The 56,571-nt window shown below is 60.0% G+C and carries 52 protein-coding genes (2 of these 52 only partly in view); 32 read left to right on the forward strand and 20 right to left on the reverse strand.

The genetic code is table 11. From position 1 onward, the window contains the following. The 12 genes from CE491_RS11760 to lpxC all read left to right on the forward strand — a co-directional run. Positions 1–311: the 3' end of a UDP-N-acetylmuramoyl-L-alanyl-D-glutamate--2,6-diaminopimelate ligase gene (locus CE491_RS11760; protein ID WP_110948516.1), read on the forward strand. It extends 1,153 nt beyond the left edge of the window; 311 of the gene's 1,464 nt are visible here — the last part of the coding sequence; its start codon lies beyond the left edge, outside the window; the stop codon is at positions 309–311. Continuing rightward, positions 304–1,674, forward strand: a complete 1,371-nt coding sequence (locus CE491_RS11765; RefSeq protein ID WP_110948517.1) for a UDP-N-acetylmuramoyl-tripeptide--D-alanyl-D-alanine ligase — start codon at positions 304–306, stop codon at positions 1,672–1,674. Before CE491_RS11760 ends, CE491_RS11765 begins: the two co-directional genes overlap by 8 nt. Next, positions 1,674–2,756 (forward strand): phospho-N-acetylmuramoyl-pentapeptide-transferase, encoded by a 1,083-nt coding sequence (gene mraY, locus CE491_RS11770; protein ID WP_110948518.1) that lies wholly within the window; start codon positions 1,674–1,676, stop codon positions 2,754–2,756. Before CE491_RS11765 ends, mraY begins: the two co-directional genes overlap by 1 nt. Positions 2,757–2,762: 6 nt before the next feature. Further along, complete coding sequence (gene murD / locus CE491_RS11775) at positions 2,763–4,109, forward strand: UDP-N-acetylmuramoyl-L-alanine--D-glutamate ligase (protein WP_110948519.1); 1,347 nt, start codon at positions 2,763–2,765, stop codon at positions 4,107–4,109. Further along, complete coding sequence (gene ftsW / locus CE491_RS11780) at positions 4,106–5,323, forward strand: putative lipid II flippase FtsW (protein WP_110948520.1); 1,218 nt, start codon at positions 4,106–4,108, stop codon at positions 5,321–5,323. The genes murD and ftsW overlap by 4 nt, the downstream gene beginning before the upstream one ends. Continuing rightward, complete coding sequence (gene murG / locus CE491_RS11785; RefSeq protein WP_110948521.1) at positions 5,310–6,383, forward strand: undecaprenyldiphospho-muramoylpentapeptide beta-N-acetylglucosaminyltransferase; 1,074 nt, start codon at positions 5,310–5,312, stop codon at positions 6,381–6,383. Before ftsW ends, murG begins: the two co-directional genes overlap by 14 nt. Next, on the forward strand, positions 6,376–7,836 hold the full coding sequence (gene murC, locus CE491_RS11790; protein WP_110948522.1) for a UDP-N-acetylmuramate--L-alanine ligase: 1,461 nt from the start codon (positions 6,376–6,378) through the stop codon (positions 7,834–7,836). The genes murG and murC overlap by 8 nt, the downstream gene beginning before the upstream one ends. Next, positions 7,833–8,792, forward strand: a complete 960-nt coding sequence (locus CE491_RS11795; protein ID WP_110948523.1) for a D-alanine--D-alanine ligase — start codon at positions 7,833–7,835, stop codon at positions 8,790–8,792. The genes murC and CE491_RS11795 overlap by 4 nt, the downstream gene beginning before the upstream one ends. Before the next feature lie 3 nt (positions 8,793–8,795). Further along, positions 8,796–9,665, forward strand: a complete 870-nt coding sequence (locus CE491_RS11800) for a cell division protein FtsQ/DivIB (RefSeq protein ID WP_110948524.1) — start codon at positions 8,796–8,798, stop codon at positions 9,663–9,665. Positions 9,666–9,680: 15 nt separating this feature from the next. After that, positions 9,681–10,940 carry a cell division protein FtsA gene (ftsA, locus tag CE491_RS11805; protein WP_093461795.1) on the forward strand — a complete coding sequence of 420 codons (1,260 nt, stop codon included), beginning with the start codon at positions 9,681–9,683 and terminating at the stop codon, positions 10,938–10,940. Positions 10,941–11,003: 63 nt separating this feature from the next. Beyond that, the gene (ftsZ, locus tag CE491_RS11810) at positions 11,004–12,194 is read left to right on the forward strand and encodes a cell division protein FtsZ (RefSeq protein ID WP_062384185.1); all 1,191 of its coding nucleotides are present in this window, start codon (positions 11,004–11,006) and stop codon (positions 12,192–12,194) included. 112 nt (positions 12,195–12,306) lie between these two features. Further along, entirely contained in the window at positions 12,307–13,218 is a 912-nt protein-coding gene (gene lpxC, locus CE491_RS11815) for a UDP-3-O-acyl-N-acetylglucosamine deacetylase (RefSeq protein ID WP_108236924.1), read from the forward strand. 116 nt (positions 13,219–13,334) lie between these two features. Here lpxC and CE491_RS11820 read toward each other — a convergent pair whose 3' ends face one another. After that, positions 13,335–13,799, reverse strand: a complete 465-nt coding sequence (locus CE491_RS11820) for a DUF721 domain-containing protein (protein WP_110948525.1) — start codon at positions 13,797–13,799, stop codon at positions 13,335–13,337. A 318-nt stretch (positions 13,800–14,117) separates the two neighbouring features. Between CE491_RS11820 and secA the strand changes: the two genes are divergently transcribed. The 3 genes from secA (at position 14,118) to CE491_RS11835 (ending at position 19,333) form a co-directional block, all read left to right on the forward strand. Beyond that, positions 14,118–16,868 (forward strand): preprotein translocase subunit SecA, encoded by a 2,751-nt coding sequence (gene secA / locus CE491_RS11825; RefSeq protein ID WP_110948526.1) that lies wholly within the window; start codon positions 14,118–14,120, stop codon positions 16,866–16,868. A 136-nt stretch (positions 16,869–17,004) separates the two neighbouring features. Further along, positions 17,005–18,222: a bifunctional glutamate N-acetyltransferase/amino-acid acetyltransferase ArgJ gene (argJ, locus tag CE491_RS11830; RefSeq protein WP_110948527.1), complete on the forward strand. Its 1,218-nt coding sequence runs from the start codon at positions 17,005–17,007 to the stop codon at positions 18,220–18,222. Between the two features lie 160 nt (positions 18,223–18,382). Further along, a complete protein-coding gene (locus tag CE491_RS11835; RefSeq protein ID WP_110948528.1) occupies positions 18,383–19,333 on the forward strand; it encodes a Nudix family hydrolase in 951 nt (316 codons plus the stop codon). A gap of 123 nt (positions 19,334–19,456) precedes the next feature. Here CE491_RS11835 and CE491_RS11840 read toward each other — a convergent pair whose 3' ends face one another. The 3 genes from CE491_RS11840 to CE491_RS11850 form a co-directional block, all read right to left on the reverse strand. Then, positions 19,457–20,035, reverse strand: coding sequence for a cob(I)yrinic acid a,c-diamide adenosyltransferase (locus tag CE491_RS11840; protein WP_110948529.1), 579 nt, complete (start codon positions 20,033–20,035; stop codon positions 19,457–19,459). Between the two features lie 4 nt (positions 20,036–20,039). Beyond that, a complete protein-coding gene (locus CE491_RS11845) occupies positions 20,040–22,094 on the reverse strand; it encodes a sensor histidine kinase (RefSeq protein ID WP_110948530.1) in 2,055 nt (684 codons plus the stop codon). Positions 22,095–22,177: 83 nt separating this feature from the next. Further along, positions 22,178–23,098, reverse strand: a complete 921-nt coding sequence (locus CE491_RS11850) for a putative 2-dehydropantoate 2-reductase (RefSeq protein ID WP_110948531.1) — start codon at positions 23,096–23,098, stop codon at positions 22,178–22,180. A 172-nt stretch (positions 23,099–23,270) separates the two neighbouring features. Here CE491_RS11850 and CE491_RS11855 point away from each other — a divergent pair, with 172 nt between their 5' ends. Both CE491_RS11855 and CE491_RS11860 read left to right on the forward strand, forming a co-directional pair. After that, a complete protein-coding gene (locus CE491_RS11855) occupies positions 23,271–23,756 on the forward strand; it encodes a YajQ family cyclic di-GMP-binding protein (protein ID WP_110948532.1) in 486 nt (161 codons plus the stop codon). Between the two features lie 166 nt (positions 23,757–23,922). Next, the gene (locus CE491_RS11860) at positions 23,923–24,777 is read left to right on the forward strand and encodes a mechanosensitive ion channel family protein (protein WP_110948568.1); all 855 of its coding nucleotides are present in this window, start codon (positions 23,923–23,925) and stop codon (positions 24,775–24,777) included. A gap of 184 nt (positions 24,778–24,961) precedes the next feature. Here the strand turns inward: CE491_RS11860 and CE491_RS11865 are convergent, their stop codons facing one another. Together CE491_RS11865 and CE491_RS11870 are read right to left on the reverse strand one after the other, a co-directional pair. Beyond that, complete coding sequence (locus CE491_RS11865) at positions 24,962–26,521, reverse strand: AmpG family muropeptide MFS transporter (RefSeq protein ID WP_110948533.1); 1,560 nt, start codon at positions 26,519–26,521, stop codon at positions 24,962–24,964. Positions 26,522–26,563: 42 nt separating this feature from the next. Further along, complete coding sequence (locus CE491_RS11870; protein ID WP_110948534.1) at positions 26,564–26,932, reverse strand: MGMT family protein; 369 nt, start codon at positions 26,930–26,932, stop codon at positions 26,564–26,566. A gap of 160 nt (positions 26,933–27,092) precedes the next feature. Here CE491_RS11870 and CE491_RS11875 point away from each other — a divergent pair, with 160 nt between their 5' ends. From CE491_RS11875 to groL, 5 genes are all read left to right on the forward strand, one after another. After that, positions 27,093–28,100, forward strand: a complete 1,008-nt coding sequence (locus tag CE491_RS11875; RefSeq protein WP_110948535.1) for a DUF481 domain-containing protein — start codon at positions 27,093–27,095, stop codon at positions 28,098–28,100. Positions 28,101–28,411: 311 nt separating this feature from the next. Then, positions 28,412–29,143, forward strand: coding sequence for a HugZ family pyridoxamine 5'-phosphate oxidase (locus CE491_RS11880; protein WP_110948536.1), 732 nt, complete (start codon positions 28,412–28,414; stop codon positions 29,141–29,143). A 65-nt stretch (positions 29,144–29,208) separates the two neighbouring features. Beyond that, positions 29,209–29,697, forward strand: a complete 489-nt coding sequence (locus CE491_RS11885) for an FxsA family protein (protein ID WP_110948537.1) — start codon at positions 29,209–29,211, stop codon at positions 29,695–29,697. A 256-nt stretch (positions 29,698–29,953) separates the two neighbouring features. Continuing rightward, positions 29,954–30,247 carry a co-chaperone GroES gene (locus tag CE491_RS11895; RefSeq protein ID WP_062384143.1) on the forward strand — a complete coding sequence of 98 codons (294 nt, stop codon included), beginning with the start codon at positions 29,954–29,956 and terminating at the stop codon, positions 30,245–30,247. Between the two features lie 52 nt (positions 30,248–30,299). Next, a complete protein-coding gene (gene groL / locus CE491_RS11900; protein ID WP_110948539.1) occupies positions 30,300–31,946 on the forward strand; it encodes a chaperonin GroEL in 1,647 nt (548 codons plus the stop codon). Between the two features lie 335 nt (positions 31,947–32,281). Here groL and CE491_RS11905 read toward each other — a convergent pair whose 3' ends face one another. Continuing rightward, positions 32,282–33,025 (reverse strand): phosphatase PAP2 family protein, encoded by a 744-nt coding sequence (locus CE491_RS11905; protein ID WP_110948540.1) that lies wholly within the window; start codon positions 33,023–33,025, stop codon positions 32,282–32,284. 232 nt (positions 33,026–33,257) lie between these two features. Between CE491_RS11905 and colR the strand changes: the two genes are divergently transcribed. The 5 genes from colR (at position 33,258) to CE491_RS11930 (ending at position 37,035) form a co-directional block, all read left to right on the forward strand. Next, a complete protein-coding gene (gene colR, locus CE491_RS11910; protein ID WP_110948541.1) occupies positions 33,258–33,941 on the forward strand; it encodes a two-component system response regulator ColR in 684 nt (227 codons plus the stop codon). Then, a complete protein-coding gene (locus tag CE491_RS11915; protein ID WP_110948542.1) occupies positions 33,931–35,220 on the forward strand; it encodes a sensor histidine kinase in 1,290 nt (429 codons plus the stop codon). The genes colR and CE491_RS11915 overlap by 11 nt, the downstream gene beginning before the upstream one ends. 198 nt (positions 35,221–35,418) lie before the next feature. Further along, entirely contained in the window at positions 35,419–36,087 is a 669-nt protein-coding gene (locus CE491_RS11920) for a class I SAM-dependent methyltransferase (RefSeq protein WP_110948543.1), read from the forward strand. 4 nt (positions 36,088–36,091) lie between these two features. Further along, on the forward strand, positions 36,092–36,811 hold the full coding sequence (locus CE491_RS11925) for a lipopolysaccharide kinase InaA family protein (protein WP_110948544.1): 720 nt from the start codon (positions 36,092–36,094) through the stop codon (positions 36,809–36,811). After that, positions 36,808–37,035, forward strand: a complete 228-nt coding sequence (locus CE491_RS11930; RefSeq protein WP_110948545.1) for a hypothetical protein — start codon at positions 36,808–36,810, stop codon at positions 37,033–37,035. Before CE491_RS11925 ends, CE491_RS11930 begins: the two co-directional genes overlap by 4 nt. 397 nt (positions 37,036–37,432) lie before the next feature. Here CE491_RS11930 and CE491_RS11935 read toward each other — a convergent pair whose 3' ends face one another. The 8 genes from CE491_RS11935 to CE491_RS11970 all read right to left on the reverse strand — a co-directional run bounded on the left by CE491_RS11935 (position 37,433) and on the right by CE491_RS11970 (position 47,572). Then, entirely contained in the window at positions 37,433–38,530 is a 1,098-nt protein-coding gene (locus CE491_RS11935) for a DUF1513 domain-containing protein (RefSeq protein WP_110948546.1), read from the reverse strand. A gap of 1 nt (position 38,531) precedes the next feature. Beyond that, the gene (locus CE491_RS11940; RefSeq protein WP_110948547.1) at positions 38,532–39,596 is read right to left on the reverse strand and encodes an imelysin family protein; all 1,065 of its coding nucleotides are present in this window, start codon (positions 39,594–39,596) and stop codon (positions 38,532–38,534) included. A 29-nt stretch (positions 39,597–39,625) separates the two neighbouring features. Continuing rightward, positions 39,626–41,053: a di-heme oxidoreductase family protein gene (locus tag CE491_RS11945; RefSeq protein ID WP_110948548.1), complete on the reverse strand. Its 1,428-nt coding sequence runs from the start codon at positions 41,051–41,053 to the stop codon at positions 39,626–39,628. Between the two features lie 148 nt (positions 41,054–41,201). Continuing rightward, positions 41,202–41,741, reverse strand: a complete 540-nt coding sequence (locus CE491_RS11950; protein WP_110948549.1) for an AP2/ERF family transcription factor — start codon at positions 41,739–41,741, stop codon at positions 41,202–41,204. Positions 41,742–41,990: 249 nt separating this feature from the next. Beyond that, positions 41,991–43,328, reverse strand: coding sequence for an imelysin family protein (locus CE491_RS11955; protein WP_110948550.1), 1,338 nt, complete (start codon positions 43,326–43,328; stop codon positions 41,991–41,993). Positions 43,329–43,636: 308 nt separating this feature from the next. Next, a complete protein-coding gene (locus CE491_RS11960) occupies positions 43,637–45,694 on the reverse strand; it encodes a putative bifunctional diguanylate cyclase/phosphodiesterase (RefSeq protein WP_110948551.1) in 2,058 nt (685 codons plus the stop codon). A 286-nt stretch (positions 45,695–45,980) separates the two neighbouring features. Continuing rightward, positions 45,981–46,577, reverse strand: a complete 597-nt coding sequence (locus tag CE491_RS11965) for a superoxide dismutase (protein WP_062384041.1) — start codon at positions 46,575–46,577, stop codon at positions 45,981–45,983. Positions 46,578–46,969: 392 nt separating this feature from the next. Beyond that, on the reverse strand, positions 46,970–47,572 hold the full coding sequence (locus CE491_RS11970; RefSeq protein WP_110948552.1) for a LysE/ArgO family amino acid transporter: 603 nt from the start codon (positions 47,570–47,572) through the stop codon (positions 46,970–46,972). Positions 47,573–47,683: 111 nt separating this feature from the next. Here CE491_RS11970 and CE491_RS11975 point away from each other — a divergent pair, with 111 nt between their 5' ends. The 3 genes from CE491_RS11975 to CE491_RS11985 all read left to right on the forward strand — a co-directional run bounded on the left by CE491_RS11975 (position 47,684) and on the right by CE491_RS11985 (position 50,696). Beyond that, positions 47,684–48,583, forward strand: coding sequence for a LysR family transcriptional regulator ArgP (locus CE491_RS11975; RefSeq protein ID WP_110948569.1), 900 nt, complete (start codon positions 47,684–47,686; stop codon positions 48,581–48,583). Between the two features lie 184 nt (positions 48,584–48,767). Continuing rightward, complete coding sequence (locus CE491_RS11980; RefSeq protein WP_110948553.1) at positions 48,768–49,766, forward strand: NAD-dependent epimerase/dehydratase family protein; 999 nt, start codon at positions 48,768–48,770, stop codon at positions 49,764–49,766. 81 nt (positions 49,767–49,847) lie between these two features. Continuing rightward, positions 49,848–50,696, forward strand: coding sequence for an ATPase (locus tag CE491_RS11985; RefSeq protein ID WP_110948554.1), 849 nt, complete (start codon positions 49,848–49,850; stop codon positions 50,694–50,696). A gap of 243 nt (positions 50,697–50,939) precedes the next feature. On the opposite strand, the gene CE491_RS11990 is transcribed toward CE491_RS11985, so the two are convergent. From CE491_RS11990 to CE491_RS12000, 3 genes are all read right to left on the reverse strand, one after another. Beyond that, on the reverse strand, positions 50,940–51,989 hold the full coding sequence (locus tag CE491_RS11990; RefSeq protein WP_110948555.1) for an alkene reductase: 1,050 nt from the start codon (positions 51,987–51,989) through the stop codon (positions 50,940–50,942). 80 nt (positions 51,990–52,069) lie between these two features. Further along, positions 52,070–53,236: an MFS transporter gene (locus tag CE491_RS11995; RefSeq protein WP_110948556.1), complete on the reverse strand. Its 1,167-nt coding sequence runs from the start codon at positions 53,234–53,236 to the stop codon at positions 52,070–52,072. Positions 53,237–53,258: 22 nt separating this feature from the next. Next, the gene (locus CE491_RS12000; RefSeq protein WP_110948557.1) at positions 53,259–53,561 is read right to left on the reverse strand and encodes an ArsR/SmtB family transcription factor; all 303 of its coding nucleotides are present in this window, start codon (positions 53,559–53,561) and stop codon (positions 53,259–53,261) included. A 298-nt stretch (positions 53,562–53,859) separates the two neighbouring features. On the opposite strand from CE491_RS12000, the gene CE491_RS12005 reads away from it, so the two are divergent. Continuing rightward, on the forward strand, positions 53,860–54,456 hold the full coding sequence (locus CE491_RS12005) for an acyl carrier protein phosphodiesterase (protein ID WP_110948558.1): 597 nt from the start codon (positions 53,860–53,862) through the stop codon (positions 54,454–54,456). On the opposite strand, the gene CE491_RS12010 is transcribed toward CE491_RS12005, so the two are convergent. Next, positions 54,417–55,205: a lysophospholipid acyltransferase family protein gene (locus CE491_RS12010; protein ID WP_110948559.1), complete on the reverse strand. Its 789-nt coding sequence runs from the start codon at positions 55,203–55,205 to the stop codon at positions 54,417–54,419. The genes CE491_RS12005 and CE491_RS12010 overlap by 40 nt on opposite strands. After that, positions 55,205–55,951: an L-ornithine N(alpha)-acyltransferase gene (gene olsB, locus CE491_RS12015; RefSeq protein ID WP_110948560.1), complete on the reverse strand. Its 747-nt coding sequence runs from the start codon at positions 55,949–55,951 to the stop codon at positions 55,205–55,207. The genes CE491_RS12010 and olsB overlap by 1 nt, the downstream gene beginning before the upstream one ends. Positions 55,952–56,356: 405 nt before the next feature. Here olsB and CE491_RS12020 point away from each other — a divergent pair, with 405 nt between their 5' ends. Continuing rightward, on the forward strand, positions 56,357–56,571 hold the 5' portion of the coding sequence (locus tag CE491_RS12020) for a hypothetical protein (protein ID WP_110948561.1). 25 nt of this gene lie beyond the right edge of the window; 215 of the gene's 240 nt are visible here — the first part of the coding sequence; it begins with the start codon at positions 56,357–56,359; the stop codon falls past the right edge of the window.

Here is a 56,571-nt window from a genome sequence, read left to right on the forward strand (position 1 = left end):
TGATGGCCGAAGTGGTCGAGCGCCTGGCCGACAAGGTGCTGGTCACCGACGACAACCCGCGCACCGAAGACCCGGCACGCATTTTCGACGACATCCGCGCCGGTTTCAGCGCTATGGACAGCGTTGAGTTCGTGGCGGGTCGTGGTCAGGCCATCGCTCAGATCATCGCCCAGGCCCAGGCCGCCGACGTGGTCGTGTTGGCCGGCAAGGGGCATGAGGATTACCAGGAAATCGACGGCCAGCGTCATCCGTTTTCCGATCTTGAAGAAGCCGCCAGGGCACTGGACGCATGGAGGGCTGCGCATGCTTAGGCCACTTTCGTTCAGCGAACTGCTGCAGCCGCTCGACGCGCGTCGGGTCGGCGAAGATGCAAGCTTTAATGGCGTCAGTATCGATAGCCGCTCGATCAAGCCAGGGCAGTTGTTCGTGGCACTGACCGGCCCTAATTTCGACGGCCACGATTATCTCGATCAGGTGGCTGCCAAAGGTGCGGTCGGCGCATTGGTCGAGCGTGAGATTGCGGGCAGTACGCTGCCGCAACTGATCGTTGGCGATACCCGCAAGGCGCTGGCGCAGTTGGGCGCGATGAATCGCAACGCTTTCGTCGACAAGCCAGTGGCTGCAATCACCGGTTCCAGCGGCAAGACCACGGTCAAGGAAATGCTCGCCAGCATTCTGCGTACCCGCGGTCCGGTGCTGGCGACGCGCGGCAATCTGAATAACGAGTTGGGCGTTCCGCTGACCCTGCTGGAGCTGGCGCCGGAGTTCGACGCGGCAGTCATCGAGCTGGGTGCCTCGCGCATCGGTGAAATCGCATTCACTGTCAGCCTGACCAAACCTCATGTTTCAGTGCTGACCAACGCCGGCACTGCACATGTGGGCGAGTTCGGGGGACCTGACAAGATCGTCGAAGCCAAGGGCGAAATCATCGAAGGGCTCGACGCCCAAGGCACCGCGGTATTGAACCGCGACGACAAGGCATTCGACATCTGGGTGGCCCGTGCTGGCGCGCGCAAGGTGCTGAGCTTCTCTACCAGGGACAGCGAAGCCGACCTGTATGCCAGTGATCTGGGCATCGACGCCCGTGGCTGCCCGGCCTTTACCCTGCACTGCCCGAGCGGTTCGGCGCAGGTGCAACTGAATTTGCTGGGCGCACACAACGTGGCTAACGCGTTGGCCGCCGCCGCCGCTGCCCACGCGCTGGGCGTCTCGCTGCCGGGCATCGTCTCCGGTCTCGACGGCGTTCAGCCGGTCAAGGGCCGCACCGTGGCGCAACTGGCGACCAACGGCATGCGGGTGATCGACGACACGTACAACGCCAACCCGACCTCCGTCGCAGCGGCTACTGACATCCTGGCCGGTTTTGCAGGCCGCAAAATTCTGGTGCTGGGCGATATCGGTGAACTGGGCGACTGGGCCGAGCAGGGCCATCGGGATGTCGGCGCTTATGCCGCGGGCAAGGTCGACGCGCTGTATGCCGTCGGTCCGTTGATGGCCCATGCGGTCAAGGCTTTCGGGCAGGATGCCCGCCATTTTGCAAGTCAGGCCGACCTGATCGAGGCGCTTGGCGCCGAGCAAGACAAGAACACCACCCTTTTGATCAAAGGTTCTCGCAGTGCCGCGATGGAAAACGTCGTGGCGGCTCTGTGTGCTACCAGCTTGGAGAAACATTAATGCTGCTGCTGCTGGCCGAGTATCTGCAACAGTTCTACAAAGGCTTCGCGGTCTTCCAGTACCTGACCCTGCGCGGGATTCTTGGCGTGCTCACCGCATTGTCACTCTCGCTGTGTCTCGGTCCGTGGATGATCCGTGCCCTGCAGAGCAAGCAGATCGGCCAATCCGTGCGTAACGACGGTCCGCAATCTCACTTGTCAAAATCCGGCACCCCGACCATGGGCGGTGCGCTGATTCTGTCCGCCATCGGGATCGCCACCCTGCTGTGGGCAGATCTCTCCAATCGCTACGTGTGGGTGGTGCTGATCGTCACGCTGCTCTTCGGTGGTATCGGCTGGGTTGACGACTATCGCAAAGTCATCGAGAAAAACTCGAAAGGGCTGCCAAGCCGCTGGAAGTATTTCTGGCAGTCGGTGTTCGGTCTGGGCGCTGCGATCTTCCTTTATATGACTGCGCAATCGCCGGTGGAAACCACGCTGCTGATCCCCATGCTCAAGGACTTCAGTATCCCGCTGGGCATTGGCTTCGTGATCCTGACCTACTTCGTGATCGTCGGCTCCAGCAATGCGGTCAACCTGACCGATGGCCTGGACGGTCTGGCAATCATGCCAACGGTCATGGTCGGCGGCGCGCTGGGCATTTTCTGCTACCTGTCCGGCAACTCGAAATTCGCCGAATACTTGCTGATTCCTTATGTCCCGGGCGCGGGCGAGTTGATCGTGTTCTGCGGTGCGCTGATCGGTGCTGGCCTGGGCTTTCTCTGGTTCAACACCTATCCGGCCCAAGTCTTCATGGGTGACGTCGGTGCGCTGGCGCTGGGCGCGGCCCTGGGCACCATCGCAGTCATCGTTCGTCAGGAAATCGTTCTGTTCATCATGGGCGGCGTGTTCGTGATGGAGACCCTGTCAGTCGTCATTCAGGTCGCATCCTTTAAATTAACCGGCCGCCGCGTTTTCCGTATGGCACCGATCCATCACCACTTTGAACTCAAGGGCTGGCCCGAGCCACGCGTGATCGTCCGTTTCTGGATCATCACTGTAATTCTCGTGCTGATCGGCCTTGCCACGTTGAAACTGAGGTAAGACAGAGTGTCACTGATCGCTTCCGACCACTTCCGCATCATTGTCGGCCTCGGCAAGAGCGGCATGTCCCTGGTTCGCTTTCTGGCGAACCGGGGCGTGTCGTTTGCCGTCGCCGATACGCGGGAGAATCCTCCGGAGCTGGCGACCTTGCGTCGTGACTACCCGCAGGTGGAAGTGCGTTGTGGTGAGCTGGATGTCGAATTCCTTTGCCGCGCTGACGAGCTGTACGTGAGCCCCGGTCTGGCGCTGGCGACGCCTGCATTGCAGCAGGCTGCGGCCCGTGGCGTGAAGCTGTCCGGTGATATCGAGCTGTTCGCGCGTAGCGCGAAAGCGCCGATCGTTGCCATCAGTGGCTCCAACGCAAAAAGCACAGTGACCACCCTGGTCGGCGACATGGCCCTAGCGGCTGGCAAGCGCGTGGCGGTGGGCGGCAACCTTGGCACGCCGGCGCTGGACCTGCTCAGCGACGACATCGAACTGTACGTCATGGAACTGTCGAGTTTTCAGCTGGAAACCACCGATCAGCTGGGGGCCGAAGTCGCCACCGTACTCAACGTCAGCGAAGACCACATGGACCGCTACAGCGGCCTGCCGGCGTATCACCTGGCCAAGCACCGAATTTTCCGTGGCGCTCGTCAGGTCGTGGTCAATCGCCAGGACGCGCTGTCGCGACCATTGATCGGCGAAGGCGTGCCGTGCTGGACCTTTGGTCTGAACAGACCTGACATCAATGGCTTCGGTCTGCGAGAAGAGAACGGCGAAAAGTACCTGGCATTCCAGTTCGACAACCTGATGCCGGTCAGCGAGCTGAAAATCCGCGGCGCCCACAATCAGGCCAATGCCCTGGCAGCGTTGGCCCTGGGGCATGCCGCCGGTCTACCGTTCGAGCCGATGCTCGAGGCGCTGCGCAGTTTTGCCGGGCTGGTTCATCGTTGCCAGTGGGTCCGCGAGCTGAGGGGTGTCAGTTATTACGACGACTCCAAGGCCACTAACGTCGGTGCCGCACTGGCGGCCATCGAAGGGCTGGGTGCGGACATCAACGGCAAGCTGGTACTGATCGCCGGTGGCGATGGCAAGGGTGCGGATTTCTCCGCCCTCAAAGCCCCCGTTGCCACCCATTGCCGCGCCGTCGTCCTGCTGGGGCGCGACGCAGAACTGCTCGCCGCGACCTTCGGCGATTCGGTGCCTCTGATACGCGTCAAAACATTGGAAGAAGCTGTGCAACGTGCTGCCGAATTGGCTCTGGAAGGGGACGCCGTGTTGCTGTCCCCGGCCTGTGCAAGCCTGGATATGTTCAAGAATTTCGAAGAGCGCGGACGTCTGTTCGCCCAGGCTGTGGGGGACTTGTCATGATCTTTGGCGTGATCAAGCCTTATCCATCGCCGATCATCAGCGGTCGTGGCGTCGACGTCGACTTCCCGATGCTCGCCGGTTGCCTGGCGTTGCTGGGCCTGGGGCTGGTGATGATCACTTCCGCATCGTCCGAAGTGGCCGCGGTGCAGTCGGGCAACGCGCTGTACATGATGACCCGCCACCTCATCTACCTGGTGCTGGGCCTGGGCGCCTGCATTGCCACCATGATGATTCCAGTCGCGACCTGGCAACGTCTGGGCTGGCTGATGCTGATCGGCGCGTTTGGTCTGCTGGTGTTGGTGATCGTGCCCGGCATCGGGCGCGAAGTGAATGGTTCGATGCGATGGATCGGCTTCGGCATGTTCAACGTACAACCGTCTGAAATCGCCAAGGTCTTCGTAGTGATTTTCCTGGCCGGTTACCTGATTCGTCGTCAGCAGGAAGTTCGCGAGAGCTGGATGGGCTTCTTCAAGCCGTTCATCGTGCTGTTGCCAATGGCCGGTCTGTTGCTGATGGAGCCTGACTTCGGGGCCACCGTGGTGATGATGGGCTCGGCGGCTGCGATGCTGTTTCTTGGCGGAGTTGGGCTGTTTCGTTTCACCCTGATGGTGGCGCTGGCGGTGGGCGCGGTGTTCGTGCTGGTTCAGGCACAGCCTTACCGGATGGCGCGGCTGATCACCTTCACCGATCCCTGGTCCGATCAGTTCGGTTCGGGTTACCAGCTGACTCAGGCGCTGATCGCCTTCGGTCGCGGCGAGTGGTTCGGCGTCGGTCTGGGCAACAGCGTTCAGAAGCAGTTCTACCTGCCCGAAGCGCACACCGACTTCGTGTTCTCGGTGCTGGCTGAAGAGCTGGGCGTCGTGGGTTCGCTGGCGACCGTTGCGTTGTTCGTGTTCGTCAGTATCCGTGCGATGTATATCGGCATGTGGGCCGAGCGCGCCAAGCAATTCTTCGCCGCTTATACCGCTTACGGTCTGGCCTTCCTGTGGATTGGTCAATTCCTGATCAACATCGGCGTGAACGTCGGCCTGTTGCCAACCAAGGGCCTGACTCTGCCATTCCTCAGCTACGGCGGCAGCTCGCTGATCATCTGTTGCGCGAGCCTGGGCCTGTTGCTGCGTATCGAGTGGGAATCGCGCAACAACATGGGCAGTGAAGAGGCCGAGTTCAACGAGAGCGATTTCGCCGAGGAGCCTACTCATGGCCGTCGGTAACGTCTTGATCATGGCCGGCGGCACTGGCGGACACGTGTTCCCCGCGCTGGCTTGCGCTCGCGAGTTTCAGGCGCGGGGCTACACCGTGCATTGGCTGGGCACGCCGCGCGGCATCGAGAACGAGCTGGTGCCTGCGGCCGGTCTGCAGCTGCATTTGATCAACGTCACCGGTCTGCGCGGCAAGGGTCGTCTGTCGTTGCTCAAGGCGCCGTTCATGTTGCTCAAGGCGTTGTTGCAGGCGCGCAAGGTCGTGCGTGAGCTCAAGCCGGTGTGTGTCGTCGGTTTTGGTGGCTACGTGACCGGTCCTGGTGGGTTGGCCGCCAGGCTTGCAGGGGTTCCGCTGATCATTCATGAGCAGAATGCCGTTGCAGGTACAGCCAACCGTAGCCTGGCGTCGTTTGCCGCTCGTGTTTGCGAGGCGTTCCCGCAGACGTTCGCGGCATCTGCCAAGCGTCGTACCACCGGCAATCCGGTACGTGCCGAGCTGTTCTTTGAAACACCGCGTCAGGCTTTGGTCGGACGCAAGCCGCGGTTGCTGGTGCTGGGTGGAAGCCTGGGGGCCGAGCCACTGAATAAATTGCTGCCTGAGGCGTTGGCCCAGGTGCCCGCAGAGTTGCGGCCTGAGGTGTTTCATCAGGCGGGCAGGAAACACGATGAAGTCACCACCGAGCGGTATCGCGCGGCGGGTGTCGAGGCGCAGGTCGCCCCCTTCATCAAGGACATGGCCCAGGCCTATGGCTGGGCGGATCTGGTGGTTTGCCGCGCAGGCGCACTGACCATCAGCGAACTGGCGGCCGCTGGTCTGCCGTCGTTGCTGGTGCCGTTGCCCCACGCAATCGACGATCACCAGTCGCGCAATGCCGAATATCTGGCTCGTGAAGGCGCTGCCTTCGTGATGCCGCAAGCGACAACTGGCGCCGCCGAGATGGCGGCTCGCCTGAAAGAGGTTTTGATGCAACCCGAACAATTGAAGCGCATGGCTACCACGGCCCGCCAACTGGCCAAGCCGGATGCCACCAACACCGTCGTTGATGTCTGCCTGGAGGTGGTCCATGGTTGAGAGTCAGCGTGCGATGCCACAACCGGAAATGCGCCGTATCCGTCGCATCCACTTCGTCGGTATCGGCGGCGTGGGCATGTGCGGGATTGCCGAAGTGTTGTTGAACCTGGGCTATGAAGTGTCTGGTTCCGACCTCAAGGCATCGCCTGTGACCGAACGTCTCGAATCGTTCGGCGCGCATATCTTCATCGGCCACCGCGCCGAAAACTCTGCGGCGGCTGACGTGCTGGTCGTTTCCAGCGCGGTGAACACCTCCAACCCGGAAGTGGCGACTGCCCTCGAACGTCGTATTCCGGTGGTGCCACGCGCCGAAATGCTGGCTGAGCTGATGCGTTATCGCCACGGCATTGCGGTCGCCGGTACCCACGGCAAGACCACCACCACCAGCCTGATCGCCTCGGTATTCGCCGCCGGTGGCCTTGACCCGACTTTCGTGATTGGCGGTCGTCTGAACGCGGCGGGCACCAACGCTCAGCTCGGCACCAGCCGTTACCTGATCGCCGAAGCGGATGAAAGTGACGCCAGCTTCCTGCACCTGCAACCGCTGGTAGCCGTGGTCACCAACATCGACGCCGATCACATGGCGACCTATGAAGGCGACTTCAACAAACTGAAGAAAACCTTTGTCGAGTTTCTGCACAACCTGCCGTTCTACGGTCTGGCCGTGGTCTGCACCGATGACCCGGTCGTGTGCGACATCCTGCCGGCGGTCAAGCGTCCGGTGGTGACTTACGGCTTTAATGAAGACGCCGATGTGCGCGCGATCAACGTGCGTCAGGACGGCATGCGTACCCACTTCACGGTTCTGCGCCGCGATCACGCACCGCTGGATGTGTCGGTGAACATGCCTGGCAATCACAACGTGCTCAACTCGCTGGCGACCATTGCCATTGCGACCGACGAAGGCATCACCGACGAAGCCATCGTTCAAGGCTTGTCTGGTTTTCAGGGCGTGGGCCGTCGCTTCCAGGTTTATGGCGAACTGCCGGTCGAAGGCGGCAACGTGATGCTGGTGGACGACTACGGTCACCATCCTCGCGAAGTTGCAGCGGTGATCAATGCCGTGCGTGGAGGCTGGCCGGATCGTCGTCTGGTCATGGTCTATCAGCCACACCGTTACAGCCGGACCCGCGATCTGTATGACGATTTCGTGCAGGTGCTCAACGATGCCAATGTCCTGCTGTTGATGGAAGTCTATCCGGCAGGCGAAGAGCCGATTCCCGGCGCTGACAGCCGTCAGCTGGCACACAGCATTCGTCAACGTGGTCAGCTGGACCCGATTTACATCGAGCGTGGCGTGGAACTCGCGCCGCTGGTCAAGCCGCTGCTGCGTGCTGGCGACATCCTGCTGTGTCAGGGCGCTGGTGACATCGGCGGTCTGGCTCCGCAACTGCTCAAGAGCCCATTGTTCACGGGCGCCATTGTGGCCTCAACCGAAGGTAAGCTGAAATGACAGCCGCCGCGCAAGTCTCCCTGTTCTCGACTCTGGAGCCCAAAAGCTTCGGTCGGGTGGCCGTGCTCTTCGGTGGCAAGAGTGCGGAGCGGGAGGTTTCCCTGAAATCCGGCAATGCGGTGCTCGAAGCGCTGCAGAATGCGGGTGTCGATGCGTTCGGTATCGATGTGGGCGACGATTTGCTGCAGCGTCTGGTCAGCGAGAAGATCTATCGCGCATTCATCGTGCTGCACGGCCGTGGTGGCGAAGACGGCACCATGCAAGGGTTGCTGGAGTGCCTGGAAATCCCCTACACCGGCAGCGGCGTACTGGCTTCGGCGCTGGCGATGGACAAGCTGCGCACCAAGCAGGTCTGGCAGAGTCTGGGCCTGCCGACTCCGCGTCACGCGGTGCCGGGCAGCGAATCGGATTGTATTTCTGCGTCGACGGAACTGGGCTTTCCTTTGATCGTCAAACCGGCACATGAAGGCTCCAGTATCGGTATGGCCAAGGTGACCAGCGTCGACGAATTGATCGCCGCATGGAATGCCGCCATTACCTACGATTCACAAGTGTTGGTCGAACAATGGATTGAAGGTCCGGAGTTCACCGTCGCCTCTCTGCGTGGCCAGGTATTGCCACCCATCGGCCTGGGCACCCCTCACAGTTTCTACGACTACGACGCCAAGTACCTGGCTTCCGATACCCAGTACCGGATTCCTTGCGGCCTCGACGCAGCCAAAGAACAGGAACTCAAGGCACTGACCGCCCGTGCCTGCGAAGCCGTGGGCATCGCCGGATGGTCGCGCACCGATGTCATGCAGGACGTCAATGGCAAGTTCTGGCTGTTGGAAGTCAACACCGTGCCCGGTATGACCGATCACAGTCTGGTGCCCATGGCCGCCAATGCCGCGGGTCTCGATTTCAAACAGTTGGTGTTGGCGATTCTGGCCGACAGTGTCCAGGTGCGGGGGTAAATCATGCTCGGCGCGACGGTACGTCATCAGCAATCCTCTCCGAGCCGCAAGCCGGTGCCTCGTGGTGCCAGCCGCATGGTGGCCAAGGAGCCTCTGTCAGCGCGCATGCCCAGGCCGAATTTCGGCTTCCTGCGCAGCCTGATGTGGCCCGTGCTGCTGGTGGTGTTCGGTTTCGGCACTTACGAAGCGGCGCAGCGCCTATTGCCGTACGCCGATCGGCCGATCTCGCGGATCAATGTTCAGGGTGACCTGAGCTACATCAGCCAGCAGGCCGTTCAGCAGCGCATCGCGCCGTTCGTGGCCACCAGCTTTTTCAACATCGATCTGGCCGGTATGCGTACCGAGCTCGAGCAGATGCCGTGGATCGCCCACGCCGAAGTCCGCCGCGTGTGGCCGGATCAAGTGGTGATCCGCCTGGAAGAACAATTGCCGGTTGCGCGCTGGGGCGATGAAGCCCTGCTGAACAACCAGGGCCAGGCGTTCACCCCGCGTGAACTGGCCAACTACGAACACCTTCCGCAGTTGTTCGGGCCTCAACGGGCTCAACAGCAGGTGATGCAGCAGTACCAGGTATTGAGCCAGATGTTGCGCCCGCTGGGCTTCTCCATCGCTCGCCTGGAACTGCGCGAGCGAGGCAGCTGGTTCCTCACCACCGGCGCAGGCAACGCAGGCCCGGGCCTGGAATTGCTGCTGGGACGAGGCAATCTGGTTGAGAAGATGCGCCGCTTTATCGCCATCTACGAAAAAACGCTTAAAGAACAGATCACCAACATTGCGCGAGTCGACCTGCGTTACAACAACGGCCTTGCCGTCGGTTGGCGTGAGCAGGCGTCAGCGCCAACGACGGACAAACCCGCCGTCGCGAAGAATTGATAAGAGGCAGGACCCATGGCAAACGTGCAAAGCGGCAAAATGATCGTCGGATTGGATATCGGCACCTCCAAGGTGGTGGCGCTGGTAGGCGAAGTCGCGGCTGATGGCACGCTGGAAATCGTCGGTATTGGCACCCACCCGTCACGCGGGCTGAAGAAGGGCGTGGTGGTGAATATCGAGTCGACCGTGCAGTCGATTCAGCGCGCAGTCGAAGAAGCGCAGCTGATGGCGGGCTGCCGCATCCACTCGGCGTTCGTCGGTGTCGCCGGCAATCACATTCGCAGCCTGAACTCCCACGGCATCGTGGCGATTCGTGACCGCGAAGTGAGTTCGGCTGACCTTGAGCGCGTTCTCGACGCTGCTCAGGCCGTGGCTATTCCGGCCGACCAGCGCGTCCTGCACACCCTGCCGCAGGATTACGTGATCGATAATCAGGAAGGCGTTCGCGAGCCACTGGGCATGTCGGGCGTGCGTCTGGAAGCCAAGGTTCACGTGGTGACCTGCGCCGTGAACGCTGCGCAGAACATCGAGAAGTGCGTGCGTCGCTGCGGTCTGGAAGTTGACGACATCATTCTCGAGCAACTGGCCTCGGCCTACTCGGTCCTGACTGATGACGAGAAAGAGCTGGGCGTGTGTCTGGTGGACATCGGCGGCGGCACCACCGACATTGCGATCTTCACCGAAGGCGCGATCCGTCACACCGCCGTGATTCCGATTGCCGGTGATCAAGTCACCAACGACATCGCCATGGCCCTGCGTACCCCTACGCAGTACGCCGAAGAGATCAAGATCCGTTACGCCTGCGCCCTGGCCAAACTGGCTGGAGCGGGCGAGACCATCAAGGTCCCGAGCGTTGGCGATCGTCCGCCGCGTGAACTGTCGCGTCAGGCACTCGCTGAAGTGGTCGAGCCGCGCTATGACGAACTGTTCACACTGATTCAGGCCGAACTGCGTCGCAGCGGCTATGAGGATCTGATTCCGGCCGGCATCGTGCTGACCGGTGGTACTTCGAAAATGGAAGGCGCGGTGGAACTGGCCGAGGAAATCTTCCATATGCCGGTGCGCCTGGGCGTGCCGCACAGCATCAAGGGTCTGGCGGACGTGGTTCGCAACCCGATTTACTCCACCGGCGTCGGCCTGTTGCTGTATGGACTGCAAAAGCAGTCTGACGGCATCTCGCTGTCCGGCCTTTCCGGCTCCGGTAGCAGTTATAGCGATGAACCGAAGGCTCCGGTGTTTGAGCGTCTCAAACGCTGGGTTCAGGGGAATTTCTAAGATTCAAAAAGTGGTAGGCAGGCAACAGGCGACATAAAACTAGAGAACTGAAGGAGAGGGAACATGTTCGAGCTCGTAGACAACATCCCACAAAGCCCGGTAATTAAAGTTATCGGCGTCGGCGGTGGCGGCGGCAACGCAGTCAACCATATGGTCAAGAGCAACATCGAAGGCGTTGAGTTCATCTGCGCCAACACCGATGCTCAGGCCCTGAAAAACATTGGTGCGCGCACCATTCTGCAACTGGGTACCGGCGTGACCAAGGGCCTGGGCGCAGGTGCGAACCCTGAAGTCGGTCGTCAGGCCGCACTGGAAGACCGTGAGCGCATCGCGGAAGTCCTGCAGGGCACCAACATGGTCTTCATCACCACTGGCATGGGTGGCGGTACCGGTACCGGTGCAGCCCCGATCATCGCCGAAGTGGCCAAGGAAATGGGCATCCTGACCGTAGCGGTCGTGACCCGTCCGTTCCCGTTCGAAGGTCGCAAGCGCATGCAGATCGCCGATGAAGGCATCCGCGCGCTGTCCGAAAGCGTCGACTCGTTGATCACCATTCCCAACGAGAAGCTGCTGACTATCCTGGGTAAAGACGCAAGCCTGCTGTCGGCTTTCGCCAAGGCAGACGATGTACTGGCCGGTGCCGTTCGCGGTATCTCCGACATCATCAAGCGTCCAGGCATGATCAACGTCGACTTCGCTGACGTGCGCACCGTGATGTCCGAAATGGGCATGGCGATGATGGGTACTGGTGCTGCAAGCGGTCCTAACCGTGCGCGTGAAGCCACCGAAGCGGCCATTCGCAACCCGCTGCTCGAAGACGTGAACCTGCAGGGTGCCCGCGGCATTCTGGTCAACATCACTGCCGGTCCTGACCTGTCTCTGGGTGAGTACTCGGACGTGGGTAGCATCATCGAAGCGTTCGCCTCCGAGCACGCCATGGTCAAGGTCGGTACCGTTATCGATCCGGACATGCGCGACGAGCTGCACGTGACTGTGGTTGCCACCGGCCTGGGCGCGAAAATCGAGAAGCCTGTGAAGGTCATCGACAACACCATGCAGACCGCTCAAGCCGCACCCGTGCAGCAACAAGCAGTCCGTCAGGAACAGCCATCGGTGAATTACCGCGATCTGGACCGTCCTACCGTGATGCGCAATCAGGCTCACGCAGGCGCGACAGCCGCGGCAAAAATGAATCCGCAAGACGATCTGGATTACCTGGATATTCCAGCGTTCCTGCGACGTCAGGCTGATTGATGAGTTCTATCAGGGGTATAAGGGTGATTGGTGTTCAGCAAAGGCGAGGTCTGCTATCATCGCCAGCCTTTGTTGATACTAATTCGCGATATGCGCTGAAGCGGCCAATGCCATGATTAAACAACGCACCCTGAAGAATATTATCCGTGCCACAGGTATCGGCCTGCACTCGGGGGAAAAGGTTTACCTGACCCTCAAACCTGCACCTGTGAACGCTGGCATTGTGTTTTTCCGTACCGACCTCGAGCCGGTCGTCCAGATCAACGCGCACGCGCTGAATGTGGGCGATACAACGCTTTCCACAACGCTGTTCAATGGCGACGTGAAGGTCGATACGGTTGAACACTTGCTGTCGGCCATGGCTGGCCTTGGCATCGATAACGCCTACGTTGAACTCTCTGCCTCCGAAGTTCCAATCATGGACGGCAGCGCAGGTCCCTTCGTATTCCTGATTCAGTCAGCTGGCCTGGAAGAACAGGACGCACCGAAGAAATTCATACGCATTTTGAAAGAAGTCTGCGTTGAAGAAGACGGTAAATACGCCAAGTTCGTGCCGTTCGAAGGTTTCAAGGTGAGTTTCGAAATAGATTTCGATCACCCGTATCTGAAGAACCGTACACAAACTGCAAGCGTCGACTTCTCCAGCACTTCGTTCGTTAAAGAAGTGAGCCGCGCGCGTACATTCGGTTTCATGAAAGACATCGAGTATCTGCGCAAACACAACCTTGCACTGGGCGGCAGCGTTGAAAACGCTATCGTCGTGGACAAGGACGGCGTGTTGAACGAAGACGGCCTGCGTTACGAGGACGAATTCGTCAAACACAAGATTCTGGATGCCATCGGTGACCTGTATCTGTTGGGCAACAGCCTGATCGGCGAGTATCAGGGCTTCAAGTCGGGACACGGTTTGAACAATCGTCTGCTGCGTGCGTTGATTGCACAGGAAGATGCTTGGGAAGTTGTGACCTTCGAAGATGCCAGTACCGCACCGATCTCGTACATGCGCCCTGTAGCGGCGGTGTAACAGTTTCTTCTTCTCTGTTTGAATATTTAAGGCCACCTTTGGGTGGCCTTTTTTATCGGTGATTTTGGGAAGGCGGCGTTGGATTTAGGGTGCATATCCTTTATGCGGCGCTGGTGTTATGCCCCAGATTCCCTGGCCTTCCCATGCGCCGCCAACCGCTCCAGCGCCGCGCACAGCTTAGGATCACTGATCCCCTCAGCCGTCTCATGAATCGTCTCCGCCGCAGCCGCCGAAAGATCCCTCGATTGACCAACAGCAGCCCGATGGATCGTCGCAGGCTGTACCTTTAGCTGCAGCCGACTCAGATTGGCGAACTCCTTGAACGCAACCAACTGCCGCTGCAAACGCTTCTGCTGATAACGCAAACGCGTCGCCCAATGCCCATCGGTAACGATGAGCAGCAACGTACCCTCACGCCATGACGCGACATGGCAATGCTCACGGGCAGCCGGTTGCAACTGGCTTTCCAGCAAACGCTGTAAATGCGCCAGCCGCTGAGCATGATTGAAGATCGCTTTGAGGGGCCTGGCCTCACGCAACAGCACCGCCGGTGCGCGAGCGTGTAAGGGACGAAATGCCATGAGAGTTGCCTTTTGATACAAGCCCGTGATGTTATCAGAAAGCACCGACCGCCCTTGCGGGCATTGGAGTCAGCCCTGTCATACCTGTCGATTTGTGAAAAAACATTAATCAAACTTCTGGCCCTTGCGGGTTGAAGTCCGAAGAAATGACCCTATTGTACTTCTGCCCCGTAACATTGCTGTGCCAGCATCGTGGAATAACGCCACTTTCCTCACCACCATTTCCGGGTAGAATGCTCGTTCGCATGCGGCCATGAGGGCTGCACGGGCGACTCACGGGGCCGCCCTCCATCCCTATGTGTGGAAGATCCTGTCGATATGTTTGCACCTTTGTTAAAAAAACTTTTCGGAAGCAAAAACGAGCGCGAAGTGAAGCGCATGCTCAAGACGGTTCAATTCGTCAACAGCTTCGAAGAGCAAATGGTGGCCCTTTCGGACGAGCAACTGCGCGCCAAGACCGAAGAGTTCAAGGCCCGCATAGCCAAAGGTGAGACCCTCGATCAGCTCCTGCCTGAAGCGTTTGCCGTCTGCCGTGAGGCGGGTAAGCGCGTCATGGGGATGCGCCACTTCGACGTTCAGCTGATCGGCGGCATGACACTGCACGAAGGCATGATCGCCGAAATGCGTACCGGTGAAGGCAAGACCCTGGTGGCGACACTGGCGGTGTACCTCAACGCGCTGTCCGGCAAGGGCGTGCACGTTGTGACCGTGAACGACTACCTGGCCCGTCGTGACGCCAACTGGATGCGTCCGCTGTACGAATTCCTCGGCCTGACCGTAGGCGTCGTCACACCATTCCAACCGCCTGAAGAGAAACGCGCCGCTTACGGTTCGGATATCACTTACGGCACCAACAACGAATTCGGTTTCGACTACCTGCGCGACAACATGGCGTTCAGTCTGGAAGACAAATTCCAGCGCGAGCTGAATTTCGCCGTGATCGACGAAGTGGATTCGATCCTTATCGACGAAGCCCGTACGCCGCTGATCATCTCTGGCCAGGCTGAAGACAGCTCCAAGCTCTACACCGAAATCAACAAGCTGATCCCTAAACTCGAGCAGCACATCGAGGAAGTGGAAGGCGTAGTGACCAAGCAGGGCCACTTCTCCATCGACGAGAAATCCCGTCAGGTGGAGTTGAACGAGGCCGGTCACCAGTTCATCGAAGAAATGCTCACCGAAGTCGGCCTGCTGGCCGAAGGCGAGAGCCTGTACTCGGCGCATAACCTCGGCCTGCTGACCCACGTCTATGCCGGTCTGCGTGCGCACAAGCTGTTCCATCGCAACGTCGAATACATCGTTCAGGACGGCCAGATCCTGCTGGTCGACGAACACACCGGCCGTACCATGCCGGGGCGTCGTCTGTCCGAAGGCCTGCACCAGGCGATCGAAGCCAAAGAGCACCTGAACATCCAGGCCGAGAGCCAGACCCTGGCTTCGACCACGTTCCAGAACTACTTCCGTCTGTACAACAAGCTGTCCGGCATGACCGGTACCGCAGACACCGAAGCGTTCGAATTTCACCAGATCTACTCGCTGGCCGTAATGGTCATCCCGCCGAACAAGCCGTTGGCACGTAAGGACTTCAACGACCTGGTCTACCTGACCGCCGAAGAGAAATACCAGGCGATCATCACCGACATCAAGGCTTGTCTGGCCGAACAACGCCCGGTATTGGTGGGTACGGCGACTATCGAAACCTCTGAACACATGTCCAACCTGCTGCGCAAGGAAGGCATCGATCACAAGGTTCTGAACGCCAAGTTCCACGAGAAAGAAGCGGAAATCATCGCCCAGGCCGGCCGTCCGGGTGCGCTGACCATCGCCACCAACATGGCCGGTCGGGGTACCGACATCCTGTTGGGCGGTAACTGGGAAGTCGAAGTTGCCAGCCTCGAAGACCCGACCCCTGAGCAGATCGCACAGATCAAGGCCGACTGGCAGAAACGTCATCAGCAAGTGATCGAGGCCGGTGGCCTGCACGTGATCGCTTCCGAGCGGCACGAATCCCGTCGTATCGACAACCAGCTGCGTGGTCGCGCCGGTCGTCAGGGCGACACCGGTTCGAGCCGTTTCTACCTGTCGCTGGAAGACAGCCTCATGCGCATCTTCGCCTCTGACCGGGTGAAGAACTTCATGAAGGCGCTGGGCATGCAGTCCGGCGAGGCGATCGAGCACCGCATGGTGACCAACGCCATCGAGAAGGCGCAACGCAAGGTAGAAGGCCGCAACTTCGACATTCGTAAGCAACTGCTCGAGTTCGACGACGTTTCCAACGAACAGCGTAAAGTGATCTACCACATGCGTAACAGCCTGCTGGCTGCGACCAACATTGGTGACACCATCGCCGAGTTCCGCGAAGAAGTGCTCGATGCCACCATCAGCTCGCACATTCCTCCACAGTCCCTGCCTGAGCAGTGGGACGTGTCGGGTCTGGAAGCCGCGCTGAACAGCGATTTCGGCGTGAAGCTGCCGATCCAGCAGTGGCTGGACGAAGACGATCACCTGCACGAAGAAAACCTGCGTCCGAAACTCCTGGAAGCCATCATGTCGGCTTACAACGAGAAAGAAGACCAGGCCAGCGCCGAAGCCCTGCGTACCTTCGAGAAGCAGATTCTGCTGCGCGTCCTGGACGATCTGTGGAAAGACCACCTGTCGACCATGGACCACCTGCGTCACGGTATCCACTTGCGCGGCTACGCTCAGAAGAATCCGAAACAGGAATACAAGCGCGAGTCCTTCACCCTGTTCCAGGAACTGCTGGATTCGATCAAGCGCGACACCATTCGTGTGCTGTCCCACGTTCAGGTTCGCCGTGAAGATCCAGCCGAAGAGGAAGCGCGTCTGCGTCGCGAAGCCGAAGAACTCGCGCAGCGCATGCAATTCCAGCACGCCGAAGCGCCAGGTCTGGATCAGCCGGATGCGCTGGCCGAAGAGGGTGAAGACATTGCCGTTGCTGCAGCCACTGCTTTGTCGCCGGTGCGTAACGATCAGAAGCTGGGTCGCAACGAGCTGTGCTGGTGTGGCTCGGGCAAGAAATTCAAACACTGTCACGGTCAGATCAATTAAGCCGCAAACGTCGGCCCGCTTCATCTGAACCGTCATACCACGCCGCGACCGGCCCAGCCGTCGCGGCGTTTTTCAATCGATCGCGCCGTATCGGTCATTCCGCGGACGGCCTGAATTTTTCAAGGAGCGCATTTTCATGGCTGTTGGTCTTGGTCCCCTGCCGACGCTGCACCCGGTTCCCGGTTTCGAACTCGGCATCGCCTCTGCCGGTATCAAGCGCCCTGGGCGCAAGGACGTCGTTGTCATGCGCTGCGCTGAAGGCTCCAGCGTCGCGGGCGTGTTCACGCTGAACGCGTTTTGCGCAGCACCGGTTATTCTGGCCAAGCAACGCGTACAAGGCACCGTGCGTTATCTGCTGACCAACACCGGCAACGCCAACGCGGGTACCGGCGAGCCGGGTCTGGCGGCTGCCGAGCGCACCTGCGCCAGGCTCGCCGAGATCACCGGAGTCGACGCCAGCGCCGTGCTGCCATTTTCCACGGGTGTCATCGGCGAGCCGCTGCCTGTGGAAAAGATCGAGGGCGCACTACACGCCGCGCTCGACGATCTGTCCGTTGATAACTGGGCGGCTGCGGCCACCGGCATCATGACCACCGATACCTTGCCCAAGGGCGCCAGCCGTCAGTTTCAGATCGACGGTGTGACGGTCACCGTCACCGGCATCAGCAAAGGCGCGGGCATGATCCGTCCGAACATGGCGACCATGCTCGGCTACATCGCCACCGACGCCAAGGTCTCACAGAGCGTGTTGCAGGACCTGATACGCGACGGCGCCAACAAGTCGTTCAACCGCATCACCATCGACGGCGATACCTCCACCAATGACTGCTGCATGCTGATCGCCACCGGTCAGGCCAACCTGCCGCAAGTCACCGAAGCCAAGGGCCCGCTGTTCGATGCGTTGAAAAAAGCCGTGTTCGAAGTGTGCATGGACGTCGCGCAGGCCATCGTGCGTGACGGCGAGGGCGCGACCAAGTTCGTGACGGTTGAAGTCAACGGCGGCGGCAATCATCAGGAGTGCCTGGACGTCGGCTACACCGTCGCGCATTCGCCGCTGATCAAAACCGCGCTGTTCGCTTCCGACCCGAACTGGGGCCGCATCCTGGCCGCTGTGGGCCGTGCCGGTGTGCCTGATCTGGACGTGAGCAAGATCGATGTGTTCCTGAGCGGCGTGTGCATCGCCAGCAAAGGCGCGCGGGCCACCACCTACACCGAAGAGCAGGGCTCGGCGGTGATGGCTGAAGAGGAAATCACCATCCGCATCGAGCTGGGCCGTGGCGATTGCAGCGAAACGATCTGGACCACCGATTTGTCCCACGAGTACGTGAAAATCAACGCGGAATACCGCACCTGATTTCGGATTCACTAAGCTCTGCTGAGCTGTAGCAGTACGGCTTGTTCGCGGCGGCGTTCCTGAAGTCGCCGCCGCTTGGCAAGTGGAACGCCGCCCGGCCGGTCAGCTACAGGCGATACTCGATAGTGTCGTAGCGGGCAGTACCAGAGGAAAGTTAAAGGTGAAACGAATCCATGTAGCTGCCGCGGTCATTCGTGGCACGGACGGCAAGATTCTCATTGCCCGGCGCGCTGACGAGCAGCATCAGGGTGGCCTGTGGGAGTTTCCCGGCGGCAAGGTCGAGCCTGATGAAACCGTCGAAGCCGCCTTGGCCCGCGAGTTGAAGGAAGAGTTGGGCATCGTGGTTGCGGCTGCGCGCCCTCTGATCAAGATCAGGCACGACTACCCGGACAAGCAGGTGTTACTCGATGTCTGGGAAGTCTCGTCGTTTACCGGCGAGCCACACGGGGCGGAAGGCCAGCCATTGGCCTGGGTGTCCAACCGGGACTTGGCCGGCTACGAGTTTCCTGCAGCGAATCAGCCAATCGTGGCCGCTGCACGTTTGCCGGGCGAGTACCTGATCACCCCGGACGCCCTGGAAACCCCACAGCTGCTGCAAGGCATACAACGGGCCATTGCCGGCGGCATCAAGCTGGTTCAACTGCGTGCGCCGAACGGGTACGACCCCAAATATCGCGACGTTGCGGTGGACGCGGTGGGACTTTGTGCGGGCAAGGCCCAGTTGATGCTCAAGGGCCCGCTGGAGTGGCTGGGCGACTTTCCGGCTGCCGGTTGGCACCTGACCAGCGCGCAATTGCGCAAGTACGCCAGCAAGGGCCGTCCGTTTCCTCAAGACCGCTGGTTGGCGGCCTCATGTCACAACGCCGAAGAACTGTCCCTGGCCGAGCAAATGGGTGTGGATTTCGTCACCTTGTCGCCCGTACAGCCCACGCAAAGCCACCCGGATGCGCAGCCGTTGGGGTGGGAACAGGCGCGAGAATTGATCGACGGATTCAGCAAGCCGGTTTATCTGCTGGGCGGGGTCGGTCCGTCAGAGCGTCAGCGCGCGTGGGAAAACGGCGCGCAGGGCGTGGCGGGGATTCGGGCGTTCTGGCGGAACGGGTTTGATTGATATCTACCGGACAGGCGCCAAACCTCGGTAGGAGCGCGCTTGCCCGCGAATGCGATCGTCTTATACCTCTGCGTGCCTGACACACCGCAATCGCGGGCAACTGCGCTCCTACAAAGGTTGTGATTAGTTCGGTTTCTTCGCCGCTTGCCACAGAATCTCCGCCACGCCCTGCCGACGCGCGATGATCCGCGCTGCGACGAACAGCAGGTCCGACAAGCGATTGATATACGCCAGGCCTACCCCGGCCAGCGGTTCGATGGCGTTCAGGTGCTGACAACGGCGTTCGGCACTGCGCGCCAGGCTGCGACACATGTGGGCCTGTGCGATCAATTCTGAGCCCCCCGGCAGAATGAAATTCTCCAGTGGCCCCAGTTCGTCGTTCCAGACATCGATGGCCGCTTCCAGCCGTTCGATTTCCGCGGTACTCAACGCCTGGTATTGCGGCATCGCCAGTTCGCCACCCAGATCGAACAGCCTGTGCTGACAGGGTGCCAACACGTCGATGATCTCCCGCAGCGCTGGCGTTTCCTCCGCGAAACCTTCAAGGCTCGCCAGCAGCAGTCCCAACTGACTGTTCAGCGTATCGACTTCGCCGATGGCCTCGACCCGCGGATGATCCTTGGGCACCCGGCGGCCGTCACCCAAGCCGGTTTCGCCCTTGTCGCCGGTGCGTGTGTAAATTTTCGACAAGCGAAATCCCATGGTTCTACTCCCGGTCGTTCTGACCAATGATCTGAGGGGGCGGCACGTTCATCGGATTGCCCGCCAATGGCAGTCGTAGCGTGAAACAGGTGCCTTGGCCGAGGGTAGAGTGCACCTCCATCTGGCCCTTGTGGTTGTTGGTGATGATGAAGTACGACACCGACAGCCCAAGCCCCGTGCCCTGACCAATCTCCTTGGTGGTGAAGAACGGCTCGAAGGTGCGTTTGCGTACGGCTTCGGACATGCCAATACCGTTGTCTTCGACCTGAATTTCCGCCCACGGCGGATTGAGGCGCGTGCGCAAAATGATGCGTCCCGGCTCGGTCTCGTTCTCGTTCTCGCGCTGATGAATCGCCTGGGCTGCGTTTTTCAACAGGTTCAGCAACACCTGTTCCAATTCGTTGGCTGTACCCGGCACCGGGCCCAGCTTGGGGTCGAACTGGCGAATGATGTTCTGGCCCTTGAAGTCGAAACCGATGGTCAGGTCAAAGTCGTTGCTGGCAATTTCGACGGCCTGATCAATCAACGCTGGCAGGTCGCACGGCGCCATCTGCCGATTGCTGCGCCGGCTGAAACTGAGCATGTGGCTGACGATCTTCGCTGCTCGGGCGCCGGCCTGTTGAATGCCGTCGAGCAGCTGCGGCACTTCGCGGGCACTGAGGTACTGATTCACTGCGTTGAGTTCTATGCCTTCTTGCTCGGCTTGCTCCAGGTTCTTCGGCAGTTCGGGGGACAGGCGCCGACGAATGTTCTGCACGTTGTGCATGATCGCGCCCAACGGATTGTTGATCTCGTGCGCCATGCCAGCGGCCAGACCGCCCACCGAGAGCATTTTTTCCGACTGCACCATCATGTCTTCCAGCGACAGGCGTTGAGTGATGTCGTCGATGCGGATCACGACGCCACGGCCAGCGCCGCCGGTAAGCGGATAGAACGTCAGTGCGAAGTGGCGGGTCAGCTCACCCTTGACCCAGGTCACCCGCTCGATTTTGGTGACCCCGTGGCGTTCGACGGTCTGCCTGATCTGCGGCAGAAACGCCTTCATCGGCGGGAAGGCCAGAAAGATCGGCTGATTGAGCGCTTCGTCCAGCGGCGTGCCGGAGAGGGCGCCTGCCTCCTGGTTCCATTGCGTGACGTACAGCTGCTCATCAAGTGCAATCAGCGCTGACGGCATGGAATCGATGATGCTGTTCAGATAATTCTGAAAGCCGGTAAGTTTTTTCTCGATCTTGCTGCGTACCTGAACTTCCAGCTCCAGCTTGCGATTGGTATGGCGCGTCTCTTCGGCAAGCCCCTGAGCCTGATCGTAAGCTTCTTGAGAGTCATCGCGTGCGCGCTTGAGCTGCTGCTCGCGGGCCTCCATGCGCGACAGCATGGTGTTGAACGCCTCAGCCAAAGAGCCGATTTCGTCCTGATTGCCGGGGCCAGCTCGCAGGGCGTAGTTCTCTTCGCGAGTCACGCGGCGCGACAGCTCTTCGAGTTGGTAAATCGGCTCGGTGATGAAACGGCGAATCTGCCGCGCCACGCCCGCCCACAGCAACACGCTGAAAATCAGGATGCCCAGGCTGGCCGTCAGCGTGCCGGTGTAGAAGGCTGTCGGCAGTTCGCTGCTCGCCACCAGCAACAGGTGCCCCGGCGCCTGGCCCTGTTTGGGGATCGGGATCACCTGGGTATTGCGAAATTCGGTGATCCGCCAGCTTTCGAGATTGCGGTAATGATCGGGCAGCCGCAGCTTGTCGCCCTGTTGCACCTGCGCCAGTCGGTTGCCGCTGCTGTCGTAAACGGAGGCAGCGCGGAGCGGCTCATAGTTCTTCAGCTCCTTGAGCAGCGCCTGAGCGTGATAGGGCGAGGACAGCGCCTGCTCGGACAGGCCGGGGTTGCTGATCAGTCGGCCGATCGTCTGCAAGGCCTGAGGCGCCATGGCCTCTTGAGAGATGTAGTAGGCGGCGCTGATGAAGGTCAGATTGGCGACCAGCAGGACGGTGGTCAGCAATACCAGCAGAGCGGCCAGCAATTTCTGGCCGACCGGCAGGTTTTCGAGGCGCTGGCGCAATGGCATGGACGGGGTCACTGGCAGATGAGGAACAGGCAGGTTAGCGCTGTTCCGGCCCAGAGCAAACCCGCGATGCACGATTGACGGACCTAGTCGCTCGGCAGGCCTTTTACTTTCAGATGCTTGATCAACCGCTCGCGGAGTCGATTCAGAAGCGGCGCCTGGCAGCCATGACGTTCAGCAGCGATGCAAAGGTAGCCCAACAGGTAACTGATCTCGGTTCTGCGCCCCTCAGACACGTCCTGATACATCGACGAGTAGTTAGCCGCCGTGGCCGCAATCACCCGGTTCACCTCCTCGTGCAGACCGGCAGCGGCCTGAGCATGACCGCAACATTTCAGCACTGCCACCAATTCGTCGCACAGCGCGCCGACATCGCCTGCATGGGCCTGTAATTCCCCGTTTCGACAGTCATGCAGCACCGTTAGCGGGTTGATTGCACAGTTCAGCGCCAGCTTTCGCCACAGGCGGTCGAGAATATTCGGGGTCCATTGGTGCGCAATACCGGCTGCTGCAAGCTCATCAAGCCAGACCGGGGCAGGGCGTTGCTGTGCATCGCCGAGCCAGTTGGCGCCTTGTCCGGCGAAGACCACGCTGAAGTCCTCGTCCCGAAACGCGCCTTCGGTACTGGAAACGAAGATGCAGCGCGCCTGCGAAACCAGAGCGGCAACCGCCTCCTGACTGCCGAGGCCATTCTGCAACAGCAGTACCTCGGCACCGGGCGCCAGCCGCGGGGCGATGCGGGCTACTGCACGTTCGGCGTCATAGGCCTTGCAGGCCACCAGCAGACGCACGATGGGCTGCGGATCGTCCAGCGTTTGCGCCGGAATAGGGAACGTCTGCCGCTGGCCTTGCTCGCTCAGTGTCAAGCCGCCCTTGGCGTTGTAAGCCTTCAGGCGTTCTTCGTGACGCAGGATCAGCCGGACCGGCAATCCTGCGCGCGCCAGCCTTGCCGCCCACAGACCGCCGAGACTGCCTGCGCCGAGTATGTGCCAGAGGGTGGATTTCACAGGGCGTCACGCCGCAGGTCGTCAAGCCGCGATGGAAAGGAAAACGAAAACGACATCGCAGGCTCACATGAACAGGGGAAAAGTCTCGTTATAATGACCGGGCTTTCATACCGTCAAGTCAGGCGTGCTCCATCTACATGTCGAGCCGCGCCGTATCAATTGGAGAATCTACATGCCCTCGTTCGACGTAGTGTCCGAACTGGATAAACACGAAGTCACGAATGCCGTCGACAACGCGATCAAGGAGCTGGACCGTCGCTACGACCTCAAAGGCAAAGGCAGCTTCGAGTTCAAGGAAAAGGACCTCACCGTCAACCTGACCGCCGAGGCCGACTTTCAGCTTGAAGCGATGGTCGAAATCCTCAAGCTGGCCCTGGTCAAGCGCAAGATCGACGTGCAATGCCTGGAAGTGAAGGACGCCTATGCTTCCGGCAAGTTGATGAAACAGGAAGCCGTGCTCAAGGAAGGCATCGACAAGGAGTTGGCGAAGAAGATCGTCGCTCACATCAAAGACGCCAAGCTCAAGGTTCAGGCTTCCATTCAGGGCGAGCAGGTGCGCGTGACCGGCAAGAAACGTGACGATCTGCAGGAAGCCATCGCGGCCCTGCGCGGTCACGAATTCGGCATGCCGCTGCAGTTCAACAACTTCCGCGATTGATCACCCCGGCGACTTGCCTCTGCTTTTTGCGGATGGATTTGGCCGCTGCACCGGAACCTGAACGGTTTGTGCGCGTCCGAGTGCAAGTCCCTTTGAATCGATGGCGCCCTGGGGGTGTCATCGTTTCTGTCTTTCGTTTCGCGACCACAAGGAGCACTCAATGGATCTGGATTTGAACGGCCAGATGGATCATCTGGTCAAGGCTTCCCAAGCCTGGCTTCCCATGGTCATGCAGTACGGTAGCCGCGTGCTGCTGGCCGTTATCGTATTGCTGGTGGGTTGGTGGCTGATCAATAAGCTGACTTCCAAGGTCGGCGCGTTGTTGGCACTGCGTCACGTGGATCTGGCACTGCAAGGCTTCATCAGCAGTCTGGCCAACATCATTCTGAAGATTCTGCTGATCGTCAGCGTCGCCTCGATGATCGGTGTCGAAACCACTTCATTCGTTGCCGCGATCGGTGCGGCCGGCCTGGCCATCGGTCTGGCGTTGCAAGGCAGCCTTGCCAACTTCGCCGGCGGGGTGCTGATTCTGCTATTCCGTCCGTTCCGCATTGGCGACTGGATCGAAGCGCAAGGCGTGGCAGGTACTGTTGACAACATTCAGATCTTCCACACGATCATCCGCACTGGCGACAACAAGACCGTGATCTTGCCCAACGGCAACTTGTCGAACGGCATCATCACCAACACTAACCGTCAGCCAACCCGCAAGATCACCTTCGACGTGGGCATCGACTACGACGCAGACCTCAAGCAGGCGCTTGGCGTGTTGACGGAAATGGCTGACGATCCGCGCGTGCTGCAAGATCCGGCACCGCAAGCGGTGGTAGCGGCATTGGGCGACAGCTCGATCACCGTATCGCTGCGCGTCTGGACCAAGACTGGCGACTTCGGTGATGTATCCAACCGCTTCAACGCCGAGATCCGCGATCGTCTGCGCGCCGCCAACATCGACATCCCGTTCCCGCAGCGGGTAGTTCGTGTGGTGCAGGAACAGCAGGAAGCAGTGCCTCAGCGTTGATCCTGCGCGTTGAAACGACAAAAGCCCCGACTCGTGAGAGATCGGGGCTTTTTGTTGGAGCCAGCCGTGCATTTCTGTTTCTGCCCGGAGGGCGTAGGCGTCCGGCTTGCCGATGACCTGGCGCAAAGCGGCAAGCCAGACGCCTACGGCCTCCGGCCAAAATCAAAAGCACATCGGCGCGAAATCATGGCCTTTCGGTAACCGGTGCGTCGGCAGGCTTTTCTTCCTCATCCCGCGTTTCCTTGCGCAGTTCCTGCGCCCAATGCAGGGCAATCATGAACAGGGTCGGTACACCCATCAACGCTGTTGCCAGGAAGAAGTTGTGATAGCCCAGCTTCTCCACCATCACACCTGAATATCCCCCGATCAGACGCGGCAACAGCAGCATGATCGAGCTGAGCAGCGCGTATTGGGTGGCGGAAAACTTGAGGTTGGTCAGGCTCGACAGATACGCCACGAACGCCGAGGTCGCCAGACCCGAGCTGAAGTTATCCAGGGAGATCGTGACGATCAGCATCTTCAGGTTCGGGCCCATGTCGGCCAGCATCAGGAATAGCAGGTTGGTCGCCGCCGAGGTGGCGCCGCCAATGAACAGGATCGGCAAGATGCCGAAGCGCACGATCGCCAGACCGCCGAAGGCTGCGCCAAGCAGCGTCATCACCAGGCCGAAGATCTTGCTGACGCTGGCGATCTGGTCCTTGGTGAAACCCTGATCGATATAGAACACGTTGGCCATCACGCCCATGACTGTGTCGGACATGCGATAGGTGGCGATCAGGCCGAGCAACAGGAACGCCTGCCAGCGATAACGCAGGATGAAATCGTTGATCGGGGTCAGCACCGGCGCCAAGCCGCGTCGGCCCATGGACGACAGGCAGGCGGCCGTCAGCACGGTGTAGAGAATGGCGCGCAGGAAGGCGCGGTCTTCCATCAAAAGGCTTTTCCAGGTGGTGCCCTGGAACAGCACGCTGGCGAAATCAGTGTTGTACAGCTGGGTGAACATCGCCGGAACGGACACCAGCAGGATGATCAGCACGAACACCGACGCCAGCTGATGCGCGAAGCCGTAGCGCGCCGCCGACAGCTGGGTGCGCAGCGGCACGGCGGGTTCGCGCATGACCAGCGTGGTTACCAGCGCAGGCAGCATGAGCAGGCCGAACAGCACATAGGTGCCGGTCCACGCGGAGTGTTTGTAGGCAAAGCCGGTGGACCCGAAGCCTTCAGCGAAATACAGGGCGCCTGCCGTGGCCAGCAGGGCGGCGACGCGATAGCCCGCCATGTAGCTCGCCGCCAGAGTGGCTTGCTGGCTTTCGGAGGCAATCTCCAGACGGTAGGCGTCGATGGCGATGTCCTGGGTCGCCGAAGAGAAGGCCACCAGCACGGCGATTGCGATCAGCCAGGATAGATGTTGTTGCGGGTCGCAAAAACCCATGCCGATCAAGCCCAGCGTCACCAGCGATTGCGAAAGCACCAGCCATGAACGACGACGCCCCAATTTGCCAAGCAGTGGCAGGCGCCATTGATCCAGCAGAGGCGACCAGACCCATTTGAAGGCATAGGCCAGGCCGATCAGGCTGGCGTAGCCGATGGTTTCACGAGCGACACCGGCCTCACGCAGCCAGACCGAGAGGGTGGAGAACACCAGCATATAGGGCATGCCCGCAGCGAAGCCGAGCAACAACAGCACGAACGTAGAGGGGCTGGCATATGCGGCGAGCGCGGCGCGCCAGGTTTTGCGGGGCATGGGCTGGAATCTGCCTCAGTTTGCGTGAACAAAGCGCGCACTCTAACCGTTGTGCTCTGTCGGACGCCAGCCATGCCGTTGCATATCCACACGATTGTTACGGATGGTCACGCCTTCGGCTCGCAAACGCACGCGCTGTTCCTCGCCGGAAACGGTTCCGGCGGCCAGGCTGAGCTTTCCGCCAGCACCCAGAACGCGATGCCAGGGCAGGGTGCTGCCATCTGGCAACTGGCTCAGGGTGCGGCCGACGAAACGTGCCGCTCGTCCTAAACCGGCCAGTTCGGCCAATTGGCCGTAACTGACCACCTTGCCCTCCGGCACCTGGTGCAATGTCAGGTAAAGCGCCGTGCGCCGGGCCTCTGCGGGAGATAACCCGGTCAGGTCGTCGAGGAGGGGAGAGTGTTCGGTCACGCATTCGTTCCTGTTTAAAGGGCCAGCGGGAATTTTCGATAAGGAACTAGGGAAATTTCCTACGGTCAGTGATACCTGTGCCAGCTTTCCTTGGATTACCTTGATGTTGTCCTGCGGGATAATGCCCGATTTACCGCCAGCCAGAGCCTTGTCGTCGCTTATGTTGTCTAGAACCCTGTTGTGCCTCGCCATTTCCAGCGCTTCAACTCCTTTGTTCGCCGATACCGTCTGGTTGAAGAACGGTGACAAGCTGACCGGGACCATCAAGGTCTTCGATGGCGGCAAGCTGCTGCTCAATACCCAGTATGCAGGCGATATTCCGCTGGACTGGAAAGAAATCAAGACGCTGGAAAGCGACCAACACCTGTTGGTCAAGCAGGACGCTTACAGCGGCGAAATTTCCAAGTCGCTGCACGCAGCCGACGACGGTAAGGTCACCTTGACCAACGGCGATGCGCCGAAGACTGTCGAACTGGCCAGCATCCAGCAGATCATGAAGCCCAAGCCCGTGGTGACCGATCTGGTCTGGAAGGGCAATATCGACGCGGCCCTGGACTTCCAGCGTGCCGAAAACGATACCGACGATTACAACATTGCTTTCAAGACCTCGGCCACCCATGGCAGATGGCGGCATAACGCCAAGGGCGAGTACAACCGCGAATCGCAGGACGATCTGACCACCACCAATAACTGGAGCATGGAGTACTCGGTCGACCGTTTCATCACGGACAAGTGGTTCTGGGACGGCCGTCTGACCTACAAACGTGACACCATCGAAGACCTGGACCGCCAGCGCACGGTGGGTACTGGTCCGGGTTATCAGTTCTGGGATGACGAGCTCGGAGCCTTCAAGGTCGGGGCGCTGCTCAACCGCACTGACTTTGAATACTCGAACAACGAGAAAGATCACTTCTATTCTGTCTCCGGCACCTGGGACTACAACCGTTTCCTGATTGGCAAGAAGGTCGAGTTCTTCACTAACGGTGAAGTGGGTAAACCTATCGGCGGCGTTGCCGATTACAGCCTCGACGCTGAAGTCGGTCTGCGTTACAAGGTCACCGAATGGGCCTCCCTCAACGTCAAGGCCGAAAAAGACAACATCAGTGGTTCCGACAACGGCGATCTGGACAAGACCCGCTATACCGCCGGTTTCGGCGTGGCCTGGTAAGTTCTTCTTTATATAGGCAGGCGAGGCTCCACGGGACATAGCTTCTCTGTGGCAGCACGTCTTGCCAGCGATGGCGGACGGACGCTGTGGCCGACAAGCCGGGCTGCTACACCCAGTTCATAGCGCGGGCCTGATTCACGCAAGCGAGAGTGAGGCCTGGCCTGATTTTTTTACGCTGATCCCCCGCAAAATCGTCACGCCTCCTCAATCTGGCACCCTTGCGCGATAACGATTATCGTGTGCCCTCACATGCCGCACGCTGCTGCGCGTCTCTCGTATTCGTCGATTTCACCTGTTCAGGAGCCCCCATCATGAGCGCCAAAGCCAACCGGCAAGCCCGAGCACTGTTGCTCAAGGAGTACCGCGGCGTGCTGTCGACTCACTCCAGGTCGATGCCCGGTTATCCGTTTGGCTCCGTGGTGCCATATTGCCTGGACGACCAGGGCCGCCCGCTGATCCTGATCAGCCGGATCGCTCAGCACACCCACAACCTGCAACTCGACCCCAAGTGCTCGATGATCGTCGGCGAGCGCGAAGCCGAGGACGTGCAGTCGGTCGGCCGTGTCACGGTGATGGCCGACGCACAGAAAATCACCGACGAAGCTGCGATCGATGCCGCCGCGCAACGTTATTACCGCTACTTTCCGGAATCGGCGAGCTATCACAGCGCTCACGATTTCGACTTCTGGGTATTGGTGCCCGTGCGTTATCGCTATATCGGCGGCTTTGGTGCGATTCACTGGCTCGACGACGTGGCGCTGACCAACCCGTTCGCCGGTGCTGCCGAGACCAGCATGGTCGAGCACATGAACCAGGATCACACCAAGGCCATCGCTCACTATGTCGAACTCGCCGGGCTGCCACGGACCGAGCCTGCGGTTCTGGTCGGCATCGACAGCGAAGGCATGCACCTGCGCATCGGCCAAAGCCTGCACTGGCTGGCCTTCGCCGAGCCTTGTAATACGCCGACACAAGTCCGCCAGGCCCTGGTTCAGCTGGCTCACGCAGAAAAATGGCCGACCACTGAAGCGATAGAAGCTTGAATTAACGACTTTGCGACTTCACCTAGTGTCTACTGGAAGCCTTCTTCCGTTGAGGAAACTAATTGATGCGCGCTTTTCTACTGCTTTTATTGCTTTTTCCGGTGCTCGAGTTGTTCGTGCTGGTGAAAGTCGGGATGTCGATCGGCTTTCTGCCGACCTTCCTGTTGGTTGTCGCCGGTTCCATGCTCGGGATTTTCGTGGTGCGGGTGGCGGGGCTTGCGACCGCTATCAGTGCTCGTGCCAGTCTGGCGCGGGGCGAATTGCCTGCCCAGCAGATGATGGATGGCCTGATGATGACGGTCGGCGGCGGTCTGCTGGTGTTGCCCGGCTTCATCAGCGATGTGCTGGGCCTGATCTGCCTGATGCCGTTCACCCGCCGCGTGCTGGTGAGTAAAGTGCGTCAGCGCGCCGAAGCGGCAGCCAGTCGCCAGCGAGCGTTTGCTGACGATCTACGTTCGGCCAGCCCCGGCGCAGCGCGTCCGGGTGCACGTCAGCCTGAGGTGATCGAAGGTGAAGTCATCGAAGGCGAGTTCGAGCCTGTGGATAAAAAGTGATTTCGGCTTCACGTTCAGCACGGCACCTTAGGGTGCCGTGTGCGTTTTTGCGACCCCGTTCGCGCGTAAAAAAATTCTTCGTCGAGCCTTGTAATCAGCTTGCCCGCCCTTATGTATGGGTCACCGCAAGGTTTCTGGCGCATTTCGTCAGACCGTATTCTACGGTTCGCTCGCGAATCGTAACCGGCAAGCCCGGGATGTTTAACCCGCCGGTGCCAACACCGGGCGTTCAAAAACCATAATTAGGAGATCGACAATGAAGCTTCGTCCTCTGCATGACCGCGTCGTAATCCGTCGCAGCGAAGAAGAAACCAAGACTGCTGGCGGCATCGTTCTGCCAGGTTCGGCTGCCGAGAAACCAAACCGTGGCGAAATCATCGCCGTCGGTGCCGGTCGCATCCTGGACAACGGTGAGGTACGTGCGCTGGCCGTGAAAGTGGGTGACAAAGTGGTGTTCGGCCCTTACTCCGGCAGCAACACTGTGAAAGTAGACGGCGAAGACCTGCTGGTGATGAGCGAGAACGAAATTCTCGCGGTCGTCGAAGGCTGAGTTGATACCCCTCATTTTCCCGTTACTACAAAGTATTTAAGGAATATCGATCATGGCTGCTAAAGAAGTTAAATTCGGCGACGTTGGCCGTAAGAAAATGCTCGCCGGTGTAAACGTCCTGGCTGACGCGGTAAAAGCAACCCTGGGCCCGAAAGGCCGTAACGTCATCATCGAGAAAAGCTTCGGCGCTCCTCTGATCACCAAAGACGGTGTGTCGGTTGCCAAAGAAATCGAACTCAAAGACCGTTTCGAAAACATGGGCGCGCAACTGGTCAAAGACGTTGCCTCCCGCGCCAACGACGACGCTGGCGACGGTACCACCACCGCTACCGTTCTGGCTCAAGCCATCGTCAACGAAGGCCTGAAAGCCGTTGCTGCCGGCATGAACCCGATGGACCTCAAGCGCGGCATCGACAAGGCGACCATCGCCATCGTTGCTCAGCTCAAATCGCTGTCCAAGCCTTGCACCGACACCAAAGCCATCGCTCAGGTCGGTACCATCTCGGCCAACTCCGACAATTCCATCGGCGACATCATTGCCGAAGCCATGGAAAAAGTGACCAAAGACGGCGTTATCACCGTTGAAGAAGGTTCGGGTCTGGAAAACGAGCTGTCGGTCGTCGAAGGCATGCAGTTCGACCGTGGCTACCTGTCTCCGTACTTCATCAACAAGCCGGACACCATGGTTGCCGAGCTGGACAGCCCGCTGCTGTTGCTGGTCGACAAGAAGATCTCCAATATCCGCGAAATGCTGCCAGTACTGGAAGCCGTTGCCAAAGCCGGCCGTCCGCTGCTGATCGTTGCCGAAGACGTTGAAGGCGAAGCCCTGGCGACTCTGGTTGTGAACAACATGCGTGGCATCGTCAAAGTCGCAGCCGTCAAGGCGCCAGGCTTCGGCGACCGTCGCAAGGCCATGCTGCAGGACATCGCTGTCCTGACTGGCGGTACCGTTATCTCCGAAGAGATCGGTCTGAGCCTGGAAAGCACTACCCTGGAGCACCTGGGTAACGCCAAGCGCGTCGTGCTGAACAAAGAAAACACCACCATCATCGACGGTGCTGGCGTTCGTGGTGACATCGACGGTCGCATCGCTCAGATTCGTCAGCAGATCGGCGACACTTCGTCCGACTACGATAAAGAGAAGCTGCAAGAGCGTCTGGCCAAGCTGTCTGGCGGCGTTGCGGTAATCAAGGTCGGTGCCGGCTCCGAAGTTGAGATGAAAGAGAAGAAAGCCCGCGTTGAAGACGCCCTGCACGCAACCCGTGCAGCCGTCGAAGAAGGCGTGGTACCTGGCGGTGGCGTAGCGCTGGTTCGCTCTCTGCAGGCTATCTCCGAGCTTAAAGGCGATAACGCCGATCAGAACGTCGGTATCGCCCTGCTGCGTCGTGCCGTTGAAGCTCCTCTGCGTCAGATCGTTGCCAACTCGGGCGACGAACCTAGCGTTGTGGTCGACAAGGTCAAGCAGGGTTCGGGTAACTTCGGTTACAACGCTGCTACTGGCGAATACGGCGACATGATCGAGATGGGTATCCTGGACCCGGCTAAAGTGACTCGTTCTGCTCTGCAGGCGGCGTCTTCGATTGCCAGTCTGATGATCACCACTGAAGCGATGATTGCTGATGTGATTGATGACAAGGCTCCAGCTGGCGGCGGTATGCCAGACATGGGCGGCATGGGTGGTATGGGCGGCATGATGTAAGCCAGCCTTGCGCTGATGCATAAAGAACCCCGCTTCGGCGGGGTTTTTTTATGGCTTTTTTTGGGGGGGTGGTTATTGGCGTTGGGATGGGTGTGTATATCCGTTTTCTGTGGTGACGCCGATTCAGGTTCGACCAGTCGGCCGAACTGTTTCGCCTTCGGCGAGTTACTTGGAGCAGCACACCGCTCTCTATTCCCAAGGGCAGCCAAGGGCTTTTGCTCCCGGTTTGGCCCGCCACCATCGGCCATCCATGCCATCACGCAAAACGGATACACACGCAAAACCGACGCCGAAACCGGCGCGCTGTAAAGCGGTGCCGGAGTGCAAACACCCGCCTACCCGGCAACCGGCTCCCCAACAACGACCCTGTTTTGCTTACCCACCGGCCGATACAGCACGGCGTAATAAGCGCCCAGACAAATCAGCCAGCAGAACACCGCAGTCCAGATGTTGTGCGAAAAGAAATGCGCGCCCTGCAGCATCCGCCCCACCGAAAACACCGTGCCCAACCCGAACGCGAAGATCAGCCCAGCCTTGGCAAGCCGCGGACGGCGATCACGTAAGACGAAAAACAGTGCAAACAGCGTAAAGCCCGTCGCTGCATGCCCACCTGGCCAGCAACGGCCGGGTTTATCGGTAGGAGGGCGAGGACTGAGCAGTTCGCTGTAGGTTTCCTGGCCGCCAAACTCGGTCAGGCTCCACGGGCATTGAACCGCTGTCACCGCCTTGACCGGCGTAACAAAGCTGGTCGACAGCGCCATCGACAGCACCAGGCACCCTAGCTCCCGCTTCCAGGGTTTGAAGCACTCGACGAAAAAAGCAGCAATGAAGCCTGCGAACGACAGCGCGCCGAGCGCAATCACCACCTGTTTGGCGCGGTCGTGCAGGATGTTTTCCAGGAAATAACTGTGCCTGCCAATGAACTGCCCGGCCGTGGGGTCGTAAGCGATCCTGGCGATGTCCATGTCCAGCGAGGTCAGCTCCAGCAGCAGCAAGATGATGGCAGTCAGCGCCGGGATGCCCAGATAAACCCACAGATTGATCGAGCGCGAGGCGGGCCGTTCAAAAACTTCAGACATAGTGAATCCCGTGTGATGGCAAGGAGGGCGAATAAGGACGACCGAGAGCGTTCGGCAGTCTGGCGGCCGGGCTGTCGCCGTGCCGTGAATCGGGAGTGAAAAAAACGTTATGTGCCGCGGTGCTGGCCCTTGGACGCGCTTGGCCTTAAGCTGCCGCCAACTCTGACCTGCCAGCCGCGATTGCGAAGCTGTCCCGGGTCATGCCGACAACCGCATATGGAGACATGCACCCATGAGAATTCTGCTGGTTGAAGACAACCGCGACATCCTGGCGAACCTGGCGGACTATCTGGGTTTGAAAGGCTATACCGTGGACTGCGCCCAGGACGGTCTGTCGGGGCTGCATCTGGCGGCGACCGAGCATTACGACCTGATCGTGCTCGATATCATGTTGCCGGGCATCGACGGCTACACCCTGTGCAAGCGCTTGCGCGAAGATGCCCGTCGCGACACGCCGGTGATCATGCTTACCGCTCGTGACCAGCTCGACGACCGCTTGCAGGGTTTCCGTTCCGGCGCCGACGATTACCTGCTCAAGCCGTTCGCACTGTCGGAACTGGCCGCCCGTATCGAAGCGGTGCTGCGTCGCGCTCAGGGTGGAGGCCGGCGTACCTTGCAGGTCGCCGATCTGATCTACGATCTCGATACCCTGGAAGTGACCCGCGAAGGCCGCATGCTCAAGCTCAACCCGGTCGGGCTGAAATTATTGGCGGTGCTGATGCAGAAAAGCCCTCACGTGTTGCGCCGGGAGGTCCTCGAAGAAGCCCTGTGGGGCGATGACTGCCCGGACAGCGACAGTCTGCGCAGTCATGTCCACCAGTTGCGTCAGGTTATCGACAAACCCTTTGCCAAGCCGTTGCTGCAGACGGTGCACGGCGTGGGCTATCGCTTGGCCGAGGGCCGCGATGGAGTTTAAGCAGAGCCTTGCCCAGCGGATCATCATTGCCTTTGCCTTGATGAGCGCGTTGGTGGCCGGGTCTTTCGCCATGGGGATCGTCGCGACGGTTCATCTGGTCGAAGAGAAGCTGATTTCAGCCGGTCTGGGCGGCGACTTGACGCGTCTGCTGCTGATGGACAGCGTCGAGGACTGGAGCCATCGTCCCGAGCCTGATCAGCTGTTCTATTTTAGCGGTGGGCCGGGGGACTTCGAGCTGCCCAAGGATTTGCGTCATCTGGAGCCCGGCTTTCACGAAGTGTTCAGGGGGCCGCTGTCGTACCACGCAATGGTCGAGGTAGTGGACGGTCGGCATTACGTCCTGCTGCAGGATCAAAGCGATTTCGAGGAGCGCGAGCGGGTGCTGTTCGCGGTCGTGTTGGTGGGCTTCGTGCTGGCGCTGGCGCTGGCGGTGTTTCTGGGCTGGGTACTGGCGCGCCGGGTGATGGCGCCGGTGGTGAGACTCGCTCGCCAGGTTCGGCATCGGGATCAGTTGCTCGGCCTTGCGCCGCCACTGGCACCCGATTATGCCGCCGATGAAGTGGGAGAGCTGGCCGTGGCTTTCGACGCCACGCTGGGGCGTCTGCGCGATGCCTTGACCCGTGAACGGATGTTCACCAGTGACGTCAGCCACGAACTGCGAACGCCGCTGATGGTGCTCGCCAGTTCCTGTGAACTGCTCCTGGAAAACCCGGCGCTCGATCAGCGCGCGCGGGCGCAGGTCGAGCGGGTAGGGCGCGCCTGTGAGGAAATGCGCGATCTGGTGCAGACCTTTCTCATGCTCGCCCGCACGCAGCGCGATGATGCCGGCATGAACCCGCAGTTGTCGCTGCAAGGGGCCGCTCAACAGTTGCTTACCCTCTGGCGAGAGCCGATCGAAGCCAAGGGATTGCGGTTGGAGTACTACCCCGAGCGCGCCTCTGAAACCCCGCACAACGCCACCTTTCTGTATGCCGTGATGGGCAACCTGCTACGCAACGCGCTGCATTACACCGATCACGGCTTCATTCGGCTCACTCTGTTGCCCATCGGCTTCACCGTCGAGGACTCGGGCGTCGGCATTCCCGAAGAAAAACGCGAAGCAATGTTTCAGCCCTTTGTGCGCGGCAACGAAAAACGTGGCGAAGGCTTGGGTCTGGGGTTGTCGCTGGTTCAGCGGATCTGCGAGAACCAGGGCTGGACGGTCAGCCTCGACACTATGGAACCCAACGGCTGCCGTTTCATTGTCGAGTTCGATAAAAAGTTGGTCGCGAAGGCCTGACGGGTTATTGCGCGGGAATGTATAGGCAATGTAAATGTTGCTGCGATCTGAGCAGTTATAGCAATATGCTAGCCCTTTCTTTCGGAAAAACCTCGTAACATTTGCGCCTGTCAAGGGACGTTTTTTTCACATCCGCATGACCAGAGGACGACGCAAATCCTCTTAATTTTGGCTGTATCACCTTCAGGAGATACGGCTATGGGCAAGCGGATCGAGCTTGATTTCTCTCGTAAATATGACGACGAGCACGCCAGAAAATATTTACGGAAACACACGGACGGATTGGCTCGACGATTGTCAGATCGTCGCGATAAACAGTTGACCAGGCGCGCCCTGGCGCTTGCCGGCGAGCCGGGGCTGGTTCTGGACCTGCCCTGTGGTGCGGGACGCTTCTGGCCGTTGCTGGCGGAGAAGGCCAACCGCGTAATCATCGGGGCCGACAATTCGGCGTCGATGGTCAAGACTGCGTGCGCAGCGCAACCGGCCGAGGTGGTGGAGCGGGTACGGCCCTTGCAGACATCTGCATTCGCCATCGACATGCCTGACAACGCGGTGGACAGCATCTTTTGTATGCGTCTGCTGCACCATGTCGGCAAGGCCGAGGACAGAGCGGTGTTGCTCAACGAGTTTCATAGGGTCACGCGTGACAGCGTGATCGTTTCGCTGTGGGTAGACGGGAATTTCAAGGCCTGGAAACGCAAGCGTGCTGAAAGTACCCGTCAGCGCGCGGGGTACCAGAACCGCTTTGTGTTACCGGTGGCCACAGTAGAAGCCGAATTCGAGAAGGCAGGATTTCGCATCCAGGAGCGCTTGGATTTCCTGCCGTTGTACGCCATGTGGCGTGTATATCTATTACGTAAGAGGTAACAGGATGGCCGTGGATTTTGCAGCAGAATTGACCGTTCCCGCCAAGGACCGTTTTGCCTATTTCTGGAATACCAAGGGCGACTGGGTGGAAGAACCCAACGTTCGTCGTGGTGGTGAAAGTGGCGTACAACGCGTCGTGTCGGAGAATGGCCGGCTGCTGTACGTCAAACGGCAGGTCGGTCACATTTATCGCAGCTGGCTGCACCCGTTCGGCCGTCCGACGGTGCTGCGCGAGCGTGATGCGCTGGAAGGGCTGCGCCAACTCAACGTCAACGTGGCGCGCATCGTGTTCTGCGGCGCCGAGCGAGACGAGAACAATGAATGGCGTGCGTTGCTGGTCACCGCCTCGCTGGACGGTTTCGACGAATTCGAAAACTGGCTCAAGGCCGGCGGTCGGGAGCAGTATGGCGAAGCGGTCTACGAGCAGATGCTCAAGGAACTGGCCATCAATCTGGCGCGCATGCATAAGGGGCGCTGGCAACACAGTTGCATCTATATCAAGCATGTTTTCGTGCGTGTGGTGGGGGAAGGCGCGGACGCCAAACCCGAGGTTGCGCTGCTGGATCTGGAGAAGTGCCGTCAGCGTTTGACCGCTTACGGCGCCGCTCAACATGACATGAAGCAGCTGCGGCGCCACTCGTCGTTTAAACCAGCGGACTGGAGCAAGCTCGTCTACTTTTACGAGACGGCGTTTGGCAGCCCTATCAAAGGTTTAGATCGATGAAGTTAGAAGTCGCTCGAGGTTTGTTTTTAGTCGGGGCGCTGGGTATCGCATCCATCGCCATGGCTGCCTGGGAACAGCCCAAGGCACAGATTCTGAGCGCAGTACACGGCGAGGGACGGTGTCCCTTGCCGCGGGTGGCGAAGGCAGCTTCGCCTGTACGCCCGGATCATGATCTGCTGTTGTTGATGTTCGGTCTGGCACAGGGATCGGGGCCGCAGCATTGAAATCACCCTCTGACTGAAAGGCCCCGATATTCGGGGTCTTTTTTTGTCTGGATTTAGATTGAGGCGATTTTGATGTTGGCTTGGGATCGGTACTTTGAAGCCCTGCGGGGCTTTCGCGAGCAAGCTCGCTCCCACATCTTTTGCAACGTGCCGCATTCTGGCAGACCGATTTGACGCTCTGGAAGCAAACGCCAATCATCCGAGCCTGGCACCAAGGCTACCAACTCGGTCCATCAGGCCATGGTACGTTGCAGCAAATGTGGGAGCGAGCTTGCTCGCGAAAGGCCCGCAGGGCTTCAAAGTCACAATGCCAAGCCAACTACTAAAAACTATCCACCCGGTCTGCTCTTGAAAGGCCCAAAGGGCATCAAAGTAGCGCCCTCCAGCCAGCTCCTGATCAAACCAGATGCAAATGGTTGTCCCACAGCCCCGCTGGCAGCTCCAACGGCTGCGCTACCAGCGTGTTCTGGCGGCAATCGTAGAATCGGCAGCGACCCTGGCCCGAGGTCACGACAAAACCATCAGCCACTGCGCCCACCCCCGCGCAATCGGGCAGCGGCGCGTCGAGTCGGAGCTCGCCGCTGTCCAGATCCCAAATGAAGAAACGATTGCCCCGCGGCGCGGTTAACGCCACGAGGCGCAACTCGTCGTGCACGGCGACACTGGCGGTGTAGTGGGCCATGGCCTGCAACTGCTGTTCGGCAACGGGGAACGCCTGGAATGGCTGCCCCGGACGCTTGATCGCCAGCAGCTCGGCGGGCTCATGGGACGGCCCCATGAATTGCTGACCGGCAACGATGGTGCCGTCGCTGGCTATCGCCATATGCCGCACGCTGTTCATCTGCTGCGACAGGCTTTCCCTGCTCAGCAGCGTGCCGTCCCGTCGCATCAGCACCAGACTCGGTTCCATCGCATCAAGGTTCATCTCGACGCGGCTTTCCGCTTCGGTCCGAATGCCGCCATTGGCCACCACAAGGGTTTCGCTATCCGGCAACCACGACACCTGATGCGGCCCGATGCCGTGGGTGGGAATCTCGCCGGCGTGTTCCAGACGCTCACCGACGAACCGATACACACCGAGCAGACCGCGGCCCGGATCGGTGGTGTCGTTCTCGGTGGCGTACAGCCATTTTCCGCTGTTGTGGATCACCGCGTGGCCGTAAAAGTGCCGGTCGGGCCGGGAGCTGATGGTCTGCAGAAGACGGCCATCGCGCAGGTCGATCAGGTAACTTTCGGTCCCCGGCCTTCTGGCGACGAACAAGGCGATCGGTAACTGCGGGTGGTTGACGATGTCGTGACAACGCTGGGCAACCTGGGTGGCGAACACCTGAGTGCCGTCCACGCGATAGCCCACGGCATAATGCCGGCCGTCGCCGTCGTCGCGGGCCGACAGCAACAGCGGGCTTTCGCCTTTTTTCCTGAACAGTGTCCAGCCACTCAGGGTGCAAGCGCTGAGGACAAGGCTGCCAAGGGCCAGAGCCTGGCGTCGCAACATATCAGTCACCATCATTGGCGTTGAAACCCAGCTGAATTCCCAACGCCTTGGCCAGTTCGCCTTCGTGCAGGCGGTGGACCACGTTGAGGGTGTCGTAGAACGCGTTCAGTTGCTGGCGACCCTGTTCCGAGGCCAGCAGCTCAACCAGAGGCGGCTTCAGGGCTGTCAGCTGTTTGCGACTCTCGGCGTAGGCTGCGTCGATCCTGTCGGCCAGCGGTTTGTGTTCGGTGGGCAACAAGCCACGCAAGCCTTTGTTGTCCACACCTGACCACACCGCTTGTGCGCTTTCCAGGCTGGCTTGCAGGCTGCTCAGGGACGCCTTGCTGCGCCAGGCCTCGGCCTGGAACGGCTGCGGCACGCCCTTGGACTGGCGACCGAGCGGCGTGCCCAGTTTTTTCTTCAGGGTGTCCAGCGCGGTGACTTGTACGCGCAGCAGTTCAGCAATGGCTTCGCGGGAGTCGGCATAGCGCTGGTTGGGGAATTTGCTCAGCTGCGCGAGCATGCCGTCCTCCCTGTTCCAGCTGTTGAGGATCTCCTCGGCCAACGTTTTCTGACGCTCGCCGATGGCGGTCAACAATGGACAGTAACGAGCTTTCTGCTCGGCGTTGGCCATGTGGATATCGGCGTCGAACAGGATGTATTCATAGGCCGACAGGCCCTGAACCACCACGCTGGATTTGCCCAGCGCATCGGCGCTGATCTGCGGTTGGGTAGTGACCAGTTGCTCGACCTGACGGCCGACGAGGTTTTTCTTGTCCGGCCAGAACTGGATCTGCCACGAGCGGTTGCCCTCTGCCAATGGGCCGATCAGCAGCGGCTGTAACTGGGCCCACGCCTTTTGCGCATGCAGGAAGTCGGCTCGAGCGGTGTCCAGATCGGTCTTGCCTTCGCAGAAGGCCAGCGCGCTGGCCGCCAGTTGCCGGTCAGCGTCGACCCAGCGGCTGTAGGTCGGCAGGATCACTTGCCTGGCGATGGCGGCAGACGTCACCGCCTGCGGGTCCGAGGGTGCACAAGCACCCAGCGCGAGCGCGGCGAGGCTGGTGAACAACAGCTTGGGACGGAACATGTCCGGCTCCTTATCTTCAGAAATGAGGTTTACAGAGAGTTCAGGAACGCCAGCAGGGCAGCCCGTTGCTGCTCATCGAAAGCCAGCACCTGACGCTGGGCTGGCAGCGCTTCACCGCCATGCCAGAGCACCGCTTCCATCAGATTGCGGGCGCGCCCGTCATGCAGGAACTGCGTGTGTCCGCTGACCGTCTCGGTTAACCCGATGCCCCACAAGGGCGGCGTGCGCCATTGCTGGCCATTGGCCTGGAACTCACTGAGGTTGTCCGCCAGCCCTTCGCCCATGTCGTGCAGCAGCAGGTCGGTGTAAGGACGTATCACCTGATTCGCCAATTCAGGCTCCGCGGCGTCGGCTGAGGTGGTGAATTGCGGCGTATGACACTGCTGGCAACCCGCTTTGAAGAACAGATTCTTGCCTTGCAACACCTGCGGGTCAGCCACATCGCGCCGCGCCGGCACCCCGAGATTGCGGGTGTAGAACGTGATCAGACGCAGAATGTTGTCGCTGACTTCCGGCTCGTCGTTTGGACCCTCGCCGCTGGGCGCTTCGAGGCAGGCGGTCTGCGTGGGGGTGCAGTCGTCGAGGGGTTTGAGGGTCGTGGTCAGGCCCATGTCCCCGGCCAGCGCATGCACGTTCTGTTGATTGATGCTCGGCTGCGAAGCTTTCCAGCCAAAGCGCCCGAGCACGGTTTTCTGCTGCGCGTCATCCCAGACCATGTTCGGTGTGCCGGTGATGCCGGTGCCTTTGCTGTCGTCGGGATTAGCGTTGGCCAGAATCGCCGCTTCCGGGATCGCCTCCAGAAGGCCGAGGCCGATCATCGGCGGCGCAATGCGGGCCGAGGTGCGGGTCTGCGGATGCATCGGGCCGTAGCCGGGTTGGGTGATCCGCAAGGTAGGGCGACGCAGTTGAGCGGGTGTGCCGTCGCGGAAATGCACGGTCATCGAGTCGTATTCGACGCGCACACGGGCTTCAGGCGTGACACCGGGAATGGCCATATCCTGCAACTGAATGCCGTAGACCGGTTCGGGTGTCAGCCCCAGTTCACGGACGCGGTCGGCGTAGGCCGGGTCATTGGGAATCGACAGCCGCACCAACATCGATACCGCATTGTCGGCACCGGGCTCGGGCGGGTGACCGCGACCGTCCTTGATGTGGCAGTTCTGACAGGCATTGGTGTTGAACAGTGGCCCGAGACCGTCCCGCGCAGTGGTAGTGGAGGGCGCGATCACCCACGGATTACGGAAGAAACTGTTGCCGACGCTGAAGTCCAGACGCCGGGTGGACGAGAGGTTGGCCGAGGGCAGGGAAAATGCGTTGCGGTCACTGCGATTGACGGTTGCGGCGCCACCTGATTGCGTTTCGCCAGGCTCGGCGGCGGTGAAACGCGGGGCGTCATCGCAACCGCCAAGGGCCGAAGCCATCAGCAGGAACATCGAAGGACGAAACCGCGGAGTCATACACATCCTGCAGAGGGGTGGAAATCGGGGCGAGCAAGCTTACCAGCCCCGTCTTTGACGAATAAGAGGGATTAGCGTTTGTAAGTGCCTCTCGAAACGTGTTGTTACCAATTTGCTGACAGAGCGGGTGCCTGGCCGTCGAGCGTCCTCAGATGCCGGTGATTTCCAGCGAAGGGTTCTCCATCATCAGCTGTATCAAACGCCGCTCGCCCTCGACCACTTTGAACGATCGGTAGTCGCCGATACTGTCGAGCTGGCGTTCCCGCTCGCGGATGGCCAGCTCCTTGGCCCGCTCATAGCCGTAGTACTCGACCCTGAATGACTTGGTCACGCTGCTGCCGTTGCGCAAGGTGGTGCGCGCCACCCAATAGGCGATGCCGGTGTAACAGCGGTAGTGCACGCCGGGGTAGCCGCTGGTATTGGTGGCGATGATGCGTTGGCGAATGTCCCGGCTGAGCTTGGGCAGATGCGTCAGGATCAGTTCGTCGCGGCAGGCATCGGCGGCCTTGCGAGCGGCTTCACGTCCGCCATAGCGAGAGAATGAGAAGAGTCTGTTAAAGGTCCTGCCATCGCGATAGATCGTCACTTTCCAAGCGCGCGGACCCTTGGTGCCGACCAATAGATGGATTCCGTAATTGTTGGCTTTGAGCTTGTTGACGCGGCACCTTTTCTTGTTTCTCTTGGGCACTGTCTGTCTCCTCCTGGATGGGATGGGGTCAAGGAAGTGCGCATGATCGACGGCCGATTAGGGGGCGTTCAATCCGACAGAGACTGAACAGGAAACGGCCTACATAAGTTACGGATCGGTCCTCGAAACTCCCTTGTTTACAAGGGAAGAAGGCGGATTTGACGGGAAAAAAAAAGCCAACCCGGGCGCGGATTGGCGGTTTTTATCAGATCATTTGAACCGGCTCTCGCGAGCGCGCTGCTGCGTCAATCAGAACTCGTGCTCGGCGTTGTCCGGGTTCAGGTCGGTGATGCCCAGCTTGCCTGCGGCTTGCTCGATGGCGCCGGTCTGTTTGACCAGTGCGGCAATGGCATCGCGAACGACCTGGTTGCCTGCGGTGTTGCCAGCCGCGATCAGTTGGTCGAAATGTTCACCCTTGTTGGCGTGATCGACGATGACCTGCAATGTGGCCTGGGTGGCGTCCAGATCGGCGCGCACGGTGCTGTCGGTGGCGGCGTCAGCCTTGGCCACCAGCGAGGACAGGCTCGGGCCGCTGACCTTGCTGCCATCTACGCGGGTGTATTCGCCCAGGTAGACGTTGCGGATGCCCAGCGCGTTGTAGAAGTGCGAGTTGTGGGTGTTGTCGCTGAAGCAGTCATGTTCGTCCTCGCTGGAGTTGGCTTCCAGTGCCACCTTCATGCGCTCGCCCGCCAACTCACCCAGCGACAGGCTGCCCATGCCGAACAGCATTTTGCGCAGGCCGCTTTCACCCGACTCGGCCTCAAGGGTGGCGCGGTAGTTGTCGGCGACGTCCGGTTTCCAGTTGCCGACCATTTCTTCCAGATCGCTCACGAGCAGGTCAGTGACGGCTCTCAGGTAAGCGCGACGGCGATCATTGTAGCCGCCGGTGGCGCCGGCGCCTTCGAGGTAATCGCTGGCAGGACGCTCGCCGGCGCCTGGGCCGGTGCCGTGCAGGTCCTGGCCCCAGAGCAGGAATTCGATGGCGTGATAGCCGGTGGCGACGTTGGCTTCGGAGCCGCCCAGTTCGTTCAGGCTGGCCAGCTTCTCAGGGGTGATCTCGGTGACATCGACCTTGTCTTCGCCGACCTGCACTGAGGTGTTGGCGATGATGTTGGCGGTTGCGCCGGGGTTGCCCAGCGCGTGTTGGTAATCCTTGGCGACGTAGTCGATCAGGCCCTCGTCCAGGGGCCAGGCGTTCACCTGGCCTTCCCAGTCATCGATGATGGTGTTGCCGAAGCGGAACACTTCGGTCTGCATGTAAGGGATTCGCGCTGCTAGCCAGGCGTCGCGGGCGGCTTTCAGCGTCTGGTCGTTGGGAGAAGCGAGGAAGGCGTCGACGGCGGTACTGAGTGTCTTCGCGGTGGATTCGGCGTCGCTGAACGCGGCGAATACGATGTTGGCATAGTTCGCGACCACGGCCTTGGCAGCAGCATCGCTGATGTGGGCTGGCGTGGCAGCCAGTGCTGAAACCGGCGCCGGAGCGGGAGTTGGCGCAGCGGCGGTTGGCTTGTCCTTGCCTTGGTCGCAACCAGCCAAAGCGATAGCGATGGCCAGCAGACTGGCGGTAGCCAGGGGCGTACGAATCATGACGGGATCCTGCGTCGAAGAAGTGTGTGAACGATGGCGAACGCCAAAAAACCGCGCAATGATGCGAAAGATTTGCATTCCGTGTAAAGGCAAAACGCTGTGATCGGGGAGGGGAGGTATTTCAAGGTATTTCAAGCTGTTACAGGGTTTCAAGGCGCAACCGCAAGAGCGTGCTTGCCTTTGATCTGCCGGGAACCGGCAGCCAGATCTGAACGCAGTGAACCCGTCATGCACAGGGAGGCCGGTTTTATGATCGTTACCAGATCGATCGCCTGCAGGCGCGCTCCTGCATCAGACCGGGGTAAACGCTACAACACCCTAACCTGCGTTCGCTGCGCCTGTTTCAGGTAAGCCAGTAATTCCCGAGCGGGCAGCGGCTTGCTGTAGAGATAACCCTGACCTTCGTTGCAACCCTCGGAGATGATATACGCCTCCTGCTCGACGGTTTCCACGCCTTCGGCAATGACCTGCATCCCCAGGCTTTTGCCCAACTGAATGATGGCGCGCACGATGGTCGCGTCGTCATCATCGTCGTCGTCAATCAGATCCTGCACGAAGCTCTTGTCGATCTTGATCTTGTCCAGCGGCAGACTCTTCAGATAGCTAAGCGAGGAATAGCCGGTCCCGAAGTCATCGATAGCGATCAACGCGCCGGAGCGGCGCAGGCTGAGCAGATGCTGGGCGGCGGTGCTGATGTCTTCCATCAGGCCGGTCTCGGTGACCTCCAGTTCCAGACTGCGTGGCGGCAGCCGATAGATCTGCAGCAGGTTGTTCACCACTCGCGGCAGTTCGGAGTGGTGCAGTTGCACGGTTGACAGGTTTACCGCCATGCGCAAATCGGTGAAGCCCTGGTCGTGCCATTCGCGCAACTGTTTGCAGGCCTGATCGAGTACCCATTCGCCTATGGCAATGATGGTGCCGTTTTGTTCGGCCAGCGGAATGAATTGATCCGGAGGCACGAAACCATGCTCGGGGTGGGTCCAGCGAATCAGCGCCTCGACACCTACCACCCGATGGTCGCGATAGTTGATCTGGGGCTGATACACCAAGTGAAACTGATTGCGCACCAAAGCTTCGCGCAGGTCCTTCTCCAGCTCTCGACGGCGACGTATCTCGCTGTCGACGCTGGCGATATAAAACTGATAGCGGTTGCGCGAGCGAGTCTTGGCCAGGGTCATGGTCTGTTCAGCTTTTTGCAGCAGCTTTTCGGTGCTGTCGCCGTCTTCCGGAAACAGGGTGATGCCGATGGTGGCTCGCAGGTGAATTTCTTCCCCGTCCACAGTGAATGGCGCTTCCAGGTCGTCGAGGATGTTCTGCGCCAGCTCCGCGGCTTCATAGGGCTGTTCGATATTGGCCTGAACCAGAGCAAACTGATCGCCACCCAGACGTGCCAGCGCGCCTAGACGACCGCTGTGTCCGCGCAAGCGATCGGCGAGCGCGAGCAACAGCTGATCGCCCGCCTGATAGCTGAATTGTTCGTTGATTCCTTTGAAGTCATCCAGGCCGAAGCACAACACAGCGACCCGGTGCTGCATGCGTCCGGCGTCGACCAGAATCTTGTCCAGTTGCTGCTGCAATTGCTGGCGATTGGGCAAGCCGGTAAGGAAGTCGTATTGAGCCATGCGCAACAGACTCGATTCGGCTTCGTGGCGCAAGTGGGTATTGCGTTCGATCGAGGCGAGCAGTTGGTTCGCGGTGTTGACCCACAGACCCAGTTCGTTCTTTTCGTGGCCTTTGAGCAGCGGCAACTGATGTTCGCTGGGGCGGTCGGGGTTGATGCTGGTCAGGTGCTCGATGATTCGCGACAGCGGCTTGGTCAGCAGCCAGTGATAGACCAGATACAACACCAGGCCCATCGCCAGCGCGCGCAACACGCCGGAGATGAAGATGATCATCGAGTTGATCAGGAAGCCTTCGCCGTACGTGGCGGTGTCCAGCGTAATGCGCAGATCCCCGTAATACTCGCTGTAAGGGCTACGGCCGACCAGTTGCGTAGTGAAACTGCGTTCCTGGCCGAGAATCGGGTCGGTCAGCCAGCGGGTAGGGGACGGCTTGAGGTCGCGGGTTTTTTCCGCAAGCAGGGTTTCGTTAGGGTGTCCAATGGAGGCCATGCGCACGGCCTTGTCCTGAAACAGACCCTCGATGACCTGCATGCCCATTTCCCGGTCCAGGCTGTAGACCGCCTGCGTCGAGGGGTCTCGGAACATGCCCAGAATCCGCTCGGCATCGGTGGCGACGGCCTGTCGGGTCTTGTAAGCGTCATAGACAATCTGCGCGCAACTGAGCACGACGCCCACGACCAGCGCCGACAATAACACCACACGCAGCAGCTTTACCGACAAGCTGTTTTTGAGTTCCAGCTTCAAATGGGCATTCCTTCATCCATGCTGGCTTGCAAGCATTGGCACTGCAGACCATTGGCGTCAAGGTCGCGAAACACCCTTGACCCGTTCATTCGGATAACGATTCACATGCAGGCAAGTCAGGCTATCGATACTGTGTCGGTAAACAGGGGGGTGAACTTGAACGTCGTTTCGTCAATTCACACCGAAACTGATGTTAGTCGGCTATCGTTTTCTGACAATACATAAACAGCGAACAGAAGGCGAAAAAAAACCCGGCGAGCCGGGCTTTTTTCATTTGAGACAGTAATCAGGCGGTGAATGCCTTGCCTTCGAACTGCTCGGCGACGAACTTCCAGTTCACCAGGTTCCAGAATGCTTCGACGTATTTTGGACGCAGGTTGCGGTAGTCGATGTAGTAAGCGTGTTCCCACACGTCGCAGGTCAGCAGCGGGGTGTCGCCGCTGGTCAGCGGGTTGCCGGCGCCGATGGTGCTGGCCAGGGCCAGGGAGCCGTCAGCCTTCTTCACCAGCCAGCCCCAGCCGGAGCCGAAGGTGCCGATGGAGGTCTTGCTGAACTCTTCCTTGAACTTGTCGAACGAACCGAATGCAGCGTTGATGGCATCAGCCAGCGCGCCGGTTGGTTGACCGCCAGCATTTGGGGCCAGGCAGTTCCAGTAGAAGGTGTGGTTCCAGACCTGGGCTGCGTTGTTGAAGATACCGCCCGAGGAAGATTTGACGATTTCTTCCAGTGTCTTGCCTTCGAACTCGGTGCCAGGCACCAGGTTATTCAGGTTCACGACATAGGTGTTGTGGTGCTTGTCGTGGTGGTATTCCAGTGTTTCCTTGGATATGTGCGGTGCCAGAGCATCGTGTGCGTACGGCAGCGGCGGCAATTCGAAAGCCATGGTAATTCTCCTAATCAGGTCAGTTGCGCTTAGCGCAAGGCCGATCACGGGCGGCCAGACATAACATACGCCGACGAGTTTTTACTCTTTGCGACGCAGGGGCTGGATCATAGCACCGGGCCCGGCCCATAACCACGCAATAACTGTGTGGGATAGAGGTTCCAGAGCTTTTGCGTGTGGAGTGATGGATATTTTGCAGGCTGAACGGCACCGTAATTGTGGCCGCTTGACCCTGCATGCCGTCAGGGGGCGAGCGCTAACCTGTGGGAGTGAACTTGCTCACGAAAGTGGGTACCGAGCGCTAAATCTACTGTGCCTGTACTGGCACTTTCGTGAGCAAGCTCACTCCTGCAGAGATTTTTTTCGCTGCGCGATCCCCTAACCCGAGCGGATTACGCTGTCCTGATCAATTGCACCGCCACACTGAACATCATCACCGCCACCATCAAATCCAGCAGACGCCAGGTGGCGGGACGAGCCAGCCAGGGGGCGAGCCAGGCGGCGCAGATGGCGAGGGTCGAGAACCACAGCAATGACGCACTGGCGGCGCCCGCGACATAAGCGCCCGGCTCGGTCTGCTGGGCGCCGAGCGAGCCGATCAGCAGCACGGTGTCCAGATACACGTGGGGGTTGAGCAGCGTCACCGCCAATGCCGTGAGCAGCACCGCGCGCCGCGAGCGCTGACCATTGGCGTCCCCCTCCTGCAAGCTTTGCGGCGACAGCGCGCGGTGCAAGGCCTTGGCGCCGTACCACAGCAGAAACACCACACCGCCCCAGCGTGCGACCGCGAGCAAGGTCGGGTTATGCGCCAACACATTGGCCAACCCGAACACCCCGGCTGCCACCAGCACCACGTCGCAGAGGATGCACAACACGGCAACGGACAAGTGATGTTCGCGACGCAGGCTTTGCGCCAGGACGTAAGCGTTCTGCGTGCCGATGGCCATGATCAGGCCGAACGCGACCAACAGGCCGTTGAGGTAGCTTTGCCACATGATGTCGTGCTCCGAAAAATAACCATGACGCGAGTAAATCGATGTGGCGATTGTCGAGGGATTAGGCGTATAAGGAAAACCAATAATCCTGATCGCTCATTAGGAAAAATGATGTTCGATTACAAACTGCTTTCCGCGCTGGCTGCCGTGGTCGAACAGGCGGGCTTCGAGCGGGCAGCGCAGGTGCTGGGCCTGTCGCAGTCCGCGGTGTCGCAACGGATCAAACTGCTGGAGGCGCGCATCGGCCAGCCGGTGCTGGTGCGCGCAACGCCGCCGATTCCGACGGAAATCGGCCGCCGTTTGCTCAATCATGTGCAGCAGGTGCGCTTGCTGGAGCGCGATTTGCAAAACGTGGTGCCCGCTCTGGACGAAGGCGGGGCCCCGGAACGCCTGCGTATCGCCCTCAATGCCGACAGCCTGGCGACGTGGTGGGCGCAAGCGGTGGGTGATTTCTGCACCGAACATCATGTATTGATCGATCTGGTGGTAGAGGATCAGGACGTCGGCCTCAAGCGCATGCGTGCCGGAGAAGTTGCCGCATGCCTGTGCGGCAGCGAGCGTCCGGTTGCCGGAGCCCGGAGTCTGTTGCTGGGCGCCATGCGCTATCGTGCTCTGGCCAGCCCGGAGTTCATCGCCCGACATTTCCCGGAAGGTTTCACCCCGCAAGCTTTGGCGCGGGCGCCTGCGCTGGTGTTCGGGCCGGATGATTTCCTGCAGCATCGCTATCTGCAATCGCTGGGTATCGAGGGCGGTTTTCAGCATCATTTGTGCCCGTCGTCTGAAGGTTTTATCCGCATGACGGAGGCCGGAATGGGCTGGGGGCTGGTTCCGGAGTTGCAGGTTCGCGAGCAGTTGGCGAGCGGCACACTGGTGCAATTGTTGAGCGATCGCTGCATCGATGTGCCGCTGTACTGGCATCATTGGCGCAATGGTGGACAGTTGCTGACGCGGTTGACCGATCATCTGGCGAAAAAAGCCGGGCGATGGCTGGTGCCGCTGGAGGCGGAGTGAGCGTCAATGCTCGGTATTGAATATGAAGGCCTGTAGGAGCGCGCTTGCCCGCGGTGGGAGTTTGCCTGTCACCTTATTGATCACAGGCAAACCGCAATCGCGGCCAGCGCGCTCCTGCAACTGATCGTTCGCCGTCATCGAGACGGCGAACGATGCGAAATGTATAGATCAAACGGAGCGGTAAATGAAGATTCTGGTCACCGGCGCAAGCGGCTTCATCGGCGGACGCTTTGCGCGTTTTGCCCTGGAGCAGGGATTGAGCGTTCGGGTCAACGGCCGCCGCGCGGAGGGCATCGAGCATCTGATGCGACGCGGCGCCGAATTCATCCAGGGTGATCTGAACGACCCGGAACTGGTACAGGCCTTATGTGACGACGTCGAAGCCGTGGTGCATTGTGCCGGGGCGGTCGGAACCTGGGGCCGGCGGCAGGACTTCCACCAAGGCAACGTTCAGGTCACTGAAAATGTGGTTGAGGCCTGCCTCAAACAACAGGTTCGCCGCCTGGTCCACCTGTCATCGTCTTCCATTTATTTCGACGGGCATTCGCACCTGGCCATTCGCGAGGAAAAGGTGCCCAAGCGCTTCCACAATCACTACGCCGCCACCAAATACCTGGCCGAGCAGAAGGTATTCGGTGCCGAGGAATTTGGCCTGGAGGTGATTGCCCTGCGCCCGCGTTTCGTCACGGGAGCGGGTGACACCAGTATCTTCCCGCGACTGATGCAAATGCAGCGCAAGAAGCGCCTGTCGATTATCGGCAACGGTCTGAACAAGGTCGATTTCACCAGCATTCAGAATCTCAACGAAGCGCTGCTCAGCAGTCTGCTGGCCACGGGGTCGGCGTTGGGCAAGGCGTACAACATCAGCAACGGCACACCGGTTCCGATCTGGGATGTGGTCAATTACGTGATGCGCCAGATGCAGCTGCCGCCGGTCACGCGTTATCGCTCGTTCGGGCTGGGGTACAGCGCGGCGGCGCTCAATGAAGCGGCGTGCATGCTTTGGCCCGGCCGACCTGAACCGACGCTGTCGAGAATCGGGATGCAGGTCATGAGCCGAGATTTCACCCTTGATATCAGCCGCGCCCAGTATTATCTGGATTACCAGCCAACGATCAGCGTCTGGGCCGCGCTGGACGAGTTCTGCAACTGGTGGAAAACCCAACACGGCGCCGCGCTGTAAAACAGCGAGCCATTCGAATGGTCCTAACGTGCGGCGGTATATTTCTGCCATCAAGAATCAACGGATTTCAAAGGGAACCGCATGCGCAAAGATCCGTATGACGACGTCGATGACGTCCCGAGCCTCAGCGCCAGAGATGATGACGATGACTTCATCCCGACCGCCGGTGCCCGCGAGCGCACCACGGTGTATTCGCGCACGACGCCGGTGGTCAAGGTCAAAGCCCCCGGCACCGGCGCGTTGTGGGCGTTGATCGCCGCGTTGTTCATCGCGTTCTGTGGCCTGGGCTGGTGGAGTTTTCAGCAGGTTTCGTTGATGGAACAGCAACTGGTCGCGACACAGGAAAGTTTCGCGCGTATCAGTGAGGAAGCGGCAGGACGGCTGCAGGATATTTCCGGCAAGGTCGTGGCGACCGAGTCTGTGGCCAACAGCGGCGGTGAGGCGCTGAAAGCGCAGATTAAGGCGTTGCAGGATCAACTGGCCGATCAGACTAAACAGCAGCAGGGCGTGGCCGGTTTGCAGGGTGGCCTGGACAAGCGGCTGGAGCAGATTGCCACCCAGGCGACGCAGCAGCAGGCGACGACTCAGCAGTTGCAGGATCAGCTCAAGACTGTGGCGACGGAGTTGGCCGCGTTGAAAGCTGCGATGCCGGATGGCAAGTCGGAGCAGGAGCGTCTGGATTCGCAGATCAAGGGTTTGACGGCGGATGTGGCAAATCTGAAGAAGAGCAATAACAGCCAAGCGATCGAGCGGCTGGAGCAGGACATGATCGTGCTTAAGAGTGAGCAGGATAATCGGCCGGCTACGGCGTCTTCAGCGGCCAGCACGCAGGAGTTCGATGCGTTTCGCGGGCAGATGACGCGAAGTTTGAATACGCTGCAGAGTCAGATTCAGACGTTGTCGCAGCAGATCAATTCGCGGGGGCAGTAGTTTCAGGATTGGCTTTAAGACGTTACGTTGAAGCCCTTCGGGCCTAATCGCGAGCGAACTCGCCCACATTTGTTGCGACGTGCCATGACCTGATGGACCCAGTCGTGAGTTTTGGTGCCCGGCAATGGCTCGTCGTGGCGTGCTTTAAAGGCTGACCACCAGGTCCATGAGGATGCGGCACGTTTCAAATGTGGGAGCGACCTCGCGATTAGGCCGAAGGGCGTGAGGGTAGCGTTTTAAGCCTTACAACGCCGGATAGTCCACATACCCCACCGGCCCTTTACTGTAGAACGTCTCAGGATTGGCCTCGTTCAACGGCGCATCCTTCGCCAACCGCGCCGGCAGGTCCGGGTTGGCAATGAAAGGCACCCCAAACGCAACGGCGTCAGCCTTGCCACTGGCCAACCAGGCATTCGCGCTGTCCTTGGTGAATTTCTCATTGGCGATGAACACCCCACCAAACGCCTCTTTCAAACGCGGCGCCAGGCTGTCGTCCAGTTCGCGTTCACGAGCGCAGATAAAGGCAATGCCACGCTTGCCCAGCTTCCTGGCAACGTATGTGAACGTCTCGGCCAGGTTATCGTCACCCATGTCGTGAGAATCGGCACGCGGTGCCAGGTGCACACCAACGCGTCCTGCGCCCCAGACCTCCACGGCTGCATCAGTGACTTCCAACAGCAGACGCGCGCGGTTTTCCAGAGACCCGCCATACGCGTCAGTGCGTTTATTGGTGCTGCTTTGCAGGAATTGATCGAGCAGGTAACCGTTGGCGCCGTGGATTTCCACACCGTCGAAACCGGCTGCCTTGGCGTTTTCCGCACCCACGCGGTAGGCATCGACCACGTCTTCGATTTCAGCCAGTTCCAGCGCGCGAGGTGTTGGGTAGTCGGATAGCGGACGCACCAGGCTGACGTGGCCTTCAGGCCGAATGGCGCTCGGCGCAACCGGCGCTTCGCCATTGAGGTAGCTGGGATGCGAAATCCGGCCCACGTGCCAGAGTTGCAGCACGATCTTGCCACCGGCGGCGTGAACGGCCTTGGTGATATTGCCCCAGCCGCGAACCTGATCATTGGACCAGATGCCCGGCGTATCCGGGTAACCAACGCCCATCGGGGTAACCGACGTCGCTTCGGTGATGATTAGGCCGGCCGATGCGCGCTGTACGTAATACTCGGCCATCATCGCGTTGGGCACTCGGCCTTCATCGGCGCGGCAGCGGGTCAGCGGGGCCATGACGATGCGGTTGGCCAGGTCGAGTTCGCCGATCTTGATCGGGTCGAAAAGGGTGGTCATCGGGGATGTCCTCAATGCAGTCGGTAATAAGTGAATCCGCAGTCTGTTGACGCAAGTTTTGAAACGCTGATTCTGAGTGATCAGTTGGCCAGAGCAGCCAGCTCGGCGTCACCGCGCTGACGGAAATTGATCAGGGTCACCAACAGGGCCAGCACCGCCAGGGCCCCGGCGGCCAACGGCACGCTGGTCAGGCCGAAACCATGGGCGATGACGCTGCCGCCGACCCAGGCGCCCAGGGCGTTGCCGACGTTGAAGGCGCCGATGTTCAGGGTCGAGACCAGGTTCGGTGCTTGCTTGCCGAAGGTCACCACGTTGATCTGCAGGGCGGGCACGGCGGCGAAGGAGGCGGTAGCCCACAAGAACAGGGTCACTTCGGCGGGGATCAGCGCAACGCTGGTCCAGCTCAGGACGGTGGAGATTACCGCCATGGCGATGAACACGCCGATCAGCGTGGCGGCCAGACGTCGGTCCGCCAGCTTGCCGCCGATGATGTTGCCCACAGTCAGGCCCAGGCCGATCAGCAGCAGAGTCCAGGTCACGCCAAGGGGCGAAACGCCGGTGACTTCGCCCAGCAGCGGGGCAACGTAGGTGAACAGGGCGAACATCGAGGCGGCGAACAGAGCAGTCATGCTCAGCGACAGCCAGATGCCGATGCCTTTGAGGGCGCCCAGTTCGGCCCGCATGTCGAGCTTTTCCTCATCGCGTTTAGCCGGCAAAAAGCGGATCAGGCCGATAAAGGCAATCACACCAATCACCGTGACGGCATAGAAGGTCGAGCGCCAGCCAGCCTGTTGGCCCAGCGCGGTACCCAGTGGCACGCCCAGCACATTGGCCAGGGTCAGGCCGGTGAACATCAGGGCCACGGCCGACGCGCGACGGTTGGCCGGAACCAGCCCCGCGGCCACCACCGAACCGATGCCGAAGAATGCACCGTGACACAGGGCTGTGATCACGCGGGCGAACATCAGAATGTTGTAATCGGCGGCGACGGCGCAGAGCAGATTGCCGATGATGAAAATCCCCATCAGCGTGACCAGCGCGCCCTTGCGCGGCAGCCTGGCGGTGGCCAAGGCCATGAATGGCGCGCCGATGGCGACACCCAGCGCATAGCCGGTCACCAGCCAGCCGGCACCGGGAATGCTGACGCCCAGGTCAGCGGCGACGTCGGGCAGCAGGCCCATGATGACGAACTCCGTCGTCCCGATGGCGAAGGCGCTCAGGGCCAGAATAAGTAGCGATAGAGGCACGGGCGTCTCCTTTGAATGAGTGTCAGAGCTGTTGGGTCAGCTCCTGCAAAAACGCCTGGATGGCGTCTTCGTTGCGTTTGAAAAAATGCCACTGGCCATGCTTTCTGCTGGTGATCAGCCCGGCGCGCTGCAGCGTCGCCAGATGGGCAGAGACGGTCGATTGCGAGAGCCCCGCACGTTGGTCGATCTGACCGGCGCAGACGCCGCCATCGAAATTATGTTGTTGATCGGGGAAGCAGGTCGCAGGGTCTTTCAGCCAGCCAAGAATCTGCCGGCGTATCGGGTGGGCCAGGGCTTTTATTATTTCGTCGAGGTCGATAGGCATGTCGTTCTCAATCCGTTTGTAGCGGTATATCGCGATGAGGCGAACTTTATATCCGTAAATCACGATATACAAATATGATTTGATACTTAGTAAAGCGCGAATCGATATATCGGGTTATATCGATATGGGTATTTGCAGAACAATCGGTGTAGGATTTCGCCATCGATTTCGGCCTCATCCATGAGTCTGTGGGAGTGAGCTAGGCCAACGCATTCTTAGCGCCTGACAGTCCAAGCTCACTCATTCAGGCGTGTACTGCTCAGCGGCTGCCTGGGTCTGAACAAAGGTGTCAGCTCCTATGAATTACCTCGCACACCTCCATCTGGGCGGTCAGACGCCCGCGCAATTGCTCGGAAGCCTGTACGGCGATTTCGTCAAAGGGCTGTTGCCGGGACGGTTTCCTGCCGACATCGAAGACGCAATCCGGCTGCATCGGCGCATTGACGTGTTCACCGATGCCCATCCGCTGATCAAGCAAGCCGTAGGGCGTTTCCCCGCTGAGCGTCGGCGTTATGCCGGGATCGTGCTCGATGTGTTCTTCGATCATTGCCTGGCGCGGGATTGGGCGCTGTATTCGGAAGTAGCGCTGGACGCCTTCACCGACAAGGTCTATCGAGTGCTGGCCAACGAGCCGCACTTACCCGAGCGACTGGCGATGATCGCTCCGCGCATGGCGGCGCAAGACTGGCTGGGTTCGTATGTGGATTTCGAGGTGGTGGGCAATGCGCTCGCCGGTATTTCCCGACGCCTGTCACGCCCCGAGGGACTGGCCGGCGCCATGCAGGAGCTGCAGGCTCTTTACCGGCCGTTAAGCGAAGATTTCAACGAGTTCTATCCACAGCTTCAGGCGTTTGCTCAGGCTGCCCTGGCCGGCCGGCGAACCTCGGCTGGTTGAGCTTTCTCACCAAACAGCGCCACCTGCACCGCCTGCTGGGCTTCGAACGCCAGTGCCGCGCGCTCCTTGCCCCGGGACTCAATGGGCGTCAGCAAGCGGATGTGCACTTCACTCACTTCGTTGGCGAACAGTCGACGCAAGTGCGAAAGCAGGTCGTCATCTCCCACAAACGGCGCGATCTGATCAGGCTTGCCTTCGCGCAGATACTGAATCGCCACTGGCTGCAGCGCAATCCCGGTTTCGATCGCGCTGGACAGCAGGCGACCGTGAAAGGTACGCAAACTGCGGCCATCGGTGGTGGTGCCTTCGGGAAAGATCATCAGCGAGTGATTGCTCAGCAAATGCTGACCCATCTGCTTCTGAATCAGCTTGCTGTCGCCCGATCCGCGGCGGATGAACAGGGAGCCGGCCTTCAACGCCAGCCAACCGGCCACCGGCCAGGTGCGCACTTCTGCCTTGGACAGAAACGACAGCGGCGCGAGCATGCCCAGCAGCGGGATATCGGTCCATGACACGTGATTGCTGACCCACAACATCGGCTGGCCCGGCAGCTCGCCGCTGACGGTCACGCGAAACGGCAGGGCTGCGGTCAGTCGCACCATGAACCAACGGGTCCAGCGCTGGCGGCGGTCCATGGAGTTGCCGAAGCGCAGGCGCTCCATCAGGGCGAAAGTACCCGCGATGGTCAGGCCCAGGGCGATGACCCCCAATACGCGAATGACGCGCGCATGACTGCGCAACGTGTTCATCACACGGCTGCCTTGAAGTGGCGGGCGTAGCGCGGACACAACTCGTCACGCTTGAGCAGAAAGAACACGTCGGCCACCTGGAAATCCTCGTCCCAGCAAGGCTCGCCGCAGATCTTTGCGCCCAGACGCATATAGGCCTTGAGCAGTGGCGGCATTTCGCAGATGACGTTGTTTGGCAGATCTAGGCTTGGCAGCGGGTTCTTCGGTTCAGCGCGCAGGTGCTCGGTGCTCAGATAACGCTCGCGCAAACGTTGCATGATCGCGTGCGCCTGAATGCCGCCATCCTGCATCGGAATGCTGGCGCAGCCCATCAGGTAGCTGTAGCCGCCTTCGTTGAGCACCTCGGCCAGTTCGCTCCACAGCACGGCGATGGTGCCGCCGCTGCGATAGGCCGGGTCGACGCAGGTGCGACCCAGTTCCAGGATCGGGCCTTGCAGATGACCCAGGCCATGCAAGCTGAATTCCTCTTCGCTGTAGAAACGGCCCAAGGTGTTGGCGGCCTTGTGATCCAGCAAACGGGTAGTGGCGACCATGCCGAGGTCGCGCACACCGATGTGCATGCAATGGATGTCGTAATCGTCTATGTCCAGACCCAGCTCGGCACCTTTGAGTTTCGCGTTGAATTCGCCGCTGAACACACTAAAGCGCAAAGCCTGTGCTTCCCGCATGGCTTGAGGCCCAATCAGGCGCTCAGCCTGCAGGCGTCGTTCGGAGCTATTGTCTCGAATACTGGCGATCTGAGTCATGAGGCGTCTCCGTGGGCCAGCCTCCGTCCCAGACTGTATAAAAATTATTATGCTCGGCGATGCTGCGTTAAAAGCAGGCGAAAAATGCTCATTTGGAACACTTGGAGTCGATCGCGACCCCGGCCATTTTTCGCTTGTTTTGCCTTGCCTCACCTTCGCTCATAACGTTTTCACACGGTCTGGTTCGGGCCGGTCGACTGATTATTCGAAGCATTGCGGTACGAGTGCAGGCTAGGGAGGGCCGATGTCACCACCATTAAGCTTTGGTGATGGTTGCGTGACAGCGGGCCGGCTGCCGAAGCGTTTGATGGCCGGACGCGAGATCCTCTGTGGGGAACGAACGGACTCGTTTGCCAGCGGTCTGACAGCCGGATAAGGTTGCCCATTTGCGCCTCTGGAGTCCGCATGCCCACTTTCATCCGCCTGTTGCTGGTCTCGCCCGCCGTCATGGCGCTGCCTGCTCAGGCCAATGGGTATCTGGATAGCCAGTGCGCGCGCCTATCGTTCAACTCCACCAGAATCACCAGCCTCTGCGAAGTCCCCCGCTTCCTCAAGCAGCGCGGCAGCCTCGATCCCAAGAGCGCTGACCCTTTTGTGATTGGTTCTGCATCCGTCGGTGC

This window comes from Pseudomonas bohemica (assembly GCF_002934685.1).
GTDB classification, from domain to species: Bacteria; Pseudomonadota; Gammaproteobacteria; order Pseudomonadales; family Pseudomonadaceae; genus Aquipseudomonas; species Aquipseudomonas bohemica.

What these genes read in the sequence shown, in the direction of transcription:
- CE491_RS11765 (WP_110948517.1), top strand. Translation starts at nt 304, where the DNA reads ATGCTTAGGCCACTTTCGTTCAGCGAACTGCTGCAGCCGCTCGACGCG.
- CE491_RS11940 (WP_110948547.1), bottom strand. Translation starts at nt 39,596, where the DNA reads ATGTTCCGTCCCAAGCTGTTGTTCACCAGCCTCGCCGCGCTCGCGCTG.
- CE491_RS11840 (WP_110948529.1), bottom strand. Translation starts at nt 20,035, where the DNA reads ATGGGATTTCGCTTGTCGAAAATTTACACACGCACCGGCGACAAGGGC.
- CE491_RS11915 (WP_110948542.1), top strand. Translation starts at nt 33,931, where the DNA reads ATGGAGTTTAAGCAGAGCCTTGCCCAGCGGATCATCATTGCCTTTGCC.
- CE491_RS11895 (WP_062384143.1), top strand. Translation starts at nt 29,954, where the DNA reads ATGAAGCTTCGTCCTCTGCATGACCGCGTCGTAATCCGTCGCAGCGAA.
- colR (WP_110948541.1), top strand. Translation starts at nt 33,258, where the DNA reads ATGAGAATTCTGCTGGTTGAAGACAACCGCGACATCCTGGCGAACCTG.
- CE491_RS11855 (WP_110948532.1), top strand. Translation starts at nt 23,271, where the DNA reads ATGCCCTCGTTCGACGTAGTGTCCGAACTGGATAAACACGAAGTCACG.
- CE491_RS11980 (WP_110948553.1), top strand. Translation starts at nt 48,768, where the DNA reads ATGAAGATTCTGGTCACCGGCGCAAGCGGCTTCATCGGCGGACGCTTT.
- groL (WP_110948539.1), top strand. Translation starts at nt 30,300, where the DNA reads ATGGCTGCTAAAGAAGTTAAATTCGGCGACGTTGGCCGTAAGAAAATG.
- CE491_RS11925 (WP_110948544.1), top strand. Translation starts at nt 36,092, where the DNA reads ATGGCCGTGGATTTTGCAGCAGAATTGACCGTTCCCGCCAAGGACCGT.
- secA (WP_110948526.1), top strand. Translation starts at nt 14,118, where the DNA reads ATGTTTGCACCTTTGTTAAAAAAACTTTTCGGAAGCAAAAACGAGCGC.
- CE491_RS11935 (WP_110948546.1), bottom strand. Translation starts at nt 38,530, where the DNA reads ATGTTGCGACGCCAGGCTCTGGCCCTTGGCAGCCTTGTCCTCAGCGCT.
- CE491_RS11885 (WP_110948537.1), top strand. Translation starts at nt 29,209, where the DNA reads ATGCGCGCTTTTCTACTGCTTTTATTGCTTTTTCCGGTGCTCGAGTTG.
- CE491_RS11990 (WP_110948555.1), bottom strand. Translation starts at nt 51,989, where the DNA reads ATGACCACCCTTTTCGACCCGATCAAGATCGGCGAACTCGACCTGGCC.
- argJ (WP_110948527.1), top strand. Translation starts at nt 17,005, where the DNA reads ATGGCTGTTGGTCTTGGTCCCCTGCCGACGCTGCACCCGGTTCCCGGT.
- CE491_RS12000 (WP_110948557.1), bottom strand. Translation starts at nt 53,561, where the DNA reads ATGCCTATCGACCTCGACGAAATAATAAAAGCCCTGGCCCACCCGATA.
- CE491_RS11875 (WP_110948535.1), top strand. Translation starts at nt 27,093, where the DNA reads ATGTTGTCTAGAACCCTGTTGTGCCTCGCCATTTCCAGCGCTTCAACT.
- ftsZ (WP_062384185.1), top strand. Translation starts at nt 11,004, where the DNA reads ATGTTCGAGCTCGTAGACAACATCCCACAAAGCCCGGTAATTAAAGTT.
- CE491_RS11880 (WP_110948536.1), top strand. Translation starts at nt 28,412, where the DNA reads ATGAGCGCCAAAGCCAACCGGCAAGCCCGAGCACTGTTGCTCAAGGAG.
- CE491_RS11795 (WP_110948523.1), top strand. Translation starts at nt 7,833, where the DNA reads ATGACAGCCGCCGCGCAAGTCTCCCTGTTCTCGACTCTGGAGCCCAAA.
- murC (WP_110948522.1), top strand. Translation starts at nt 6,376, where the DNA reads ATGGTTGAGAGTCAGCGTGCGATGCCACAACCGGAAATGCGCCGTATC.
- CE491_RS11945 (WP_110948548.1), bottom strand. Translation starts at nt 41,053, where the DNA reads ATGACTCCGCGGTTTCGTCCTTCGATGTTCCTGCTGATGGCTTCGGCC.
- CE491_RS12010 (WP_110948559.1), bottom strand. Translation starts at nt 55,205, where the DNA reads ATGAACACGTTGCGCAGTCATGCGCGCGTCATTCGCGTATTGGGGGTC.
- CE491_RS11905 (WP_110948540.1), bottom strand. Translation starts at nt 33,025, where the DNA reads ATGTCTGAAGTTTTTGAACGGCCCGCCTCGCGCTCGATCAATCTGTGG.
- CE491_RS12005 (WP_110948558.1), top strand. Translation starts at nt 53,860, where the DNA reads ATGAATTACCTCGCACACCTCCATCTGGGCGGTCAGACGCCCGCGCAA.
- CE491_RS11975 (WP_110948569.1), top strand. Translation starts at nt 47,684, where the DNA reads ATGTTCGATTACAAACTGCTTTCCGCGCTGGCTGCCGTGGTCGAACAG.
- CE491_RS11970 (WP_110948552.1), bottom strand. Translation starts at nt 47,572, where the DNA reads ATGTGGCAAAGCTACCTCAACGGCCTGTTGGTCGCGTTCGGCCTGATC.
- CE491_RS11965 (WP_062384041.1), bottom strand. Translation starts at nt 46,577, where the DNA reads ATGGCTTTCGAATTGCCGCCGCTGCCGTACGCACACGATGCTCTGGCA.
- ftsW (WP_110948520.1), top strand. Translation starts at nt 4,106, where the DNA reads ATGATCTTTGGCGTGATCAAGCCTTATCCATCGCCGATCATCAGCGGT.
- ftsA (WP_093461795.1), top strand. Translation starts at nt 9,681, where the DNA reads ATGGCAAACGTGCAAAGCGGCAAAATGATCGTCGGATTGGATATCGGC.
- CE491_RS11985 (WP_110948554.1), top strand. Translation starts at nt 49,848, where the DNA reads ATGCGCAAAGATCCGTATGACGACGTCGATGACGTCCCGAGCCTCAGC.
- CE491_RS11955 (WP_110948550.1), bottom strand. Translation starts at nt 43,328, where the DNA reads ATGATTCGTACGCCCCTGGCTACCGCCAGTCTGCTGGCCATCGCTATC.
- CE491_RS11865 (WP_110948533.1), bottom strand. Translation starts at nt 26,521, where the DNA reads ATGCCCCGCAAAACCTGGCGCGCCGCGCTCGCCGCATATGCCAGCCCC.
- mraY (WP_110948518.1), top strand. Translation starts at nt 1,674, where the DNA reads ATGCTGCTGCTGCTGGCCGAGTATCTGCAACAGTTCTACAAAGGCTTC.
- murG (WP_110948521.1), top strand. Translation starts at nt 5,310, where the DNA reads ATGGCCGTCGGTAACGTCTTGATCATGGCCGGCGGCACTGGCGGACAC.
- olsB (WP_110948560.1), bottom strand. Translation starts at nt 55,951, where the DNA reads ATGACTCAGATCGCCAGTATTCGAGACAATAGCTCCGAACGACGCCTG.
- CE491_RS11820 (WP_110948525.1), bottom strand. Translation starts at nt 13,799, where the DNA reads ATGGCATTTCGTCCCTTACACGCTCGCGCACCGGCGGTGCTGTTGCGT.
- lpxC (WP_108236924.1), top strand. Translation starts at nt 12,307, where the DNA reads ATGATTAAACAACGCACCCTGAAGAATATTATCCGTGCCACAGGTATC.
- CE491_RS11845 (WP_110948530.1), bottom strand. Translation starts at nt 22,094, where the DNA reads ATGCCATTGCGCCAGCGCCTCGAAAACCTGCCGGTCGGCCAGAAATTG.
- CE491_RS11800 (WP_110948524.1), top strand. Translation starts at nt 8,796, where the DNA reads ATGCTCGGCGCGACGGTACGTCATCAGCAATCCTCTCCGAGCCGCAAG.
- CE491_RS11930 (WP_110948545.1), top strand. Translation starts at nt 36,808, where the DNA reads ATGAAGTTAGAAGTCGCTCGAGGTTTGTTTTTAGTCGGGGCGCTGGGT.
- CE491_RS11920 (WP_110948543.1), top strand. Translation starts at nt 35,419, where the DNA reads ATGGGCAAGCGGATCGAGCTTGATTTCTCTCGTAAATATGACGACGAG.